This window comes from uncultured Tenacibaculum sp., from assembly GCF_947502995.1.
GTDB lineage: Bacteria > Bacteroidota > Bacteroidia > Flavobacteriales > Flavobacteriaceae > Polaribacter.
Window position 1 is genome coordinate 1 of the sequence record NZ_CANNBW010000029.1, and the last position, 55,486, is coordinate 55,486.

General features: G+C 30.9%; 39 protein-coding genes, 3 tRNA genes and 1 pseudogene. 30 read left to right on the plus strand and 13 right to left on the minus strand.

Annotation, left to right across the window (positions count from 1 at the left end; translation table 11 throughout):
* Positions 1-1,193: 1,193 nt before the first annotated feature.
* Positions 1,194-3,254, minus strand: a complete 2,061-nt coding sequence (locus tag Q1A46_RS19000) for a tetratricopeptide repeat protein (protein ID WP_299682870.1) — start codon at positions 3,252-3,254, stop codon at positions 1,194-1,196.
* A gap of 125 nt (positions 3,255-3,379) precedes the next feature.
* On the opposite strand from Q1A46_RS19000, the gene Q1A46_RS19005 reads away from it, so the two are divergent.
* Both Q1A46_RS19005 and Q1A46_RS19010 read left to right on the plus strand, forming a co-directional pair.
* On the plus strand, positions 3,380-4,636 hold the full coding sequence (locus Q1A46_RS19005; protein ID WP_299682872.1) for an oligosaccharide flippase family protein: 1,257 nt from the start codon (positions 3,380-3,382) through the stop codon (positions 4,634-4,636).
* Between the two features lie 100 nt (positions 4,637-4,736).
* A complete protein-coding gene (locus Q1A46_RS19010; RefSeq protein WP_299682874.1) occupies positions 4,737-5,948 on the plus strand; it encodes a glycosyltransferase in 1,212 nt (403 codons plus the stop codon).
* Here the strand turns inward: Q1A46_RS19010 and Q1A46_RS19015 are convergent.
* The 3 genes from Q1A46_RS19015 to Q1A46_RS19025 are packed head-to-tail and all read right to left on the minus strand — an operon-like array spanning position 5,935 to position 11,787.
* Positions 5,935-7,476, minus strand: coding sequence for a cellulase family glycosylhydrolase (locus Q1A46_RS19015; RefSeq protein WP_299682876.1), 1,542 nt, complete (start codon positions 7,474-7,476; stop codon positions 5,935-5,937). The two genes, Q1A46_RS19010 and Q1A46_RS19015, sit on opposite strands and share 14 nt — an antisense overlap.
* A gap of 1 nt (position 7,477) precedes the next feature.
* Positions 7,478-8,695, minus strand: a complete 1,218-nt coding sequence (locus tag Q1A46_RS19020) for a hypothetical protein (RefSeq protein ID WP_299682878.1) — start codon at positions 8,693-8,695, stop codon at positions 7,478-7,480.
* The gene (locus Q1A46_RS19025; RefSeq protein ID WP_299682880.1) at positions 8,695-11,787 is read right to left on the minus strand and encodes a hypothetical protein; all 3,093 of its coding nucleotides are present in this window, start codon (positions 11,785-11,787) and stop codon (positions 8,695-8,697) included. The genes Q1A46_RS19020 and Q1A46_RS19025 overlap by 1 nt, the downstream gene beginning before the upstream one ends.
* A 176-nt stretch (positions 11,788-11,963) precedes the next feature.
* Here Q1A46_RS19025 and Q1A46_RS19030 point away from each other — a divergent pair, with 176 nt between their 5' ends.
* A complete protein-coding gene (locus Q1A46_RS19030; RefSeq protein WP_299682882.1) occupies positions 11,964-13,103 on the plus strand; it encodes a response regulator in 1,140 nt (379 codons plus the stop codon).
* Positions 13,104-13,217: 114 nt separating this feature from the next.
* Positions 13,218-14,357 carry a response regulator gene (locus Q1A46_RS19035; RefSeq protein WP_299682884.1) on the plus strand — a complete coding sequence of 380 codons (1,140 nt, stop codon included), beginning with the start codon at positions 13,218-13,220 and terminating at the stop codon, positions 14,355-14,357.
* Positions 14,358-14,404: 47 nt separating this feature from the next.
* On the opposite strand, the gene Q1A46_RS19040 is transcribed toward Q1A46_RS19035, so the two are convergent.
* From Q1A46_RS19040 to Q1A46_RS19050, 3 genes are all read right to left on the minus strand, one after another.
* Positions 14,405-14,830 carry a DUF2147 domain-containing protein gene (locus Q1A46_RS19040; protein WP_299682886.1) on the minus strand — a complete coding sequence of 142 codons (426 nt, stop codon included), beginning with the start codon at positions 14,828-14,830 and terminating at the stop codon, positions 14,405-14,407.
* Positions 14,831-14,902: 72 nt separating this feature from the next.
* Positions 14,903-15,430, minus strand: a complete 528-nt coding sequence (locus tag Q1A46_RS19045) for an HAD family hydrolase (RefSeq protein WP_299682888.1) — start codon at positions 15,428-15,430, stop codon at positions 14,903-14,905.
* On the minus strand, positions 15,423-16,166 hold the full coding sequence (locus Q1A46_RS19050; RefSeq protein WP_299682948.1) for a Rossmann-like and DUF2520 domain-containing protein: 744 nt from the start codon (positions 16,164-16,166) through the stop codon (positions 15,423-15,425). Before Q1A46_RS19050 ends, Q1A46_RS19045 begins: the two co-directional genes overlap by 8 nt.
* A gap of 71 nt (positions 16,167-16,237) precedes the next feature.
* Between Q1A46_RS19050 and Q1A46_RS19055 the strand changes: the two genes are divergently transcribed.
* From Q1A46_RS19055 to Q1A46_RS19075, 5 genes are all read left to right on the plus strand, one after another.
* The gene (locus Q1A46_RS19055) at positions 16,238-17,389 is read left to right on the plus strand and encodes a PLP-dependent aspartate aminotransferase family protein (protein WP_299682890.1); all 1,152 of its coding nucleotides are present in this window, start codon (positions 16,238-16,240) and stop codon (positions 17,387-17,389) included.
* 1 nt (position 17,390) lies between these two features.
* Complete coding sequence (locus Q1A46_RS19060) at positions 17,391-17,810, plus strand: OmpA family protein (protein ID WP_299682892.1); 420 nt, start codon at positions 17,391-17,393, stop codon at positions 17,808-17,810.
* 8 nt (positions 17,811-17,818) lie between these two features.
* Positions 17,819-18,247 carry an OmpA family protein gene (locus Q1A46_RS19065; protein WP_299682894.1) on the plus strand — a complete coding sequence of 143 codons (429 nt, stop codon included), beginning with the start codon at positions 17,819-17,821 and terminating at the stop codon, positions 18,245-18,247.
* 20 nt (positions 18,248-18,267) lie between these two features.
* Positions 18,268-18,984, plus strand: a complete 717-nt coding sequence (gene bshB1 / locus Q1A46_RS19070; protein WP_299682896.1) for a bacillithiol biosynthesis deacetylase BshB1 — start codon at positions 18,268-18,270, stop codon at positions 18,982-18,984.
* 53 nt (positions 18,985-19,037) lie between these two features.
* A tRNA-His gene (locus Q1A46_RS19075) sits at positions 19,038-19,113 on the plus strand.
* Positions 19,114-19,696: 583 nt separating this feature from the next.
* Here Q1A46_RS19075 and Q1A46_RS19080 read toward each other — a convergent pair.
* On the minus strand, positions 19,697-21,130 hold the full coding sequence (locus Q1A46_RS19080) for a DNA/RNA non-specific endonuclease (RefSeq protein WP_299682898.1): 1,434 nt from the start codon (positions 21,128-21,130) through the stop codon (positions 19,697-19,699).
* A gap of 178 nt (positions 21,131-21,308) precedes the next feature.
* On the minus strand, positions 21,309-22,214 hold the full coding sequence (locus tag Q1A46_RS19085; protein ID WP_299682901.1) for a lysophospholipid acyltransferase family protein: 906 nt from the start codon (positions 22,212-22,214) through the stop codon (positions 21,309-21,311).
* Between the two features lie 88 nt (positions 22,215-22,302).
* Between Q1A46_RS19085 and Q1A46_RS19090 the strand changes: the two genes are divergently transcribed.
* Complete coding sequence (locus Q1A46_RS19090) at positions 22,303-22,953, plus strand: rhomboid family intramembrane serine protease (RefSeq protein WP_299682903.1); 651 nt, start codon at positions 22,303-22,305, stop codon at positions 22,951-22,953.
* A gap of 79 nt (positions 22,954-23,032) precedes the next feature.
* Here the strand turns inward: Q1A46_RS19090 and Q1A46_RS19095 are convergent.
* The 3 genes from Q1A46_RS19095 to Q1A46_RS19105 form a co-directional block, all read right to left on the minus strand.
* Positions 23,033-23,105, minus strand: a tRNA-Gly gene (locus Q1A46_RS19095).
* A gap of 153 nt (positions 23,106-23,258) precedes the next feature.
* A tRNA-Gly gene (locus Q1A46_RS19100) sits at positions 23,259-23,331 on the minus strand.
* 64 nt (positions 23,332-23,395) lie between these two features.
* Positions 23,396-23,842, minus strand: a complete 447-nt coding sequence (locus tag Q1A46_RS19105; RefSeq protein WP_299682905.1) for a GNAT family N-acetyltransferase — start codon at positions 23,840-23,842, stop codon at positions 23,396-23,398.
* A gap of 20 nt (positions 23,843-23,862) precedes the next feature.
* Between Q1A46_RS19105 and Q1A46_RS19110 the strand changes: the two genes are divergently transcribed.
* Positions 23,863-24,297: a GNAT family N-acetyltransferase gene (locus Q1A46_RS19110; protein WP_299682908.1), complete on the plus strand. Its 435-nt coding sequence runs from the start codon at positions 23,863-23,865 to the stop codon at positions 24,295-24,297.
* A complete protein-coding gene (locus Q1A46_RS19115; RefSeq protein ID WP_299682910.1) occupies positions 24,294-25,187 on the plus strand; it encodes an MBL fold metallo-hydrolase in 894 nt (297 codons plus the stop codon). Before Q1A46_RS19110 ends, Q1A46_RS19115 begins: the two co-directional genes overlap by 4 nt.
* Positions 25,188-25,237: 50 nt before the next feature.
* Here the strand turns inward: Q1A46_RS19115 and Q1A46_RS19120 are convergent, their stop codons facing one another.
* On the minus strand, positions 25,238-26,782 hold the full coding sequence (locus Q1A46_RS19120; protein WP_299682912.1) for a hypothetical protein: 1,545 nt from the start codon (positions 26,780-26,782) through the stop codon (positions 25,238-25,240).
* 134 nt (positions 26,783-26,916) lie between these two features.
* On the opposite strand from Q1A46_RS19120, the gene Q1A46_RS19125 reads away from it, so the two are divergent.
* From Q1A46_RS19125 to Q1A46_RS19210, 18 genes and pseudogenes are all read left to right on the plus strand, one after another.
* Positions 26,917-28,092 (plus strand): 2-isopropylmalate synthase, encoded by a 1,176-nt coding sequence (locus tag Q1A46_RS19125; RefSeq protein ID WP_299682914.1) that lies wholly within the window; start codon positions 26,917-26,919, stop codon positions 28,090-28,092.
* On the plus strand, positions 28,092-29,474 hold the full coding sequence (leuC, locus tag Q1A46_RS19130; RefSeq protein ID WP_299682916.1) for a 3-isopropylmalate dehydratase large subunit: 1,383 nt from the start codon (positions 28,092-28,094) through the stop codon (positions 29,472-29,474). Before Q1A46_RS19125 ends, leuC begins: the two co-directional genes overlap by 1 nt.
* Positions 29,474-30,052: a 3-isopropylmalate dehydratase small subunit gene (gene leuD / locus Q1A46_RS19135; RefSeq protein WP_299682918.1), complete on the plus strand. Its 579-nt coding sequence runs from the start codon at positions 29,474-29,476 to the stop codon at positions 30,050-30,052. Before leuC ends, leuD begins: the two co-directional genes overlap by 1 nt.
* 15 nt (positions 30,053-30,067) lie before the next feature.
* Positions 30,068-31,183 (plus strand): 3-isopropylmalate dehydrogenase, encoded by a 1,116-nt coding sequence (leuB, locus tag Q1A46_RS19140; RefSeq protein WP_299682920.1) that lies wholly within the window; start codon positions 30,068-30,070, stop codon positions 31,181-31,183.
* A gap of 670 nt (positions 31,184-31,853) precedes the next feature.
* Positions 31,854-32,864, plus strand: coding sequence for an outer membrane beta-barrel protein (locus Q1A46_RS19145; protein WP_299682922.1), 1,011 nt, complete (start codon positions 31,854-31,856; stop codon positions 32,862-32,864).
* 27 nt (positions 32,865-32,891) lie between these two features.
* Complete coding sequence (locus Q1A46_RS19150) at positions 32,892-34,226, plus strand: ammonium transporter (RefSeq protein WP_299682924.1); 1,335 nt, start codon at positions 32,892-32,894, stop codon at positions 34,224-34,226.
* Between the two features lie 155 nt (positions 34,227-34,381).
* Positions 34,382-38,890 carry a glutamate synthase large subunit gene (gene gltB / locus Q1A46_RS19155; protein ID WP_299682926.1) on the plus strand — a complete coding sequence of 1,503 codons (4,509 nt, stop codon included), beginning with the start codon at positions 34,382-34,384 and terminating at the stop codon, positions 38,888-38,890.
* A 3-nt stretch (positions 38,891-38,893) separates the two neighbouring features.
* On the plus strand, positions 38,894-40,357 hold the full coding sequence (locus Q1A46_RS19160; protein WP_299682928.1) for a glutamate synthase subunit beta: 1,464 nt from the start codon (positions 38,894-38,896) through the stop codon (positions 40,355-40,357).
* Between the two features lie 470 nt (positions 40,358-40,827).
* Positions 40,828-41,715: a branched-chain amino acid transaminase gene (locus Q1A46_RS19165; RefSeq protein ID WP_299682930.1), complete on the plus strand. Its 888-nt coding sequence runs from the start codon at positions 40,828-40,830 to the stop codon at positions 41,713-41,715.
* A 1-nt stretch (position 41,716) separates the two neighbouring features.
* A complete protein-coding gene (gene ilvD, locus Q1A46_RS19170) occupies positions 41,717-43,393 on the plus strand; it encodes a dihydroxy-acid dehydratase (protein ID WP_299682932.1) in 1,677 nt (558 codons plus the stop codon).
* 11 nt (positions 43,394-43,404) lie between these two features.
* A complete protein-coding gene (gene ilvB, locus Q1A46_RS19175; RefSeq protein ID WP_299682934.1) occupies positions 43,405-45,138 on the plus strand; it encodes a biosynthetic-type acetolactate synthase large subunit in 1,734 nt (577 codons plus the stop codon).
* A 2-nt stretch (positions 45,139-45,140) separates the two neighbouring features.
* Entirely contained in the window at positions 45,141-45,671 is a 531-nt protein-coding gene (gene ilvN, locus Q1A46_RS19180; RefSeq protein WP_373456520.1) for an acetolactate synthase small subunit, read from the plus strand.
* A gap of 11 nt (positions 45,672-45,682) precedes the next feature.
* Positions 45,683-47,185, plus strand: a complete 1,503-nt coding sequence (gene ilvC / locus Q1A46_RS19185; protein WP_299682938.1) for a ketol-acid reductoisomerase — start codon at positions 45,683-45,685, stop codon at positions 47,183-47,185.
* 3 nt (positions 47,186-47,188) lie between these two features.
* Positions 47,189-48,457 carry a threonine ammonia-lyase IlvA gene (gene ilvA / locus Q1A46_RS19190; RefSeq protein ID WP_299682940.1) on the plus strand — a complete coding sequence of 423 codons (1,269 nt, stop codon included), beginning with the start codon at positions 47,189-47,191 and terminating at the stop codon, positions 48,455-48,457.
* Positions 48,458-48,694: 237 nt separating this feature from the next.
* Positions 48,695-49,789 carry an energy transducer TonB gene (locus Q1A46_RS19195; RefSeq protein ID WP_299682942.1) on the plus strand — a complete coding sequence of 365 codons (1,095 nt, stop codon included), beginning with the start codon at positions 48,695-48,697 and terminating at the stop codon, positions 49,787-49,789.
* Between the two features lie 111 nt (positions 49,790-49,900).
* Positions 49,901-53,083 (plus strand): TonB-dependent receptor, encoded by a 3,183-nt coding sequence (locus Q1A46_RS19200; RefSeq protein ID WP_299682944.1) that lies wholly within the window; start codon positions 49,901-49,903, stop codon positions 53,081-53,083.
* 11 nt (positions 53,084-53,094) lie between these two features.
* The gene (locus tag Q1A46_RS19205; protein WP_299682946.1) at positions 53,095-54,570 is read left to right on the plus strand and encodes a RagB/SusD family nutrient uptake outer membrane protein; all 1,476 of its coding nucleotides are present in this window, start codon (positions 53,095-53,097) and stop codon (positions 54,568-54,570) included.
* A gap of 14 nt (positions 54,571-54,584) precedes the next feature.
* A pseudogene (locus Q1A46_RS19210) lies at positions 54,585-55,486 on the plus strand (hypothetical protein); the annotation flags it as partial.

Here is a 55,486-nt window from a genome sequence, read left to right on the forward strand (position 1 = left end):
TAAGTAAGTAAGTAAGTAAGTAAGTAAGTAAGTAAGTAAGTAAGTAAGTAAGTAAGTAAGTAAGTAAGTAAGTAAGTGTCGAAAGTAAATTAGTCCCTAAGTATAAAAGTTTATGTTTTTCATTTAGAATTCATTATCTACATGAAAATAAAGTTTAGGTTTATTTGATGATAAAAAACTTTTTGCAACCCCTAATTGCAAAAGGTTTTTATCATTTATAGTTTATTGTTAAACTCTTTTAATAGCTTTTAAATTAGTAATGTATTAATGAATTTAGAACTTATCAATACTCAATGTGTTTTAAGCATAATTTCCTTTTTATATAACGAATTTCTCGATGTTTAAATGTTTTCAAAGTAATTTTATACCGTTGAGAATAAGTAAATATATTAATCTCCAGATATACATATAAGTTTATATTTTTCATTATTTGAAAACATCCTTCAAATAACTGAAGGTTTTTAGATTTATTTGGTTGATTAATGAAGTCTTTTGCAAGTATATATTGCAAAAGGTTTTTTTATGTATAATGTTCTCATTCTGATAATCAATTTTCTTTTTTCTGTCCTTTTTCTATTAATCTTTTATTATTGACAGTTTGTAGTGTTTCATATTTGTTGATTTTACAACTTAACGATACTCAATGTATTTTAAACTTTATTAACTTCTGTATGTGTCGAAAATCAGAATATTAAACATCATTTCCATAGTATCTTTACAGTGTTGAAAGTAAGTAAGTAAGTAAGTAAGTAAGTAAGTAGTAGATATATTGTTCCCTAAATATATTAAAAGTTTAAAGTTTTTTTTCATTATTTGAATTCCCCTTTTTAAAAGGAAGGTTTAGATTTATTTGGTTGATTAAAAAGCCTTTTGCAAATCCCACATTGCAAAAGGCTTTTTTTTAATTAATATTCACAAACTTTAAAAACAAACTAATTAATTCATAAACAGTTCGTCGATTATAAATGTTGTTTGAACTATAGTTATATAGTAGGTGTCGATTTTAAAAATATATGACGATTAATGCGATTACTTTTGAAGTGTAAATAAGTTTTTAGAATAGTTTTTTAATAGATAGAAGTACCCCAAATCTTAAAAGTTTCATTTTTCATTATTTGAAAAACCCGCTTCGTTTTAGAAGCATTTAGATTTATTTGGTTGATAAACCCTTTTGCAGCTTTGTAAAAGGGTTTTTATTTTAATGCACTTTTACCAAAATACCATTTCAAAGAAATACCAAGATTTGTAAAAGTAAAACCTCCAACTGTTGCTGACGCAATGTTAGTGTGTTGACCAAAAACGTGAGCAAAAAATCGATCTGAAAATTTATATCCTAATCTTGTTTGTATTCTATAAGTTAATTGCTTGGGGTTGTCTTCTATAAATTGAAAACCAGTAGCTCCACTAATCCAATAATACCAGTTTTTAGGAAGAATATTATTCGCGTCTTTCAATAATTCCAAGAAGATCTCTACATTATTAAACTTTTCTGGACTAAAATATATTGAAGGAACTTGTTGACTAAAAGTAATGAATTGATAATTCAATCCACCTTTTAAAACTGGATCAGCAATAAAATTATAGTATAATGAAGTAAAGAATAAGTTTCTTTGATTACCATCGCTTAATTGAGTTAAAAAGTATTGATTAAACCAACCTAAATTGAAGTTTGTATTAATGTTATAGTTTGCATAGTAATTATCGTTTACAATCCTTCTATTTAATAAATCAGCATTAAAACTTTCTAATTGTTTACTGTAACCAATTTCAAGATTTTGCAGATTAAAAGGCTTAATGTGAAAAGCTAAATTGGCAGAGAATTGATTATAACCAATGTTCTCAGAATCTACTTTATTAATTCCGATGCTAGAAACTAATTTCAATCTAGGTAAAATAACATAGTTTAAACCTCCATTAAAATTAATAGCACTAGTAGAAACTCCAGTGTTTTTATTTTCTGTATCTCTAAAATCTAAACTAGAGGTTAGTGTTAAACGTGTATTTAAAGGATATTCAATAGAGGTGTTTGAAGCATACGAAACATTATCACCACTGTCAAAACTATAATTAAAACGCTGTTTTATATGAGGGGTAAATTGTAATAATAGTTTTTTCTCTAAAGACATAGCATCTTTTTGATTAGGGAATACTTCTAGAGTTTTTTTAACCGCAGCATATGCTTTTTTAGGTTGAGTGTTTGCAAAAAAGGCATTAGCAATTCCTAGATTACCATCAAAAGATTTTGTGTCAGTATCTAAAATCTTCTGATAATATTTTATACTTTCTGAAGCATTACCACGGTATGTTTGTAAAGTAGCGCTTAACGCATGAATCCAGTTTCGTTCACCATAATCATTATATAGTTTTTGTATTTCTGTTTTAGCTAAACCGTTTTTCTTATTCCAAATTAAAGCTTGTACATAGCGTTCTTTTGTTCTTTCTATGTAAGGAGCTTTTTCTTCAGATGGGAGTTTCTTGATAGCGCTTTTAGATAGTTTTAATGCTGTTTTATCATCTTTTTCCAAATGTGCGATTAAAGACAATCCGTTTAAAGAAATGATAGAATCTTTTTTAGTGCTTAAATTTTTAGAATAATTAATTTTTGCTTTTTCATAGTCTTTTTGAGATAAGTAAATATTTGTTTGTAATTGAAGTGATTGCTTATCATCTTTAAAGTCCTTAAAGTTGTCTTCTAAAATAGATAAAGCTTTATCGTGTTCTTCTTGTTTAAACAATTGATCTGCTAAACCTAATCGAATAAATTTTCTAGATACCATTGCATTTGGATTGTTTGGCGAAACTTCCAAGGCTTTATTTACATATTCTAAAGCCGGTACATAATCTTTTAAATTAGACAATGTATTTGCATATCCTAATAATGCATTAAAACTTTTAGGTTGCTCTTTTAAAAGAGTAGTGTAATAGGCTTTAGCTTTTGGGTATTCTTTTCCCCAAAGTAAAGATTCTGCATAATTCAATTTTACTTCAAAATCATTTGGATACTTTTCTAAAAGTTTAAAAAATAAAGAAGTTGCTTCTTGTGTACTTCCTGTTAAACCCAAGGCTCTTCCGTAACAAAGTTTAGCTGTTTTATTATCAGGAGTTTCTTTTAATACAGTTTCGAAGAATAATTTGGCATTTTTAAAATCACCAGTTTCAAGCATTTTAAAACCTTTATCCATATCCACTTGTGAGAATAAAGATGAAATGTTTAAACAAATGATAAGAATGGTGAGGGACAGTTTTTCTTTCATCTACAAAATTTTAGTGTAACAAAGTAATCTTAAATATACTTCATTTCTTTCTAAGAAAAACACCCATTTTTAAAAAAAATGAATCTAATAAATTAAAAATATGTAAATTAGAGAAGATAAAACTTATGAGATCGAAATTATTACCCCCGAAATCAATTCGACCAGAACAAGTATTTATGCTTAGTGCATTATTTGTTAACGCTGGTAATTATTTATACAATTTAATTGTAGGAAGAATATTAGGTCCTACAAACTTTGCAGATGCAGCAATATTAATTACTTTTTTGTTGGTCTTGTCTTTTATTGCAATGACTTTTCAATTGGTTACCGCTAAATATACTGTGATTTTCGATGATGAAGTAGAAGATAGTTTTATAAAATATATAACCAAAAGGACTTTAATAGCAGGAATTATTCTAGGAATAGTAATTGTAGTTTTTTCAAAAAACCTTCAAGAAATATTCAATACAAGTACGTCATTAATGTTTACTATTTTCGGAATAGGTGTTCCTATTTATTTCGTTATGAGTGTAAATAGAGGCTTTTTTCAAGGGAAGAAAAAATTTATTGAGTTATCGATAACCTACCAAGGAGAAATGTTAAGCAGGTTAATAATAACAATTTTATTATTGTACTTGTTATCTAATATGCAGTCATCTATAGTAATTTCTATAGGTATTCTTATTTCACTTTTCTTCAGTTTATTTCCTTATGCATTAAAAAAAGCTTTTAAACCCGTTTTAACATTAAATGAATCTCAAAAAAAGTTAGTAATAAAATTTTTCATTTTAACAGCTTTTTATGAGTGTACTCAAATAATCATAAATAACAGTGATATACTATTAGTTAAGCACTATTTCGATAATTATAATGCAGGTTTATATGCTTCACTCGCTTTAATAGGAAGAGTAGTGTATTTTGTAGCTTGGATGTTTGTAATGTTATTACTTCCTGCTGTTGTAAATAAAGAGAAAGAAGGATTACCACATGGTGCGATACTCTTAAAATACGTTGGGTACATTACTATGCTTTCTTTTACAATTGTTTTAGGAAGTTATTTATTCCCAGAACTTGTAGTGAATATTTTATTTGGAGAAGCATATATCGCAATTGCTCCTCTATTATGGAAGTATGCATTAGCAACTTCTATTTTTGCAATCTCTAATGTTTTTGCATATTATTTTTTATCAATAGATCAATATATACCAGTAATCATTACTGGAATTTTAGGTATAACTCAGGTACTTTTAATTATTTACTTTCACAGTAGTTTAGAGGAAGTTGTAATTGTACAAATACTAGCAATGTCTGTATTGCTAGTTGTACAACTTTTCTTTTTCTTTTTAAAAACTTTCAAAAAACAAAAGACTGAACTACAATAAAATGTATTTCATCTAAAGTTTAATGTTTATAAACGAAAGCGATTGTTTTTTAATAGATTAAGGTAGATATTTAATAGTACTCTAAATAAAACTCAAACACATGAAATTAGCTATAGTTACCGCATTTCCTCCAAGTAAAGTAACATTAAATGAGTACGGATATCATTTAGTGAAACAGTTCAGACTAAATCATAGAGTAGAAGAGTTAATTTTATTAACCGATGAAAGTGTAAAAGAAGAACATTTATTTTTTGAAGAAGAAGGTTGTAAAGTAAGTATTAAAAATTGTTGGAAGTTTAATAGTTATAAAAACTTAATTACAGTTAATAAAGCTTTAAATGAAACCAAGCCAGATGCTGTTTTGTATAATCTTCAATTTTTAAAGTTTGGAGATAAAAAAATACCTGCAGCTTTAGGTTTAATGATGCCTTATTTAAGTAAGCTTAAGAAAATTCCAACGATAGTTTTATTACATAATATCTTAGAACAAGTAGATCTGAACAGCGCAGGAATTACTAAAAATAAGTTGTTACAAAAAGCGTATGGGTTAATTGGATCAATTTTGACACGTTTTTTATTGAAGGCAGATTATGTTGCACTTACCATACAAAAATTCGTAGATACATTAAAAGATAAGTATAAGACAGATAAGGCAATATTAATTCCTCACGGAACTTTTGAAATGCCACCAGAACCAGATTATGCTTTGCCTGAAGGACCAAAAAAAGTAATGGCTTTTGGAAAATTTGGAACTTATAAGAGAGTAGAGGTGATGATTGAAGCTGTTGAAAGAGTTAGAGAGTTAACTAATGAGAGTTTAGAAATTGTAGTTGCAGGAACAGATAGCCCAAATACACCGGGGTATATAGAAGAGATGAAACAAAAATATGCTCACGTTCCAGGTTTACATTTTACCGGGTATGTTGCCGAAGAAGATGTTCCAGTGATTTTTGGAGAAAGTACAGTAGTAGTTTTTCCATATACATCAACTACTGGAAGTTCTGGAGTTTTGCATCAAGCAGGGAGTTATGGTAAAGCTGTAATTATGCCTAATTTAGGAGACTTAACAGATTTAATTCAAGATGAAGGTTATAGAGGTGAATTCTTTGAACCAGATAATGTTGAGTCATTAGCAACAGCTATAAAAAATGTAGTAACAAACGATGTGTATCGTTTAGAGTTAGCTCAGGCTAATTACAAAGCAGCAGCATCTTTGCCTATGTCTGAAGTAGCGGAGATGTATTTGAATTATTTCGATAAAATTTTAAATAAAAATGATGTAGTTAAAACTCCAGAATTTATTTCGGAGTAATAAATTCAAACGAAGGTTTTTTGTTTCCATCTTTATCGATAAAACCAAAATGCTTTTGTTTGTTTCTTTTCCATGGCATTTTTCCTGCTACAGAAGATGGTATTTTTGTAAAATCATAAAGCGTCCACGACATGTGTGATACATTGTACTTAGTAAAGTAACCTTGCATTTTTTTATGGTATTTTGCTTGAGATTTTTTAGAATCACCCATAAATAAATTCCAAATACTTTTATAGGAAGGAACACCAAACTCTTCGACCAGTATTGGTTTTTTAGTAGTTTCTTTTAAAGATGAAAAATCATTTTCAAAATTATCGTTAAAATGGTGAAATGAGACTAAGTCAACAGTATTTGTTAAGTTTTTAGCCGCTTTAAAATTCGACCAGCCAATCGTTATTAAATGATTTGGGTCGTGTTTTTTTATCTCTTTAGTCATATACTCTAACCATTTTAAAACATTCTGTTCTCCTCTGTTTTTAAAATCTAAATCGGGCTCATTTTTAATATCCCAAGCAATTATAGTTGTATTATCTTTAAAATAAGTAACAATATTTTCTGCATGTCTGTGAGTTAAAGTCCAATCTTGCACAGCATAATCACCATAAAAATCGAATAAAGTAACAATAACTTTTAAGTTATGTTTTTCAGCAAGATTTATAGTTTCTTCAAGTTTTTTTAATTTTTCAGGTTTAACATTTGCTTTTCCAAAATCTTCATATTGAACAAAAATTCTTATGGTATTTAATTTTAAATCACTAATAAATTTAAAATCTTTATCTATAATTTCTGTATTGAATTTTTTACCAAACATATCCCAAGGAGTTTCTTGCGGATAGTAATTTATTCCTTGTATTTTAAATGGAATGTTATTTAAGAAAATAGAGTCATTTTTTGTTGTAGCAAATTGACTTCCTTTTATTTCTTGTAGTTTCTTTTCGTTTTCGTCTTTAACTAAATGACGAATTCTCCAGAATCCATCTTCTAAAAGCATCATAACATGATATGTAGAAGATAATTCTGTGTCAAACACAAATTTTCCATCTTTAAAAACACGTTGATATTCAACAACATTTTCATCAGTGAAAGTTACTAATTGGCCATCTGCACTGTAGAAGTTTAGTTTAGGTTGATGTTGTAAAGTGGTAGTTTCTACATTTAATTTTAGACTCTCATTATATTTTATCGTGTTTATTAAGTTCTTTTGAACACTATCTGTATAATAATCTTTTATTCCATAAGGATTATTTTCACGATAGGCTATATTCTTTATATGCCAAGCGTTTAGGTAATCTTTTTGAATCTCTTTTAATGTTTGTTCTTCCATTGGTCTTCCAGGGTTTTCTAAAGAACTCCATTTTATTTTTGGTAGATAAACCTGAACACTTTGAATCGGGAGGTGTAATATAGATGCACGATCTGCACCTGTATTTAAAAAACTAAAAACGACACTAATTCCATAAACACAAATGGAACTTAAAAAAATGAATAAAAAAACAAGTAATACTTTATATCTTTTTTTTGTAGTCATATTATTCTTTTAATTCTTTGATGAAACTTTTCTTAACACCTCCAGTTTTTACTTCTAACTTATATGTATCGTTTATGTAAAAGTCAGGATGTAAATAGAATTTAGCGTATCCTTTACGCGTTGGTATTTCTTTAGTATCTATTAATGAATCGTTTTTACTAATTCTTAATTGAGTTATAAATCCATCTGGAATTAGTTGATCCATAAAACTTTTTATAGGACCAATTTTAATTTTTCTATTAGTTTCAGAAAAATTGATAGAAAAATCTTTAAAGAGTTGTTTAAAGCTAATATTTAAAGTATCACTTTCAGCAATTCCATCTATATAAGCATGAGTTTTCCAAGATTCTTCCTGATCTGGATGCAACATTTTTCCTGTAGCTATACCTGCAATTGTATTGCCATATGTAGTAAGTAATTTTCCTTTAGAATTTCTAGTTATAAATATTACATGAGTTCCATCACTTACAATGTTTCCATAGGCATCTTTTATGATAGAAGTTTTAAAACTAGCAATTTGGTTTCCATCAGCATAATCATGAAATCTTGAAGCAGAAATTTTAAAATCTACAGCATTATTAGGATACACCTCTGTGGTAATTTCTTTAGAAGGTACTCCTTTACATTCTGAATTTACTAGAAAACGACCTGATTTATCATATGAAAATATAGTTTTCCAAGCAACGAGTCTTTTTATTTTTTCAGTAGAAGAAACAATTCGAGATTGAAATTGATGATTAATAATAACATCAGTTTCTTCAGGTAATGGATTATCGAATTCATCAGCAGGACAAACTGTTAACATAAAATAATCGACACCGCCAGCTACAATACTAGGAGGTCCAGCATAAGATTCCATTATTATTTTTTTATCGGATGGTCTTACTGTAATTTTTCCTGATAATAGAGCTTTGTTATTATGAATAACTTTCCACTGAATAAGTCCTTTTTTATTAGTAATGTGTTCAGGTATTATAAAATGAAGTTCATTGTTCTCTTCAATTGGTTCTAAAACAGCAGTAGAGTAAGAATTAGTACAAAATAGCTTTATATTTTTTTTAGATGAGGAAAAAACTAAATCTATAGAACTACCAGCTTTACTTTCACTAATTGTTCTAATACCCGTAATTTTGTTTTCTTCTATATTGCTGATTTTAAAAGAAGAAAATCCAAATACGAATATGATCTGAATAATGATATGTATTTTTTTATAGCTCATTAATTTGGGTTTCCTACATAATTATCAGTTTCTATTTTAATAAAATTGAAACCTTTTCCTTCTACTTTTATTAGGTTGTTTTTTAAGTGATAAGTATAACGTTCTGGTACCATTTTTTCAGATATATCTTCATTTGGTAAACCATTAACAAAACAAAAATCTAACTTATCATAAATAACTATAAGACTATCTAAAACTGGAGGTTTAAAACTAAAATTTTGCCTTCTTTGTTGACGAACGCTTTCTTGTAAAAAATTATGGTCAATCCATAATAGTTCTCTGTCCTTATTGTAATATGATAATAATAATTGAGTTATAGTTGCTTCTTCTGTACCTGTATTAAATAGATTTCCTGAAATTTCCTCTGCACTAGTTTCTATATTATTTAAACTTACTTTTTTGTAAAGATCTGTTTTGGCAACATTACCTTCACAATGTAAGTTAAAGAGTACAGGTTGTTCTTCAAATTCTGTTGGTGTAAATTGATCGGGATCAAAAATTTTCGGAATAGAATCTTTAGTTTTAGCCCAAGCAATACCTTCAAAATCAATTCTAAAATTAGAAGCTTCTTTAGGCATTAATTTATGTTTAATATGATGTTTAGCATTAAACTGGGCTAATAATTTGTTATCACCATTGTATAATGTCGCTTTTATTACAACATCTGCCGGTACATTATCTACATTTTGAATTGTACCAATTAAAGCATAGCTTTTTCCTTTCTTAACAAGTTTAGCTTGTAATACTTCTAAAACAGGTTGTTTTAAAACATCTTCGTGTAAAGTTTGCTGAGTAGTAACTCTTCTTCGTCCATGATTAAAATATGAAGTTTTATTCGTAATCATTAATTGATCTGGAGGAAGATCAGTATTGGGTTTTGGTATTTTTAAGAACCATTTTCCATTACGTTTTATGATTTCAAAAGTATGTTTTTTATCAATTTTTTCTAGAGGAGTAACCCATTTTGTTTTGACATAAGCCTTGGCCTGATTTTTAGTTTTATCCTTTATAGTTACATCAATAGCATTTAGTTTAGCATACGAGCTTAATAAACCATCGTTTACAGCAATTTCTAGCATATACTGATCTAAACCTATCTTGCTTTCTGGGTCAACAAATGAATGTGCTTGTTCGAATCGTTTAAAATCCAAAGCATCAAAATAAGCTTTCACTACACTTTGAGGAGAGATTTGTGTTTTGTTTTCTATATAAAAATGATACATACCAAAGCAAATCACACCAATAACAAATATTCCCCAAACGATTGAAAATTTTAAAATGAATTTAGAAAATCCATTATATTTTATATTGAAGTTTAAATAATCAGATCTTTCTTGTTTTCCAATTTTTAAAACTCTAACAAAAATAGATTGAACATTAACTAGTAAAAAAGTAAGGATAACAGTTGAAAATGGTATAATTCCCCACATTATTTTTTGAAATTTAGGAACATCTTCTTTGGGTAAAATAGTAGATAAAGGCGGAACTCCTAAACGTTCCCAAACCATTATTCCATTTTCTAATTGTCGTAATCTTTGCCATCCACAGAAATAGAGTATAGGATCATAAAATTTATCATTAGAAAATATATATTTCAAATTATATTTTTCAGGAACAGTTAAGAATTGTTGTAAAGAACCTAAACCTTCTATACCTCTAAATTTAGAGTTTTCTAATCGTTCTACAGCTCTTGTTGTAAGTTCGGGTAATCTTCTTGCAGAATGATAATTTCCATCTACACTCATCGCCTTAGTTTGTGCTCCTAACCAAGCAATTTGATCACCAAAACCTAAAGTTAAATATCTCCAATGATCATGTTGATCTTGATTTAAAAAGTTAAGTATGGGTAACATTTTAATCTTTTGAGGTTGTAAAGGTCTAAAAGAGCCTAAACTTACTGTGAAGATAGACATGAATATAAAACCTGCAGCTAGCAATCCTCCTGTTAATCTATGATTTACCGCACTAAAACTTTTTTGATAAAGTTCTTTTAAGTCACCTTCAACAAATCTGTATGCAAATTCTCCAAAAATAGGAATAGACATGATAGAAGCCCATAAAGTAAATCGGTCTAAAGTGAGAATATTAAAAGCATTATCTCCAAGTAACATTTTGGGTATTGGAGTTGTACCGCCGGTACCTAAAATAGTAAGCATAGTAATAGATAAACCAAAAAAGATATAACGTTTATGATAGTATCTATAAAATATATATGGAAATAAGAATAGTAAAATTCCCCAAGGAATTAAGAAAAATACTAAACCAGATGAAGTTACTTCTATAAAATTATCACGAGATCCGTGAGGTATTGGTACTTGTGTTATTGGGTTTTTCTTTGTGTTTATCCAATACGGTAGAATGCAAAAAATTATCAAGAATAAAGAAGTAAATCCAAAAAGCAGCATTCTTTTAAACAATTTAAAAAATACTTGAATAAACAGTTTTACAGTAACTTTTTTTAAACTTCCAGCTTCTTCAGCAGCATAATCCATAATTACGGTTCCTATTAGTGGAAAAATAAAAAAAACCATTCCGAAAATAGGAGTAACATGATGAGAAGTAACGGTAACAGATATTAAAGCAATTGCTTTAAAAAAATATTTATACTGGCCTTTTTTCAGCCATAAATATATTTCGGGTAAAGAATGCATTAAAACAGAGATACCAACAATACTAGGTAACTGTCCGAAAACATGCAAAGTTTCAGCAAATGTCGAAGAGAAAACAGCTAAAATGGCGGCGTATCCTGCTGTTTTTCTGTTTCCTGTAATTAATAAAGAAAAACGATATGCACCAGTTATAAATAATGTTATGGCTATAATTCCTACAGTATAAAGCCCAAATTTTAAACCTCCAATATAAGAGAAGAATCCAATGGATTGATGTACAAGAGGTGGATATCCCATTACAGTAAATCCTGTATACCAACTATAGTTCCAAGGTTCAAACCAACTATTAGCATAGTGATTAGCGAAAAATAAATGGATTAATGCATCATAAGTATATTCTATTGTGAAGAAAATACAAGTCGTATGATAAACTATTCCAATTAGAATGGCGGAGATTAAATATTTATTGGTCTTTTTACTCAATAATAGTTTTTTGTTTAAATATACAATAAAGGAATATAGTTTGAAATAACATTCGTCGATTTAAAATAGCTATTGATCTAAAAAGGGGTTTACCCTCAGGTATTTAAATCTATTATTGTTATATTGTTTGTATTATACCCAATAGTAATTGTTAATCATAAAAATCAAAAACGAGGATGAAAATTGTAACCATTGATGATCAAAAACTAGTTTTACTTTCTGTGGAAAAGAAGCTTTCAGATTTAGGCTATGAAGTGCATACTGCTAAGACTGGTCAAGGGGGAGTGGCGTTAATTGATAAAATAAATCCAGATTTAGTAATTGTCGATATAAACTTAAGACATATGTCTGGTTTAGATATCACAAAATATGTAAAAGAGTCACCGGATCTTAATGCCAAAGTCATGATTTTATCTGGAGAAACCCAGGAGGAAACTATTATTAAGGGTTTTAATTTAGGAGCAGACGATTTTATGAAAAAACCTGTTTCTCTAAATGAAATAGTTGCAAGAGTAAAAAAATTAATAGGAGCCCCTAAGGAAAAAAAAGAAGATTCAGTTACTTCAAATGCTAACGGATTAATTAGAGAAAAATGTATTGGTGTTGTAATTCCTTGTTACAATGAAGAAGATAGATTGCTAAGTGATGAATTTACAGAATTTGTTTATGCAAATTTAGGGTATCACCTTTGTTTTGTAAATGATGGAAGTACAGATAAAACACTTGAAGTTTTAAATAAATTAAGTAAAGGTAGAGAAGATTATATTAGTGTATACGATTGTGAGAAGAATGGAGGAAAAGCAGAAGCTGTACGTTTAGGAATGTTGCACTTAGCAAAAAATGTTGAATTAGATTATATTGGTTTTTTAGATGCTGATCTTTCAACAGATTTTAAAGATTTCGATGATCTTGTAAAAACTATTGAAACTACAGATTACAAAATAGTAAGCGGTTCTAGAATTACAAGAATGGGAGCCAATATTAATAAGCAATCAGCTCGTCAGCTAATAAGCTTAACAATTAACTTCATTATTCAGAAAATTTTAGGAATGAAATTTAAAGACACACAATGTGGAGCTAAAATTATAGACAAAGACGTAATTCCACTTTTATTTGAAAAAAAGTTTATAACGAGATGGCTTTTTGATGTTGAAATGTTTTTGAGATTAAAAAAGAAATATGGTGAAGAAACAAAGCAATTAATTTGCGAACAACCTTTAAAAAGATGGGTACACGCAGATGGATCAAAATTATCAATGAGAGACTCGTTAAAGATTGCTTTTCAACTAACTAAAATAGCAACGCATTATAGATAAATTGTGATTTTTGTGTTATGTATGGTAAAAAAAGTGTATATTGTACACGGAAAGAATTTTTATACACACCGGGGATAGAGAGTGTTATTTACTAACTCATCAACACTATCGCGTATGAAAATAGTTACTTTTGATCATAATAAATTGATCTTATTGTCGCTTAAAAAAAAGTTGTCTGAAATTGGTTACAGTACCAAAATTGCAAGAACTAGTAAACAAGCTATAGAGCTAATCGAAGAAACCCAACCAGATTTGGTAACTCTAGATATTAGTAGTTCAGATTATTCAGGTATAGACGTTTTAAAATATCTTAAAGAGTCTTCTTCTAAAGCTAAAGTTGTAATAATTTCTGAAGATACAGAAGAAACAGATATTATGGATCTGTTTGATTATGGAATCGATGATTTTATCAAAAAACCAGCCACTCTAAGTGAAATAGTACTTCGAATAAATAGGATTATTGGTTTATGTCCTATTCCCGAAGATTTACTGTTAAAAGGAGAAACTCAATTAGTCCGAGAAAAATGTATTGGAGTAGTTATTCCATGTTACAATGAAGAAAGTCGACTTTCAGAGGTAGAGTTTCGACGATTTGTAAGAACTAACATTGGTTATCATTTATGTTTTGTTAATGATGGAAGCTCAGATGGTACTTTAGAAGAATTACAAGCTTTAAGTAAAGGAAGGGAAGATTATATCAGTGTTTTAAATTGTGAGAAGAATGGAGGTAAAGCAGAAGCGGTTCGTTTAGGTATGCTCCATTTAGCTAAAAATACTGATTTGAAATTTGACTACATTGGTTTCTTAGATGCTGATTTATCTACAGACTTACATGATTTTGATGATTTATTTAGAACAATTACAGCTTCTAATTACAAAGTTGTTAGTGGTTCTAGAATTGAAAGAATGGGAGCAAACATAACAAAGCAATCGGCAAGAAAAGTTATTAGCTTGACAATCAATTTTGTTATTCAAAGAATTTTAGGAATGAATTTTAAGGACACACAATGTGGTGCTAAAATTTTGGAAAAAGATTTGATTCCATTATTATTCGGAAAGAAGTTTATTACAAGATGGCTTTTTGATGTCGAAATGTTTTTAAGACTCAAAAAGAAATACGGAGAAGAAACAAAGCATTTAATATGTGAGCAACCTTTAAAAAGATGGGTTCACATGGATGGATCAAAGCTTTCAATGAGAGATTCGTTGAATATAGCTTTCCAATTAACAAGAATAGCAACACACTACAGATAATAAAAAAAGCTCCAAATTTGGAGCTTTTTTTATGTTGAAAAATTAATTTATTTTTTTCTAAACCAATATGCTGTTCTACCTAATAAAGAAAAACCAATATAACCTCTAATTTTAAGTTTATCTGTTTCTTCCAATTTAATAAAGCACTTGTATTTTTTTCCATTTTTAGGATCTAAGATTTTTCCTCCAGACCACTCATCACCGTCTTTTTCTAATCCAGTTAAGATGTTCATTCCTAAAATTGGTTGATTCTTATTCTTACCACTACATTTATCACAAACAGCAGTTTGTCTTTCAGGATCTGTGATTTCAACAATTTTAGCAAAAGCTTTACCGTCTTTTTCGTATACTTCTATTACACTATCAACTTTACCAGTTTCTTCATCTCTATTCTCCCATTTACCAAAAATGCTTTGAGCACTAATAGAAGTTGAAATTGCAACTAATAAAAATGTAAATATTACTTTTCTCATATGTGTTTGTATTTAATTTGTTCTAAAGCAAAAATTATGATTTTACATCATGTTTAAAATAACAAATGTTATTTAATCGTATTTAGCATCGAAATTATCGTGCCATTTTTCTTGTACACGCATTATTTGTTCTATAACATCTCTAGCGCAACCTTCACCACCTTTTTTATCAGAAATATAAACAGATATTGCTTGTAGTTCCCTAACAGCATCACTAGGACAACAAGGAATACCAACTTTTTCCATTACAGGTAAGTCTGGTATGTCATCTCCCATGTATAAAACATTTTCTGGTTGTAAATTATATTTTTCAACCAATTCATTATACTGATCAATTTTCTTGTGAGCACCTAAATAAATATCAGTAATTCCTAAACCTTCTAAACGAGTACGTACTCCTTCATTTTTTCCACCTGAAATAATACAAACTCTATATCCTGCTTTAACCGCAGCTTTTAGAGCATAACCGTCTTTAATATTCATTTGACGAACTAGTTCTCCGTTCGGAAAAACAGTAACTATACCGTTAGTTAGTACACCATCAACATCAAAAATAAAGGTGTTTACATCGTTAAAAAGTTCTTTATAGCTTTTATCCATTTTGGATTGATTTTGTTATTAATTGATAAATTTCTTTCTGATTAGAATCCAATAATTCTAAATGTCGTTCTATAGTTTTTTTATCTTTTCTTTTAGCAGGTCCAGTTTGTGCTAAATCTGGTTTAACTTCTTCTATTTTTAAAGCTGTTTCTTTAATTAAAGGTAACAATACTTCAAAAGGAACATTGTACGATTCACAAATATCATTCCCAATTTTATACATGTGATTGGTGAAATTATTTACAAATACAGCTGCAACATGTAATTTACTTCTCTGATCAGAAGTAATAGCATATACTTTTTCAGAAATAGAAAAAGCAAGTTTCTCTAATAATTTAAAATCAGTTTCATTTTCTGCCTCTATACATAAAGGGATAGAAGAGAAGTCTACTTTTTTATTTTTTGAAAAACTTTGTAAAGGATAAAAAATGCCTTTTTTACCATTATTGGCAAGAGTGTTCATAGGAACACTACCTGAAGTGTGTACAATTAGTTTATGATGAGGTAGTTGAGAAGAAACTTCTGCTATAGCATCGTCTGATACCGCAATAATATAAACATCTGCATCAGTTAGCAACGTAATATTATCAGTGATAGAAACTCGATCTTGAAATTCAATGATCGAATTTATATTTCTGGCGTATAATTGTTTCAAATCAACATCATTACAACTTAAAAAAGCTTGTGAAAGATGATGAGAAACGTTTCCTCCCCCTATAATAACTACAGAAATCATAGTAGCGAAGATATTGAAATTATTTGAAGCTATGGAAAGCATTTAGTAATTTAGGAGCTAAATTTTTCAACATGGATTCAAATAAAAAACTAGGGATAAATTCAATTTGCACACACGTAGGTGAAGTTAAAGATGAACAATTTAAAGGAGCTGTTTCACCAATTTATTTATCATCGTCATATCAATTTTATGATGTAGATATAAAAAGATATCCGAGATATTTCAATACACCAAATCAAGAAGCTTTATGTAGAAAGATAGCAGCATTAGAAAAAACGGAAAATGCTTTAATATTTGGTTCTGGAATGGCTGCAATTAGTACAGCTATGTTTGCTTTTTTACACAAAGGAGATCATGTTGTTTTACAGCAGACTTTGTATGGAGGAACTTATAATTTGGTTGTTGAAGAATTTGATAAATTCGGTATAGAATATTCTTTTACAAATAGTTTAAAAATTGAAGATTTTGAGAAGGAAATTAAATCAAATACAAAAGTGATTTTTATTGAAACTCCTTCGAATCCGTTATTAAAAGTTGTAGATATAAAAGCGGTTGTTGAATTAGCAAAGAAAAATGAAATCGTAACGATGATTGATAATACGTTTGCTTCTCCAATAAATCAAACTCCTGTAGATTTTGGAATTGATATTATGATTCATTCAGCAACAAAATATATGGGTGGGCATTCAGATATCTTAGCCGGAGCAATTGCAGCTTCTAACGAACATGTTGATAGAATTTGGAATATCGCTAAGAACTTTGGAGGAAGTTTAAGTGATTTCACAGTTTGGATGTTAGAAAGAAGCATGAAAACAATGAGTTTACGTGTAAATCATCAGAATACTAATGCGATGAAAATGGCAGAGTATTTAGAGCAAAATCCGAATATAGAAAAAGTATATTATCCAGGATTAACATCTCACGAAGATCACGAATTAGCTAAAAGTCAAATGAAAGGATTTGGAGGAATGTTGTCTTTCGAGTTGCAATCGAATTTAGATGCTATGCAGTTTCAACGTAATTTAGAGTTAATAAAACCATCGATGAGTTTAGCTGGAGTAGAAAGTACTTTGTTAAGTCCGACACAAACTTCACATGCATTATTAACTCCAGAAGAAAGAGCAAATCAGGGAATTAAAGATGGATTAATTCGTTTTTCTGTTGGAATAGAAGAGGTAGAAGATTTAATTGCAGATATAGAACAAGCTATAGATAAATTATAAGATGATTAATAAAGTTTTATTTTTTTTATACCTAATATTTGCTAGTCACAGAATAGAAGCACAAATAAGAGATAATAAAGTTTTAAATAATTTAGGTGCAAATATTCAATTTACTTATAAAGATACTATTTTAGAAAAGGGTTCTATCAATAAGATTAAAGAAGTAGCTAAACTTTTAAATAAAAGCAATAAACTATTTTTCTTAGATAGTCATACTTGTGTAGAGGGAAGTGAAAAAGATAATTTTGAATTAACTCAAAAAAGGGCTTTAATTGTAGCAAGGAAACTCTTAGAATTAGGAGTTGATTCGTTTAAAATTATACCAAGAGGTAGAGGTGAAATGTACCCAGTATATTTGGTGGTTTCTAGTCGACTAAATTTTAAAAACCGAATTATACAATTTACGACTCGAAGAAAATAGACAGAATAATGAAAAAAGTAGTAATAAGTTTATATTTAATTCTTTTTAGCCTAGTTAGTTTTGCTCAAAAGAAAAAAAGGGATAAGTATTTAGATAGCTTAGCGAAACAGATACAATTTCAATACAAAGAATTGATTTTTAGAGAAGGTTCGTTGGAAGCTATGAAAGAGATTGTAAAGTATATTAATAGAAATAATAATTATTATCTAATAACAAGTCATACTTCCTCTGAAGGAAAAGCTGAAGTAAATCAAAAGTTGACAGATAAAAGAGCACTGATGATTAAAAAACTACTTCATAGACTAAATATTGATTCTACAAGAATTTCAGTTTTGGGATTCGGAGAGAATTATCCTTGTTGTTCAACACCTACAAGGGCAGGGAGGTATTTGAATAGAAGGGTAGATATCGATTTAGTTACCAAGAAAGAATTGTAAAAAACAAAGAATAAAAGTAAATGAAACTAGATATATTAGCTTTTGGAGCGCATCCAGATGATGTAGAATTAGGTTGTTCGGCAACTATAGCAAAAGAAATTTCTTTAGGAAAAAAAGTAGGAATAGTAGATTTAACAAGAGGAGAACTAGGAACAAGAGGTTCTGCTGAATTACGTGATAAAGAAGCAGCTAAAGCTGCAGAGATTTTAGAGGTTTCTGTTCGAGAAAATTTAGCGTTTGCAGATGGTTTCTTTAAAAATGATAAAGAACATCAGTTAGAAATTATCAAAATGATTCGAAAGTATCAGCCAGAAATTGTTTTATGTAATGCTATAGATGATCGTCATATTGATCATCCAAAAGGAAGTCAATTGGTTTCTGATGCATGTTTTTTAAGTGGATTATTAAAAATAGAAACAACATTAGATGGAAAACAGCAAGAAAAATGGAGACCAAAACAAGTTTATCATTATATCCAATGGAAAAATATTGAACCAGATTTTGTTGTAGATGTAACTGGATTTATGGATAAAAAAGTAGCTTCTGTATTAGCTTATAGCTCTCAATTTTTTGATCCAACTAGTAAAGAGCCTGAAACTCCGATTACTAGTAAGAACTTTACTGAGAGTGTTGAGTATCGTGCAAAAGACTTGGGAAGATTAATAGGAGTAGACTATGCAGAGGGGTTTACAACTGAAAGATATGTAGCAGTAGAAAATTTAAGTAAATTAATTTAAAAATATTTTGCCATACTTTAAAAAAGTTATATATTTGCACCCGCTAGTTAAATGGTGATTGTAGCTCAGTTGGTTAGAGCGCCGGATTGTGGTTCCGGAGGTCGCCGGTTCGAACCCGGTCTTTCACCCATAATTTAAGAGTTCAGTATTTACTGAACTCTTTTTTTTTTCTATAAGTTTTTCGTTTTTTCTGTGTCAGTAAACATTTCAAGAAAATTTCATATACTTCTTTTTTAGAGTTATAAAGTCCAAAAAAGATAGAGGTTTGATTTGTGAATAAATAGGTCAATAAATTGATTTGTAATTCAAATGTCTAAAACTAGTTTAAAAAAATATAGAAAAAGTGTTAAATTACTTTCAATTTATAGTAGTAAAAAAAATCTTCTAAGGGTAAACCCTGAGGTGAAATTCAGGGTATTTCTATTCTTCAAAAATAAATTATTGTCTTTAATATTGTACTTGTAAGTAAGTTCATTAAGAAACATTAATTATTGTAGTTTTTATAATTAATTGATGGTATTTCTGAATAACTTATTATACGTTTTAAAGATGTTAGAAGTGAATATAAAGTTAGTGCTGATATCTTTATTTTAAAATATGTAACCTCAAGTCAAGTTCAGTACATGAAGAATCTTGGTAAAACAAGAGTGCTGCACTTATATAAAAAAAGAGACTTATTAAAGTCTCTTTTTTGTTTTTAGTGTTTTTATTTTTAACTAGATGGTCCATTATCTACTCTAGATTCTAATACCGATTCGATGCTGTTGGGAATATTTTCAAGTAAATCTAAACCAGTTAAATTTTCAATAGTGTTTACAGAAGTTCTAAAATTTGTCCAGTTGGTACTAATTCCTTGGTCATTAGGAACGTTAATTGCAATTACTCTTGTAGATGTTGTAACTCGACTAATGTCATTATTTCCATTAGGTAGTATTAAAGCAACTTTCCAAAAAGAATCAGGTACTGTTATATTGCCATTATCAATAGTTGAAGCGAATCCATTTCTTCCTGTTCCGCCTGATCCAGCCACACCGGCTATAATGTAAACTTCATTACCTTGTAGTGTTAATGATCTTAAATAGTTTTCGAAACTCGCCCAACTCCTTTGGTTGTTATCTGGAGCTTGTGGGGCGATATTAGTCATGAAATATGTGTTGGAGTTAGAAGTAGATGAAGAGTTACGATCTGCAGACGGACACATGTGGCCTCTATCGAATCCTGAATTTGTATAATCACTAGAAGTGGCTTTAAAGAAATTGTTAGGTAGATTTTGATCACTTCTAAAACAATTGCATCTACTTGTATTTCCTAACCATGCGCTACTTAAGTGCCAGCTGACCCAATTTGCAGTTCCTCTGTTGTTATTGTATGATAAAATATAATCTGATTTTGCTAGATAATAGTTAGTGCTACTGCTTGTGTTAGCATTAGAAGGATTGCCAAAAGTTATATTACTATCTCTGGTTGCAGAGTTTGAGTTTCCGCCTCCACCAGAAGAACTAGAAGTCACAATTTCGATGTTATCGATATTGATTCGACTAGAACCTCCAGATGTTTTGTAAATGCCGTAACGTACGCTTCTATTTTCATTAACATTAAATGTAGCAGTGTTTAAAGATGTAGAAGAGGTGTTTACAGTGTTTCCAACATAAGACCAAGAAGAACCATTGTCGTAAGAGGCGATTAGTCTCCACTGTGAGCTGTTATCGCTTCCGTATCTTGCGTGTCTGATTCGAATAGTTTGTGCGCCATTATTCATATTAAAAGACATGATAGCGTATCCATTATTTCTTATTCTGACAGATTTTGAACCAAATTTTCTGTCGTTAGATAAATTTCCAATTAAAGCGTCATTTAATAACCAATTGCCAGAGTTAGGTAAAGTGATAGTTGCGCTTGCGTATGAAGTTTTTGTTCCTGATTCAAAGGTTTCTGTAAAACCTAAAGTACGGTTTGAAGTGAAGTTATGATTATGTTCTCCATGATTGTCATAAAAAAAAGTATCTACATCTATACTTCCGTTAATGTTTAAATCAGTGTTCGCTTCTTGTTCAATGATGTCATTTTTGTTATCAGAACAGTTTAAGAAAGTGAAAAAAACAGCTAAAAGTATAGTTGTTTTATAATAATTAAAATAAGATTTCATTAGTGATTAATAGTTTAAATGGTTTAAGAAGTGAAACTATATAATCGAGTTAAAAACTTATTTTATAAGAAGTTTAATAAATTAATATGTATTTCTTTTAGGTTAACTTTTTGGTAAACTTTTTTAAATGTTTACATGATTAGATTTAAATATTTTTTAATACTGAAGAATAAATAGATTATTCTCTCTTAAATTTTTCAACCCACATATCGTATTTTTCTTTATGTTTAAAACGTTTATGGGTCCATAAGTAATTTTCAGGTTGTTCTCTTATGGATTTTTCTGTGATTTTTAGGTATTTATCAATAATTTGATAGTCTTCAAAATCTTTTGGAGTGTTGGTTATTAATTCAAACGTGGTTTCATAGTAACCTCTTTTGATTTTTTTAGTAGTGTAATTGATTACTGCCATATCAAATTTTTTGGCTAATAATTCAGCGCCAGTATGAACAGGAACTTTTACACCAAAAAACTTTTGCCAGTGGTATGTTTTATGAACTACAGGTGATTGATCGCTTAATAAAATATAGGCTCCAATTTTACCGCTTTTAATATTTTTCACCATGTTAGGAACGATGTCTTTTGTTTTGTATGCGATTAAACCGAACTTTGTTCTAGAGCTTTTAACGAATTTTTCGAAGTAAGGGTTTTTGATTGTTGTGTAGGCTCCATAAATTTGAACATCACTAACTAATGGCATAGATACAGACCATTCCCAGTTATTGAAGTGTGCTCCAGTTAAAATTATATTTTTTCCTTGTTTTCCAACTTCATTTAAAACTTCAGGATTAACAAATTTATATCTTTTTCGAGCTTGCTTTTCTGTTAAAGAAAAAGCTTTAATGCTTTCAACTATAAAATCTCCAAAATGTCTTAAACTTTTTTTACGTAATATTTTTAGTTCTTTATCTGTTTTTTCAGGGAAAGCTAGTTTTAGGTTGTTGTAAACAACGTCTTTTCTGTATCCTACAATATAGTAAACTAAGAAAAAAAGAAAATCAGAAAGCATGTATAGTAAACGCATTGGTAGTCTTGATAAGCACCAAACGATAGGATAGATAATAAGGAATAAAATATATTTCATTCAGTAAAATTTTGTGCAAATATCGTATTTAAAATGTAAAATTAGTGAAACCAAACTTTTCATTAAGTTTGTGAATATATATCTACTTATGAATAAAGTAATTTTAGGACTAATTTTGGTTAATGTATTGACTTCAATTAAAGGATTTGATGATCAAGCTTTCTTTAATAAATTTAAATTTCAGGTTGGTAAAATTCTCGAAGGAGAAAAAATCAGAATGCTAACTTCAGGTTTTTTACATGCAGATTGGATGCATTTAGGGTTTAATATGTATGCTTTGTATTTATTTGGTGGTGGAGTTGCTATGCGGTTTGGAAATACAAAGTTTATTTTAATTTATTTAGTTAGCCTTTTATTTGGAAGTTTGTATGCTTTGTATAGAAATAATAAGAACTATTATTATTCTGCTATAGGAGCGTCTGGTGCGGTCTCTGGAATTATGTTTGCCTCAATTCTTTTGTTTCCTGGAAAGTTATATAGTTTTATATTTTTTCCTTTTTTTAGTTTTCCAGCTTATGCTTTAGGTATTGGGTATATATTGTATTCTATATACGGAATGAAAAAACAATTGGGTAATATTGGTCATTCAGCGCATTTAGGGGGTGCTATTGGTGGTTTTGTGATAACATTGTTATTAAAGCCTAATGTAATTCATAATAATCCTAAGATGTTATTATTGCTAGGAGGGATTATATTGGTTTTTCTTATGTTCGGAAGTAAAATAGATGATAAGATGTAGAAATTATTTGCTAAAATTATCAAAATCAAAGTATGAATAAAATAAAAAAAACCGAAACACTAGTTTCGGTTTTTTTTTGAGCGGGAGACCGGGTTCGAACCGGCGACATTCAGCTTGGAAGGCTGACGCTCTACCAACTGAGCTACTCCCGCATTGGTATTGCGGGTGCAAATATAGAAACCTTTTTCGTTTGTGCAAATAATTATTTGTAGAATATTTGTAAAAAAAATGTGTTTTTATATACGAGGTTAGAAATGAGAAATATAGAAATAAAAAAAACCGAAACTAGTGTTTCGGTTTTTTTGAGCGGGAGACCGGGTTCGAACCGGCGACATTCAGCTTGGAAGGCTGACGCTCTACCAACTGAGCTACTCCCGCATTGGTATTGCGGGTGCAAATATAGAAGCTTTTTAGTTTCTGGCAAAATTTTTAAAGAAAAAATCTAATAAAATTTTTGATCTTCTCTTAAGATTTTAGCAAAATGAAAAGCATAAATATTAAATCCTTCATTATAATAAAATTTATGAGACTTAGTATTAGTACTATAAGTATTTAATTCCATAGCTTCACATCCCTTTTGCTTGGTGTATTCATAAATCCATTCGAAAAAAAGTTTTCCTAAACCTTTACCTCTGTAAGTTTTAGAAATAATTACATGGTCAGGTTCAACACTTCTACCTAAATAATGTCTTGTAGAATACCATAAACCACAAATTCCGATGAGTTCATTATCATCAAAAACAGCTACACACTCATAATTTGGACAATTTCCCATTTCTATGATTCTATTTTTTAATAAATCAGGTGGTGTTTTAGTATTAATTTTAGAAAGTAAAGGAAAAATACTTAGTATATTGTCTTTATCTATAGTGTTAAAAGATATATTCATTTATTTTTCTGTTAAAAGTAATGGTTTTAGTAAAAAAAATTAAAGCAGAGGAAACTTATTTCCTACGAAAAGAAATTTTAAGAAAAAATATAGATCTTCCTTATGTATTCGAAGGAGATTTAGATAAAACTACATTTCATTTAGGTGTTTTTGAGGGAGATACATTGGTTTGTATAGGTACTTTTATGAAGAACAATTTAGAAAATTTAAAAGGGAATCATTACCAATTACGTGGTATGGCGACTTCTGTAGCGGGTAGAGGTAAAGGTTTTGGAAAGTTATTGTTAGGTTTTGCGACTAATGAGTTAGAAAAACAAAAAATTGATTTTCTATGGTGTAATGCTAGAGAGGTTGCTCTTAAGTTTTATGAGAAAAACAATTTTGAAATCATTGGAGAAAAGTTTATAAATATAGCAGGACCGCATTTTAAAATGTATAAATCAATAACTAAATGAAATTAATTAAAAAAGTAAGTTTTTTCTTTTTATTAACTGGTGTTTTTTCAAGTTTTGCTCAGAAAAGAGAGGTTAAAATTGAGCCAACAAAAATAACAGAAAATATATATATGCTTAAAGGACAGGGAGGTAATATTGGTCTTTTTGTCGGTGAAGATGGAGCTTTCATGATCGACGATCAATTTGCTCATTTAACGCCTAAAATCTTAAAAGCGATTAAAAAAATTACAGATAAACCTGTTAAATATTTAATTAATACACATTGGCATGGAGATCATACAGGTGGTAACCAAAATATGAGTAAAGAAGGAGCTGTAATTATATCTCACAAAAATGTAAGAAAGAGAATGGGAATGGAAAGTGTAGTTAGAGGTAAAACTAAACCAGCTTCACCCAAAGAAGCTTTACCTGTAATAACATTTACTGAAGATATGATGGTTCATTTTAACGGAGAAGACGTTTTAATATCTCATGTTCATGATGCGCATACAGATGGAGATGCACATATTTATTTCACAAAAAATAATGTACTGCATATGGGAGATACTTATTTTCAAGGTAAATATCCTTATATAGATTTAACTAGCGGTGGTAGCATAGAAGGTTATATAGCTTCAGCAGAAAAGGCATTGTTAATGATAGATGATACAACAGTCATCATCCCTGGGCATAGAGAAATATCTAATAAAAATGAATTACTAGCTTACAAGAATATGTTAGTTACGTTAAGAGATAGAGTACAGAATAAAATAAATGAAGGAAAAACAGTAGAAGAGGTTAAAAAAGATACTTCAATTACTAAAGAATACGATGATAAGAAATACGGGGATTGGTTTATAACCAGTGAAGGTATTAGAGAAACAATATATAAAAGTTTAACATCAAAATAATAATTTAAAAGTTCGTTTATTTGATGGGAAGTAGAGTGTTTTTTAGCACTCTACTTTTTCTTTTGAATAATTTCTGCTATGGTTTTATTTTCAATTTTACTTTCTAACCAAGAAAGAATATCTAAATATAAGAAAGCTCTTTTCTCATACGGATGATGTTCAAAAGCTTTAAGTTTTGTATGGATTTTTTGAAATTCTTTTTTGAATTGATGTGGATATAAATCTCCTAAAGAACGAATAGATTCAATAAAAACTTTCTGAACTTCTTGTAGATTTTCCATCTTTAATAAGAACTTGTAGGTTTCTTTAAATTGTTTTTCTAAATGATAATCTAAACCGCATTCATAGTGGGCAATTAAGTTTAAAACTCGAGCAAAACACTGTAAGTCTTCTCCAACATAAAGCTTTTTGGCTTCAATAATTTTGGTGAGATATTCAATACACATTTTATTATTTCCCATTCCAAAGTATAAACAGGCAATCTTGTAATAAAATTGAATAATGTGATGTTTATCTAATCTACCATTATACGCTTTTATTTTTTCATTTATTTCATTAATAAGATATTCACCATCTTTAAAGTTTCCTTCGAAAAAATGTTTATGTAATTTATTAGCATAGAAATACTGAAAAATTAAAATTTCTGTATTACTATTCACAGGAATTTGATTGTTTTCTATTTCGCTTTCAAATAAATTTAATTCTTTGTTAAACTCATTTTTATGTCTTGTAAAAAAAAGAGATTCTAATAAATAATTTCTTCCTTTTAGATAAAAAACAGGGTTTGTGGCAATCATTTTCGGATATTCTCTAAAGAGAGAAACCCATTTGCTAGCGTATTTATATCCATTCAAAAAATCTTGAGTTAAAAAGCAACGCCAAAGATGTGCTTTATAAAGCCATAACCGTTCTCTAAAGCCAAGAGAGTTATAATCGATTTTTGGTAATCTTGCATTAAAGTAATCGTTTATTTTTTGTAATTCTTCATCATTTCTAACATAACCAGTTTTTAATAAAATTCCATACAATTGTAATGAAAGATTAGAAAGTTTACTTGTAATTACATTTTGTTGACTTAACTCTTTTGCTTGTACAGTAAGTTCATCAGCTCTGGTACTAATACTTCGAGTTATATATTGACTTTCAATTACTTTTTCTAATTCAACAATTTCATAAGCAACATTTTTCTCTTCATTTTCAATGGCTAATGTTTTAGCTTTATCTAAAAGTTTTAAACTTTGTTTGTATAATCCCTTTTGATACAAAACAGTAGCAAAATCAAGTTGTTCACGAATTTGTACACGTAAGTTTTTATGTGAAGGGTTCATTCGTAAACTCGTAAGAATTTGCTTATATAAATGAGCTTTTAAATTCGATAATTGTTGTTTGCTAACAATACCACTATTTATGATAGCTTTTTCATCATATTTTTTCTGCTTTTCTAAAAATTTAAATAAAGTGAAAAATTTTGCTTGATTATTTCCTTCTAATCTTCCAATATACAAATTGAATTGCCTTTTCTCAGATTTTGTTAAAGACTGAATTAAGGCAAATAAAGCGTCTTGATTTTGATTAGCTTTTGTAAAATTATTCATTTTAATATATTGAAAATCAGTTTTTTAGTTTTTAAAACAAGCTTCTTTGATATCGTAAAGGTATAGTAGAAATCAAAAGACTTTTTAAAGCCAATATATAAATTTGAGTTAGATAATAACAACTATTAGTTACAATGAAAGATAATAAAATCCAAATTTTTGATACCACTCTTAGAGATGGAGAACAGGTACCAGGCTGTAAGTTAGATACTAATCAGAAACTAGTGATAGCTGAGCGATTGGATAGCATGGGAGTTGATATTATAGAAGCAGGATTTCCAATCTCAAGTCCTGGTGATTTCAATTCTGTAAGCGAAATTGCCAAAATAGTTAAAAATGCCACAGTTTGTGGTTTGTCTAGAGCAGTTCAAAAAGATATTGAAGTTGCTGCAGAAGCATTAAAACATGCTGTAAAACCAAGAATTCATACTGGAATCGGAACAAGTGATTCTCATATTAAATATAAATTCAATAGTACTAGAGAACAGGTAATTGAAAGAGCAATTTCAGCTGTTTCTCATGCCAAAAAGTATGTGAATGATGTTGAGTTTTATGCAGAAGATGCTGGTAGAACAGAAAATGAATTCTTAGCAAAAGTTTGTGAAGTTGCAATTAAAGCTGGAGCAACAGTTTTAAATATTCCTGATACAACAGGATATTGCTTACCAGAAGAATATGGAGCGAAAATAAAATACTTAAAAGACAATGTGAAAGGAATCGATGATGTTATCATTTCTTGTCATTGTCATAATGATCTTGGTTTAGCAACTGCAAATTCAATTTCAGGAGTTGTAAACGGAGCTAGACAAATAGAGTGTACAATTAATGGAATTGGTGAGCGTGCTGGAAATACAGCTTTAGAAGAGGTGGTTATGATTTTAAAACAACATCCTTATTTAAATCTTCACACAGATATTAATACAAAATTATTGTATGATACAAGTTTAATGGTGAGAGAAAAAATGGGAATGCCTGTTCAACCTAATAAAGCTATTGTTGGAGCAAATGCATTTGCACATAGTTCTGGAATTCATCAAGATGGAGTGATTAAAAATCGTGAAACTTACGAAATTATAGATCCAGAAGAAGTTGGAGTAACAGAAAGTGCAATTGTGTTAACAGCAAGAAGCGGTCGAGCAGCTTTAGCATATAGAGCTAAGAAAATAGGGTATGAATTAACTAAAATTCAGTTAGATAAAGCATATCAAACATTCTTGCAATTTGCAGATAAACAGAAAGAAGTAATAGATGAAGACATACATCTAATCATGAAAAAAGTTAGTAATATTTCAAAAATAGCAATCGCATAATGGGAAAAACATTATTCGACAAAGTGTGGGATAAACATGTTGTGGATACTATAGAAAATGGCCCACAAATATTATATATCGATAAACATTTAATTCACGAAGTTACAAGTCCTCAGGCTTTTAATGAGCTTAAAGAAAGAGGAGTTTCAATAGCAAGACCAGATAAAATTGTAGCAACTGCCGATCATAATACACCGACTGTAAATCAGCATTTGCCTATTAAAGATGCTTTATCCAGAAATCAATTAGAACAATTAGAGAAAAATTGTAAAGAAAATGATATTACATTGTATGGTTTAGGTCATAAGTACAATGGGATTGTTCATGTTATGGCTCCAGAATTAGGAATTACACAACCAGGAATGACAATGGTTTGTGGAGATAGTCATACATCAACTCACGGTGCTTTTGGAACCATTGCATTTGGAATAGGTACAAGTCAAGTGGCGCAAGTTTTTGCAAGTCAATGTTTATTAATTCAAAAGCCGAAAAGTTTAAGAGTTAACGTAACCGGAAAACTTAAAAAAGGAGTATTACCTAAAGATGTGATTTTATATATCATATCTAAGTTGGGAACAAATTCAGGAACTGGATATTTCTGTGAATATGCAGGAAATGTATTCGAAGAAATGTCTATGGAAGGTAGAATGACAGTTTGTAATATGAGTATTGAAATGGGAGCTCGTGGAGGTATGATTGCTCCTGATCAAACTACTTTCGATTATGTAGAAGGAAGAGAATTTGCTCCTAAAGGTGAAGAATTTCAAGCTAAAGTAAATTATTGGAAAACGTTAAAGACTGATGACGACGCAGTTTTTGATCAAGAATATTCTTTTGATGCTGAAGATATAGAACCTATGGTTACTTACGGAACTAATCCAGGAATGGGAATTAAAATTTCAGAAAGTATACCACAAAATAACGATGAGTCTTTTGAGAAGTCTTTGTCTTATATGAATTTCAAAAAAGGAGAAAGTTTAGTAGGGAAACCAATAAACTATGTTTTTATAGGAAGTTGTACCAATTCAAGAATAGAAGATTTCAAAGTTGCAGCTAGTTTTATCAAAGGAAAACAAAAAGCAGAAAATGTAAATGCTTGGTTGGTTCCAGGTTCACAACAGGTAGCTAAACAAATAAAAGAAGAAGGTTTACAAGAAATATTTGAAGCTGCAGGTTTTGAATTACGTCAACCTGGGTGTTCTGCTTGTTTAGCAATGAATGATGATAAAATCCCAGAAGGAGAATACTGCGTATCTACATCTAATAGAAATTTTGAAGGTAGACAAGGGCAAGGTGCAAGAACGATTTTGGCAAGTCCTTTAGTTGCAGCAGCAACAGCAGTAGAAGGAAAAATAATTAATATAACGGAACATTTAAACTAATGGAAAAGTTTCAAATATTAAAAGATACAGCGGTACCGTTACCCGTAGAAAATGTTGATACAGATCAAATTATTCCTGCTCGTTTTTTAAAAGCAACAGATAAAAAAGGTTTTGGTGATAACGTATTTAGAGACTGGAGATTCCATAAAGATGGAAGTGTAAATGAAGATTTTGTTTTAAATAATCAGAATTATAAAGGAAGCATTTTAATTGCTGGAGACAATTTTGGTTGTGGTTCTAGTAGAGAACATGCAGCTTGGGCTTTAGCAGGTTATGGTTTTAAAGTAGTTGTTAGTAGTTTCTTTGCAGATATTTTTAAAGGAAATGCTTTAAATAATGGAATTTTACCAATTCAAGTTACTCCTCAATTTTTAAGTGATTTATTAAAAGAAATAGCTAATAATCCAAATACAGAATTAACCGTAGATCTTGAAAATCAAAGTTTAAAAACTACAGTAGGAACGGTAAATTTTGATATCAATCCCTATAAAAAGTTGTGTTTATTAAATGGTTATGATGATATAGACTTTTTAATTAGTAAAAAAGAAGAAATACAAGCATACGAAACATCGTTGTAAAAAGAATACAAGTATATGAGATTTAATATAACAGTAATTCCCGGAGATGGTATTGGTCCAGAAGTGATAGATCAAGCTAAAAAAGTATTACAAGCTATTGGTGAAGTTTACGATCATACTTTTGTGTATGATGAGGTGTTAATGGGAGCTTGTGCTATAGATGAAACAGGAAATCCATTACCAGAGAAAACTTTGGATTCTTGTAAGAAAAGTGATGCAATTTTATTTGGAGCTATCGGAGATCCAAAATATGATAATGATCCTTCAGCTAAAGTAAGACCAGAACAAGGGTTATTAAAGTTAAGAAAAGAACTTGGTTTATATTGTAATATTAGACCAGTAAAAGCATATGATGCATTAATTAAAAATTCACCTTTAAAAGAGAATATCATTAAAGGAACGGATATTGAAATTTATCGAGAATTAACAGGCGGTATTTATTTCGGTATAAAAGAATTAAGTGACGATGGTAAAATAGCTTTTGACGGATGTTCTTATTCTGTAGAAGAAATTGAGAGAATGGGACATTTAGCTTTTAAATCTGCAAGAAACAGAAGAAAAAAATTAACATTAGTTGATAAAGCCAACGTATTAGAAACTTCTCGATTATGGAGGAAAACAATTACTGCTTTAGCAAAAGAATATCCAGATGTTGAAGTCGATACAATGTTTGTAGATAATGCCGCAATGCAGTTGATCTTAAACCCAAAACAGTTTGATGTTATTCTTACGGAAAACTTATTTGGAGACATTTTATCTGATGAAGCAAGTGTAATTGGAGGTTCTATTGGTTTATTAGCTTCAGCTTCAGTAGGAGATAAAGCTGCTTTATTTGAGCCTATACATGGTTCTTTTCCACAAGCAAAAGGTAAAGATATAGCTAATCCTTTAGCTTCTATTTTATCGGCGGCAATGCTATTAAGACATTTAGATTTAGAGACAGAGGCTACAGTAATTGAAAACGCTGTGCAAAAGTCTTTAGAATTAGGAATAACTACACAGGATATCGATTCTGAGAACGATTTTACTACCTCTAAAGTTGGAGATTTCATCACTGATTACATCCATAATCAAGAGGATAGTAATATTAATTTTACGAATGTTCATATGGGACAGAGTACTATAATTTAGTTAAGTTTTGTTTTGAATTAAAGCACTCCTAATTTAGGGGTGCTTTTTTGTTTGATATATTTAATCAGTATTAGATATATTGAAACTTTTCGGATTTAGAATAGAGTAATTCTTAAAATGACGTGTATTATTTTTTATAATAAGAGAAAAAAGATACTGTTTTGAGAACGATTTTACTATCTCTAAAGTTAGAGATTTTATCACTGATTATATCCATAATCAAGAGGATAGTAATATTAATTTTACGAATGTTCACATGTGATAAAGTACTATAATTTAGTTAAGTTTTGTTTTGAATTAAAGCACTCCTAATTTTGGGGTGTTTTTTATTTATGATATATTTGTTTTTTATGTTAAAATAATAAATATAATTTATTGTTTTTAGTGTTTTTGATTTGTATTTTTCTTTAAAACACTTATTTTTTTACTTTTTTTTCAAAAACAATCATTTTTGTGAAATTCATAATTTCATTAACTTCATTTGAGTATTCCATAAATACAATATCTTTTTAATATTTGGAATTATCGTATTATTATTTTTAGCTATGTTTTTTTGATTTAAAATTCTTTTAAGTTAACGTTTTCGTTTGTTCTACAGGGGTTTAGGTTTTGTTTTTTGCTTGTTAGCATATAGTTTTGGTAGGCAATTAACTGATTCAAATTTTAAATTATGTCAAGCGTAAAAAAACTAGGACTTTTTATTTTAACGTGTTTATTGCATGTAACTATTACTGCTCAAGAAAAAGAGAGTAAGAACAATTTTTCAATAACCGGAAGTGTAGATGTTTATGGAACAACAAACTTAGCCGATAATGCACGAGGTAGTATTGGGATTTTATCTTCAAATAGCGCAGGAGAAGGCGCACATGGTTTTGGTTTAGGTATGGCTAACACTATTTTTTCTTATGACTTAGGAAAAGCTGGTGTTGTTGCTGATTTAGCTTTTGGACCAAGAGCAAATGCAGCAAATGCATACGAAGGAAGTATCAATCAATTGTATGTGTACTACAAGGCTTCAGATAAAATTACTGTTTCTCTAGGACAGTTTAATACATTTTTTGGTTATGAAGTAATCTCGCCAGTAGATAACTTTAACTATTCTGTTTCTTATTTATTTAATGCAGGACCATTTTCACACACAGGTATTAAAGCTGATTATCAGGTTTCTGAAGATTTATCTTTTATGTTAGCGGTTACAAATCCTCATGCATTAACAGCAGGAACTAATATTACAAATGATTTTCAGTTTGGTTTTCAAGCAGGGTATAAAGATCAATACTTAAATATAGTTTATGGAGCTGTAGATACTTCTGGAATAGATGATGTTTTCTTTATCGATTATACAGGAGGTTTTAATGCTTCAGAATCTTTTTATGTAGGAATAAATGCAGCATATTCTAATTCAAGTGAAGCAGATGCTGGATATTACGGAGCAGCACTGTATTTACAAAATTCATTTTCAGATACTTTTGCTTTAGGTTTAAGACCAGAATATTTTACAACTACAGCAGGTAGTGTAGATTCTAGTGTTTTAGCATTAACTCTTTCTGCAAATCAATCATTAACAGACAAACTTAAGATAATAGGAGAAGTAAGATTCGATACTTCAGATGATGTTCCAGTAATTGGAACAAAAGAAAATGTTACAGGTTTAACATTAGCAGCAGTATACAAATTTTAACTAACAAAGATTTAATTATATATTATTATGACTGACTTTTTATTAACTATCGCAGAGCCAGAAGTAGTTCAAGATTTAGCAAAGCAAGTAGAGGCAATCAAAGGAGATTTATCTATGCTATGGATACTATTGTCTGGTATACTTGTATTTTTAATGCAAGCTGGATTTACTTTAGTAGAATCTGGAATGACAAGATCTAAAAACGTGGTAAATATTGCAATGAAAAATGCTTTAGATATTGCAGTAGGATCACTTGTGTTTTGGGCTGTCGGATATTCATTAATGTACGGTAGTACAAATGGATGGATTGGATGGGGTGGATTTGCTTTTTACAATAAGCAAGATCCTTCAGATTTATTTTTCCAAACAGTATTCTGTGCTACTGCAGCAACAATTGTTTCTGGAGCAATTGCAGGTAGAACAAAATATACCACGTACATCATTTTCTCTGTAGTTATGACAGCATTAATTTATCCAATTGCTGGAGGATGGCAATGGAATGGAGATGGTTGGTTAGCTAAGCAAGGTTTTATAGATTTTGCGGGATCTTCAATTGTACATTCAGTAGGAGGATGGGCTGCATTAGTTGCTGCTATTTTGGTTGGACCTAGATTAGGGAAATATACTAAAGATGGTAAAGCTATTACTATTCAGGGACACAATAAATTATTAGCAACTTTAGGTGTATTTATATTGTGGTTCGGATGGTTCGGGTTTAATGGAGGTTCTCAATTAGCTTGGGGAGGTGACGATTCTGTAGGAGCTGCTAAAGTAGTTTTATTGACAAATTTAGCTGCAGCTGCAGGTACTTTAGGAGCGTTAATTATTTCTTGGGTTAAGTATAAGAAGCCAAATTTAGATATGACTTTAAACGGAGCTTTAGCTGGTTTAGTAAGTATTACTGCAGGTTGTGGAAATATGACGGAAGGTGGAGCAGTATTAGCTGGTTTAATTGGAGGTGTTATCGTAGTGTTCTCTATGGAGTTTATTGAGCAAAAATTAAAAATTGATGATGCTGTTGGAGCCGTTTCAGTTCACGGTATTGTTGGTGCTTGGGGAACATTAGTAATTGGATTATGGGGTGTAGATGGAGCTACAGGTATTGGATTATTTAATGGTGGTGGAGCGACTCAGTTTTTAACACAATTAACAGGTACAGTTGCTTATGCAGTTTGGGCTTTAGCAACGTCTTTTGTGTTTTTATTTGCTTTAAAGAAAACCATTGGTTTACGTGTAACAGAGAAAGAAGAAATTGAAGGATTAGATTTATCTGAACATGGAGCTTTAGCATATCCAGGTAAGAGAAACAGAGGGGAAGAATATGTTGTAGAAAAGAAAGAAGAAGAACTGGAACTAGTATAAATTTTCATTCCTATTAAATGAAATTTAAAGAAGAGTAAAAGCTTATGTATTAAATAATACAACACAGCTAAGCCTTACTTATATGAGAAATGTGTAATTCATTTTATGCATTTCTCATATTACACATAAATAAACTAACAAATTAAATTTTTTATATGAAAGATCAAGGCTTGTATTTAAGTGAGTTTGAGAGAGACAATTGTGGTGCCGGATTCATATGTAATTTAAAAGGTAAAAAGTCAAATCAAATTATTCACGATGCACTAGAAATTTTAATAAAACTAGAGCATAGAGGAGCAGTTAGTTCAGATGGAAGAACCGGAGATGGTGCTGGAATTTTAATAGATATTCCTCACGACTTTTTTAAAAGAGTATGTAATTTCGAATTACCAGAAATAAAAGAATATGCAGTCGGGCAAGTTTTTTTGCCAAGAAAATTCAATCAAAGCAGTTATTGCGAAACTGTTTTAGAAGATGAATTCAAAAAGCAAGGATTAAAAGTTTTAGGTTGGAGAGATGTTCCTGTAGATACATCTAATTTAGGAGCAATAGCAGCAAAAACACAACCAAAGATTAAACAAGTTTTTGTAACCAAAGGAGATAAAGATTTAACAGATTTACAATTTAACGCGAAGTTATTTGCAGCTAGAAAAATTAGCGAACATACTATCGGTAAATCAAAAATCTCTGAATCTAATTATTTCTATTTATCAAGTTTATCAACAACTACATTAATTTACAAAGGATTATTAATGCCTGAAGATATTGGGCGTTTTTATGTCGATTTAAGACAACCAGATTTAGTTACTAGATTAGCATTAGTACATCAAAGATTTTCAACAAATACTTTCCCTTCTTGGGATTTAGCTCAGCCGTTTAGATTCATGTGTCATAATGGGGAAATCAATACGCTAAAAGGTAATGTGAAAAGAATGTTAGCTCGTCAAGAGTTAATGGAGTCAGATTTATTCGGTGATGATATGAAAAAGTTATTTCCTATTATCACGGAAGGAAAATCAGATTCTGCTTCTATGGATATGGCTGTTGAGTTGTTATTAATGACTGGTAGATCACTTCCTGAAGTAATGATGATGTTAGTTCCAGAAGCTTGGGAAAAGGATACTACTATGAGTGCAGAAAAAAGAGCATTTTATGAGTATAATTCTTGTATTATGGAACCTTGGGATGGACCCGCTTCTGTTCCTTTTACCGATGGGAATTATATTGGAGCTTTATTAGATAGAAATGGATTAAGACCATCAAGATATACAGTTACCAAAAGAGGTAATGTGGTTATGTCTTCTGAAATTGGAGTATTAAATATTAAACCAGATAACGTAGTTAAACATGGTAGATTAGAGCCAGGAAAAATGTTCTTGGTTGATATGAATGCAGGAAGAATCATTGAAGATGAAGAAATAAAGGAAAAAATTGTTTCTAAACATCCATATAAAGAATGGTTAAAAGAGCATTCACTTCCTTTAGCAGATATACCTTATACAAACAATTCTATACCTAAAGAAAAAACAGATTACAAAACAAGATTACGTTTATTTGGTTATACTACAGAAGAGATCGATCATTTAATAGCACCTATGGCTATTAATGGTAAAGAAGCTATTGGCTCTATGGGAACAGATACTCCTTTGGCTGTACTTTCAGATAAATCTCAATTATTATATAATTATTTTAAGCAATTATTCGCGCAAGTTACAAATCCGCCTTTAGACGGAATTAGAGAAGAAATCATCACAGATATTAGTTTAGCATTAGGTTCAGATAGAAATATTTTTCATGTAATACCAGAGCAAGCTAAGAAACTCAGAATCCAAAACCCTGTAATTTCAAATGAAGATCTAGATAAGATTAAAAATTTAGAGCATGATGATTTTAAAGCAGTAACTATTCCTATGCTTTTTCCTTTAGAAAAAGGTGTTAATGGTATAGAGAATGCATTAGAAGGAATTCTATATAAGGCAACTGTTGCTGTTGAAGATGAAGGAGCGAATATTATTATTCTTTCAGATAGAGGTGTGAATAAAGAATGGGCGCCAATTCCAGCATTATTAGCATGTTCTTATCTGCATAATTCAATGTATAGAAAAGGAACACGTTCTAAAATTGGAATTATCATAGAGAGTGCTGAGCCAAGAGAACCGCATCATTTTGCAACGTTGTTTGGTTATGGAGCAAGTGCTATTAATCCGTATATGGTTAATGAAATTATAGCACGTCAAGTAGAGAAAGGTGAAATCTCAGATATTCAAGTAGGAAAAGCAGTTAAAAATTTCAATAAAGCAATTGGTAAAGGTTTGTTGAAAATTATGAATAAAATAGGTATTTCAACTTTACATTCATACAGAGCTTCTCAAATATTTGAAATTTTAGGATTAAAGAAAACATTTACAGATAAGTATTTTCCAGGAACACCTTCTAGAATTGGAGGAATTGGATTATATGTGCTTCAAAAAGAGATTTATAAAAGATGTACAGAGTCATTTAGAGAAAAAGATATCGATTCAGTTTTAGATTTAGAAATTGGAGGTGATTATCGTTGGAGAAGAAATGGCGAACGTCATATGTTTAATCCAACTACAGTTTCTAAATTACAGCAAGCAGTTCGTTCTAAAAGCAAGGAAAGTTATAAAGTTTATGCAGATAAAATCAATAAGCAGTCTAAGGAGTTAATGACACTTAGAGGTTTATTTGAGTTTGTAAACTTAGATCCTATTCCGATTGAAGAGGTAGAACCTTGGACCGAAATAGTTAAGCGATTTAAAACAGGAGCAATGTCTTATGGTTCTATAAGTCAAGAAGCTCATGAGAATTTAGCAATTGCAATGAATAGAATTGGAGGAAAATCTAATTCTGGTGAAGGTGGAGAAAATAAAGAGCGTTTTAAGAAATTATCTAATGGCGATTCTAAGAATAGTGCCATTAAACAAGTAGCTTCTGGTAGATTTGGAGTTACAAGTAATTATTTGACAAATGCTAAGGAAATCCAAATTAAAATGGCTCAAGGAGCTAAACCTGGTGAAGGCGGACAATTACCAGGAAAAAAAGTACTGCCTTGGATTGCAGAGGTTAGAAATTCCACGCCTTATGTTGGTTTAATTTCACCGCCACCACATCATGATATTTATTCAATTGAAGATTTAGCACAGTTAATTTTCGATTTGAAAAATGCCAATAGAGAAGCAAGAATTAACGTAAAGTTGGTTTCTAAAGTAGGTGTTGGAACTATTGCTGCTGGAGTTGCAAAAGCTAAAGCAGATGTAATTTTAGTTTCTGGTTTCGATGGAGGTACAGGAGCTTCTCCTTTAACATCTTTAAAACATGCAGGTTTACCTTGGGAATTAGGAATTGCTGAAGCACAACAGACTTTAGTGATGAATAATCTACGTAATCGTGTGGTTTTAGAATGTGATGGACAATTAAAAACTGGTAGAGATGTCGCAATAGCTTGTTTATTAGGAGCGGAAGAATTTGGTTTTGCAACAGCACCATTAGTAGCTTCTGGTTGTATTATGATGCGTCAATGTCATTTAAATACTTGTCCAGTAGGAATTGCTACGCAAGATCCTGAGTTACGTAAAAACTTTAAAGGAACACCAGAGCATGTGATTAATTTCATGTATTTCGTAGCTGAAGAAGTACGACAAATTATGGCGACTTTAGGATTTAGATCTATTAAAGAAATGGTAGGTCAGGTTGAAAAGTTAAATGTAAATAAAGCTGTAGATCATTACAAAGCAAAAGGGATAGATGCTTCTGCAATTCTTCATAAAGTGAATTCAAATGAGAATCCAATTTTATACAATACAGAAAAGCAAGATCATGGACTAGAGAAAGTTTTAGATCTTAAGATTGTAGATGATGCTAAAGGAGCAATTAAAAATAAGATTAAATCAGAGTTTACCTATGAAATTCAAAATACAAACCGTTCAGTAGGAGCTTTAACTAGTAATGAAATTTCAAAACTTCATGGTGATGAAGGGTTGCCAGAAGACACTTTAACGTTACAATTTAAAGGTTCTGCTGGACAAAGTTTTGGTGCTTTCGCAACAAAAGGTTTAAAAATGGTTGTTCATGGTGAAACTAACGATTATTTAGGTAAAGGTTTATCTGGAGCCAAAATTATTGTGAAAAAACCAGATGAGGCTGATTTTATTGCCGAAGATAATATTATTGTTGGAAATGTATGTTTCTACGGTGCAGTAAAAGGTGAAGCTTATGTAAATGGTGTTGCAGGTGAACGTTTTTGTGTAAGAAATTCTGGAATTACAGCTGTTGTAGAAGGGATTGGAGATCACGGTTGTGAGTATATGACAGGTGGTAAAGTTGTTGTGCTTGGTAAAACAGGGCGAAATTTTGCTGCTGGAATGAGTGGAGGAATTGCATATGTGTACGATCCATCTCATCAATTCAGAAACGAGTTGTGTAATCTAGAAATGGTAGAATTAGTTCATTTAGAAACTGAAGATCAGAAAGACTTAAAAGGGTTAATTGAGCAGCATGTAGGATATACAAAAAGTACTTTAGGAGTTAAAATATTAGAAGAATGGGAAGTAAATAAAATGGATTTTATTAAAGTATTCCCAACAGATTATAGGTTAGCTTTAGAAAGAATAGCGCAAGAAGAAACAACTAAAATAACAGCATAAATCATGGGAGAATTAGGCGGATTTAAAAAATACGATAGAAAACAAGAGACAAATACTGCTGTTAAAGATAGAGTAAGGAATTTTAAAGAATTTACAAGTCCATTATCAATTACAGAGCAACAAAAACAAGGTTCCCGTTGTATGGATTGTGGAATTCCTTTTTGTCACAGTGGTTGTCCTCTAGGGAATTTAATTCCTGATTTTAATGATATGGTTCATAAAGGAGAATGGAAAAAAGCATTAGATATTTTACATTCTACTAATAACTTTCCAGAGTTTACTGGAAGATTATGTCCAGCTCCTTGTGAAAAAGCTTGTGTTTTAGGAATTATAGATCAACCCGTTTCTATAGAAAATACAGAAAAGTATATCGTAGAAAAAGGATTTGAAAAAGGTTGGATAAAACCAAAACTTCCAAATTACAGAACAGGGAAAAGTGTTGCTGTGGTAGGTTCTGGCCCCGCTGGTTTAGCAGCTGCTCAACAATTAAATAGAGCTGGGCATTTGGTAACTGTTTTTGAAAGAGAAGATGAAGTAGGAGGTTTGTTACGTTATGGAATTCCTAACTTTAAATTAGAGAAAGAAGTTATCGATAGAAGAATACATATTTTAGAAGCAGAAGGTATTACATTTAAAACAAATGCAAATATTGGAGTAAATGTTTCTGTTGATAAACTAAAAGAGTTTGATGCCGTAGTATTATGCGGCGGAGCTACAAAAGCTAGAGCGTTAAATATTCCTGGAAGTGATGCAAATGGTGTACATCAAGCGATGGATTTTTTAACAAAGCAAACCAAAGCGTTATTTAATTCAGATTTAGAAAGTGAAGTGATTAGTGCTAAAGGTAAAAATGTAATTGTAATTGGAGGAGGAGATACAGGTTCAGATTGTATCGGAACTTCTAATCGTCATGGGGCAAATTCGGTAACCAATTTTGAAATTATGCCAAAACCTCCTAAAGCAAGAAGTGTTCAAACACCTTGGCCATTTTGGCCTTTACAATTAAAGACTAGTTCTTCTCACGAAGAAGGTTGCGATCGTAATTGGCTTATCAATACAAAAGAATTTGTAAAGAATGATAAAGGTGAGCTTATTGCGTTAAAAACAGTAGAAGTAGAATGGAAAATAATTCCAGGTGAGCGTCCACAGCTTATAGAAATAGAAGGTACAGAAAAAACTTGGCCTTGTGATTTGGTATTTTTGGCTTTAGGATTTACCGGCCCAGAGAAAACATTACCAGAATTATTAGATTTAGATTTAGACTTTAGATCTAATATTAAGGCAAGTACAAGCAATTATCAAACGAATGTTCCAAATATATTCACTGCGGGTGATATGAGAAGAGGTCAATCACTTATTGTTTGGGCTATTTCAGAAGGAAGACAAGCAGCTCATCATGTAGATGCTTATTTGATGGGAAGCTCAAGTTTACCATTAAAAGATAGTAATGATTTGTTAAGTGCATAATGTTTTTTTTAAATTGATTAGGATAATTCAAAAAAAAATAACAATATTTGCACTATCAGATGAATACAAGAATTTTAAATATCATTTCTATCATTGTCGTTGTGATTATTATTTCACAAGGATAGAGGAAGTGATTTTTAAATTTTAAGATATAATTAAAGGCTTCCTAAATTTTAGGAGGCCTTTTTTAGTTTAAAAACATGAACATTTTAGTAAACATTATTATTAGCGTAGTCATTATTAGCTCATCACCGAGTTGATATAGCTTGCTATTGTATAAAAAGGCCTGTATCAACTAGTTGATACAGGCCTTTTTTTTGAGTATTGATTATCGTATGTGTTTTGTGTTAAAGTTCTGGTTATTAGTTTTTTATATGTTTTTAAGAGTAGTTAAAAATCATAAGAGATTAAGTTTCTAAAACTGAATTAAAAAAGGATAAAATAAATTAGAATTATAAATAAAAGAAATCATGTATTTCAACGATAAAAGTGTTGTTTTTCTTAATGGAGAATTTGTTAAAGCTACTGATGCTAAGATGAATATGTATAGTCAAAGCTTACATTATGGAAATGGGGTTTTTGAAGGTATACGTTCCTATAAAACAGAAAATGGAACTAGAATTTTTAAGTCGTATGAACATTACAAAAGATTAAAGTATGGAGTCGATGTAATGGGAATACAATTCAAGTATTCTGAAGAAGAATTAACAGAAATTACCTACAAACTTTTAGAGTTAAATAATCTCCAAGATGCTTACATAAGACCTTTGGTTTTTACTGGAGAAAATATGGGGTTAGCAACTTCAACTGAGACGAATTTAGTTATACAATGTTGGGAATGGGGAAAGTTGATGGGAGATAAATTATTACGAGTAAAAACATCAAGATTCCAAAGACCTAACCCGAACTCTTGTTTCGTTGAGGCTAAGATTACTGGTCATTACGTTAATTCAATTTTATCTACGAATGAAGTGAAAAGTCAAGGTTACGATGAAGCTCTGCTGTTAGATATGAATGGAAATGTAGCAGAATGTTCAGGAGCTAATGTTTTTATGCAGAAAGATGGAAAATTATATACTCCACCAAGAGGTCATATTATGGCTGGAATTACTAGAGCTACAGTAATAGATTTATGTAGAGAAGAAGGAATTCCAGTAGAAGAAAAACATTTCACTTTAGATGAATTAAAAACTGCAGATGCTTGTTTTTTCACAGGAACAGCAGCTGAAGTTGTAGGCTTAGAGTCTGTAGACGAATACAAATTTCCAATGGATTGGAAAACATCACATGGATATAATTTAATGAAACTATATAAAGCAGAAGTACTAGAAGAAAGAGTACATGAAAAAGCACTTTAAAATGGAATTGAACAAATTTAGTAAACGAGTAACTCAAGATGATACACAACCTGCAGCGCAAGCAATGTTACATGCTTTAGGGTTAACTCATGAAGATTTAAAGAAACCTTTTGTTGGAATTGCTAGTACAGGATACGAAGGAAATCCTTGTAATATGCATTTAAACGACTTGGCCAAATTGGTAAAGCAAGGAACAAAAAATGTAGACTTGGTAGGTTTGATTTTTAATACCATCGGAGTTTCTGATGGAATATCAATGGGAACACCGGGTATGCGTTATTCTTTACCATCAAGAGATGTAATTGCAGATTCTATGGAAACTGTAGTGCAAGCAATGTCATACGATGGTTTGGTAACAGTTGTTGGATGTGATAAAAACATGCCAGGAGCTTTAATGGCGATGTTACGTTTAAATAGACCATCAGTTTTGGTGTATGGAGGAACGATTGCTTCTGGTTGTCATGAAGGTAAGAAACTAGATATTGTTTCTGCTTTTGAGGCTTGGGGAAGTAAAGTTGCAGGAACTATTACACAAAATGAATATCAAAGTGTTATAGAAAAAGCAATTCCTGGAGCTGGGGCTTGTGGCGGCATGTATACTGCAAATACAATGGCTTCAGCTATTGAGGCTTTGGGTATGAGTTTACCTTATAATTCTTCAAATCCTGCGATTAGTAATAATAAAGAAGAAGAGTCAATAAAAGCAGGAGAAGCACTTCGAGTGCTTCTAGAAAAAGACATTAAACCTTCAGATATAGTTACAAAGAAATCACTTGAAAATGCAGTTCGTTTGGTAACTGTAATGGGAGGTTCTACAAATGCTGTTTTACACTTTTTGGCTATTGCTAAAGCAGCTGATGTGAAATTTACATTGGAAGATTTTCAACGTATTTCAGATGAAACTCCTTTTCTAGCTGATTTAAAACCAAGTGGACAATACTTAATGGAAGATGTACATAGAGTTGGAGGAACGCCAGCTGTGTTAAAATATCTTTTAGAAAAAGGATTGTTGCATGGAGACTGTTTAACAGTTACAGGAAAAACCTTAGCTGAGAATTTAATAGAAGTTCCAAGTCTTACCAACGGACAAGAAGTAATTAAGTCTGTTGATAATCCAATTAAAGAAACTGGGCATTTAAGAATGTTATACGGAAATCTTGCTAAAGATGGATCTGTAGCTAAAATCACAGGGAAAGAAGGATTGTTTTTCTCTGGAAAAGCTAAAGTTTATGAAGGTGAATTTGCAGCTAACGATGGAATTAAAAATGGAGAAGTACAAAAAGGTGATATAGTTGTAATTCGTTATGAAGGTCCGAAAGGCGGACCAGGTATGCCAGAAATGTTAAAGCCAACGGCTGCTATTATGGGAGCAGGGTTAGGAAAAGAGGTTGCTTTAATTACAGATGGTAGGTTTTCTGGTGGAACTCACGGATTTGTAGTTGGTCATATTACTCCTGAAGCTCAAGAAGGAGGAGTAATTGCTTTGGTAAAAGATGGAGATGTAATTTCTATTAATGCACAAACGAACACAATTAATCTTGAAGTTTCTGATGAAGAATTAGAAGCAAGAAGAAAAGAATGGAAAGCTCCTCCATTAAAAGTAAACAGAGGAGTACTTTATAAATATGCAAGAACAGTAGCATCCGCATCTAATGGATGTGTAACAGATGAATTTTAAATCGTAACAACATGGAAACTAGAACAAAAAAAGTTAAAGAGCAGAGTGTAAAAACTAGTGTGACAATTTCTGGTGCAGAGGCAGTCATAAAATGTTTGTTAGCAGAAGGTGTCGATTTGTTATACGGATATCCAGGTGGAGCAATAATGCCTGTTTACGATGAATTGTATAAATATCAGAAAGAATTAAATCATGTTTTAACTCGTCATGAACAAGGAGCAACACATGCAGCTCAAGGTTATGCTAGAGCTACAGGAAAAGTTGGTGTTGCAATTGCAACTTCTGGACCCGGAGCAACAAATTTAATTACAGGAATTGCAGATGCTCAGATTGATTCTACACCAATGGTTTGTATTACAGGTCAGGTTGCAGAACATTTATTAGGAACAGACGCATTTCAAGAAACAGATATTGTAGGTATTTCTACTCCTGTAACAAAATGGAATTATCAAATTACAAAAGCTTCAGAAATTCCAGAGGTTTTCGCTAAAGCTTTCTATATCGCTCGTTCGGGTAGACCGGGACCAGTTTTAATTGATATTACTAAAAATGCTCAGTTCGAAAAGTTTGAGTTTTCTTACGAGCCTTGTACAGCTGTTCGTAGTTATCAACCTGTGCCAAAGTTAGATGTAAATGCTGTAAAAGAAGCGGCAAACCTAATAAATGGAGCTAAAAAACCAATGGTGATTTTTGGTCAAGGAGTAATATTAGGTGAAGCAGAAGAAGAGTTTAAAGCATTTATAGAAAAAGCTGGAATTCCTTCGGCATGGACACTTTTAGGTTTATCAGCATTACCAACTTCTCATGAGTTAAATGTAGGAATGGTTGGAATGCATGGAAATTACGGACCTAACCGATTAACTAATGAATGTGACGTTTTAATTGCTGTAGGAATGCGATTTGATGATCGTGTAACAGGTGATTTAAGTCGTTATGCAAAGCAAGCCAAAGTAGTTCATTTTGAAATTGATCCCGCAGAGATTGATAAAAATGTTAAAGCCGATGTAGCAGTTTTAGGCAATGCGAAAGAAAGTTTACAAGAAATACTTCCGTACTTAAAAGATAATGAACACAAATCTTGGTTACAAGAATTTAGAGATCACGATGCAATTGAGTTCGATAAAGTCATCAAGAAAGATTTATATCCAACAAAAGATGGTTTAACCATGGGAGAAGTAATTAAAGAAATTAATAATGCTTCTGAAGGAAATGCAATTGTAGTTACAGATGTTGGTCAGCATCAAATGATTGCTTGTCGATATGCGAATTTCAATAAGAGTAAAAGTAATATTACTTCAGGTGGTTTAGGAACTATGGGATTTGCTTTACCAGCTGCAATTGGCGCAAAAATGGGTACTCCAGAACGAGAAGTTGTTGCAGTAATTGGAGATGGTGGTTACCAAATGACGATTCAAGAATTAGGTACAATTTTACAAACAAAAGCAGCGGTTAAAATTGTAGTGTTAAATAACGAATTCTTAGGAATGGTTCGTCAATGGCAACAATTATTTTTCGATAAAAGATATGCATCAACTACGATGACAAATCCAGATTTTGTAGCCATTGCTAAAGGATATCATATCGATGCTAAGAGAGTAACACAAAGAGAGGAATTAGCTAGTGCAGTTTCAGAAATGATGGCATCAGAAGATGCATTTTTCCTAGAAGTGTGTGTAGAAAAAGAAGATAACGTATTTCCAATGATACCTACAGGGTCATCAGTTTCAGATGTAAGATTAAGTTAAGAATTATGAGTGAAAAGCAAACGTATACAGTATCAATATATACCGAAAATAACATTGGAGTTCTAAATAGAATTTCAGCAATATTTCAAAGACGACATATCAATTTAGAGAGTGTCAATGTATCAAAGTCTGAGATTCGTAGTGTTTCCAGAATCACTTTATTAGTAAGAGTCACAGAAGAACAGATTAAAAAAATCATTGGGCAATTAGAAAAACAAATTGAAGTGATAAAAGCATATTATCATGTCGATGAAGAAACTGTATATCAAGAATCATGTTTATTTAAGTTGCGTACAGATTTGCTTACTGAAAACGATGAAATTCAGAAAGTAATCAATAGTAGTAAATCAAGAGTGATTAACATTAACAAAGACTTTTTTGTTTTAGAAAAATCAGGAACAAAAGAAGAGGTAGAAGAGTTATATCACTTACTTAATAAACATGGAATTAAGCAATTTGTACGATCAGGTCGAATTGCAATTACGAAAGAAGAAATGCCTGTATCAGAACTATTAGAATCAATAAAAAAATAAACTTACGAGTCATGAAAAATTATTTTAATCAATTATCATTAAGAGAGCAATTAGAGCAATTAGGAAAATGTAGATTTATGGAGTCTGCAGAATTTTCTGAAGGTATTAAAGCACTTGAAGGTAAAAAAGTAGTGATTGTAGGTTGTGGAGCACAAGGTTTAAATCAAGGTTTAAATATGCGAGATTCTGGTTTAGATGTTTCGTATGCTTTACGTGAAAATTCAATTAAAGAGAAACGTCAATCGTATAAAAATGCAACGGAGAATAATTTTGTGGTAGGAACTTACGATGAATTAATTCCGTCTGCAGATTTAGTGTGTAATTTAACACCAGACAAACAACACAGTAATGTAGTAAAAGCTGTAATGCCTTTAATGAAAGAAGGTGCAACATTATCGTATTCTCATGGATTTAATATTGTTGAAGAAGGAACGCAAGTTCGTAAAGATTTAACGGTAATTATGGTAGCTCCGAAATGTCCTGGTAGTGAGGTTCGTGAAGAATATAAAAGAGGATTTGGAGTGCCAACTTTAATTGCTGTGCATCCAGCAAATGATCCTCAAGGAAAAGGATTAGCTGAAGCTAAGGCTTATGCTTATGCAACAGGTGGACATAGAGCTGGAGTTTTAGAATCTTCTTTTGTTGCTGAGGTAAAGTCTGATTTAATGGGAGAGCAAACGATTCTATGCGGTGTATTACAAACAGCATCAATTTTATGTTTTGATAAAATTGTAGCAGATGGCGTAGAACCACATTTTGCTAGTAAATTAATTCAATATGGATGGGAAACGATTACTGAAGCCTTAAAACATGGTGGAATTACCAATATGATGGATCGTTTATCAAACCCAGCGAAAATTAAAGCATATCATTTATCAGAAGAATTAAAAGACATTTTAAGACCATTGTTTGATAAACATATGGATGATATTATGTCTGGTCATTTTTCATCTACAATGATGGAAGATTGGGCGAATGATGATAAAAATTTATTGAAATGGAGAGCTGATACTGCTGAAACTGGTTTCGAAAAAACAGAAGCTACTGAAGTTGCAGTTTCTGAACAAGAATATTTTGATAAAGGAACATTGTTAGTGGCTTTCGTAAAATCTGGAGTAGAATTAGCTTTTGAAACTATGGTTGCTTCAGGAATTATTGAAGAATCTGCATATTATGAATCGTTACATGAGCTTCCTTTAATCGCAAATACTGTTGCAAGAAAGAAATTATATGAAATGAATCGAATTATTTCTGATACTGCTGAATATGGTTGTTATTTATTCGATCATGCAGCTAAGCCATTATTACAAGATTTTATGACTACAGTTACTACTGATTTAGTAGGAGAAAATTTTAGTTCATCTAATAGTGTTGATAATGCCGAATTAATTAAAGTAAATAAAGCAATTAGAAATCATCCTATTGAAGAAGTTGGAGAGCGATTAAGAGCTGCAATGACAGCTATGAAAGCTATAAAAGAAGAAAAGCCAGAATCGGAGTTAGTCTTGTCATAAATTATGAAAACTACAGTAAAGAAGATATATTTTCCAGAATTATCGGCAATCAAAGCTGCTGCTACGACTCTAAAAGGAGTAGCAACAGTTACGCCGTTACAAGAAAATTTTAATCTTTCTAATACATATAGTGCCAATATATTTTTAAAAAGAGAAGATCTTCAACAAGTAAGGTCTTACAAAATAAGAGGTGCGTATAATAAGATTAATTCTTTATCAGCAAATGAAGTTGCAAAAGGAATTATATGCGCCAGTGCAGGAAATCATGCGCAAGGAGTAGCATTAGCATGTCGTAAAAAAGAGATTCATGGAACTATTTTTATGCCGGCACCAACACCAAAGCAGAAAGTCGAGCAAGTTCGAATGTTTGGTGGAGCTTTTGTAACGATAGAATTGGTAGGAGATACTTTTGATGATTCGTATACTAATGCTAGAAGTTTTGCTGATAAAAATAACATGACTTTTGTACATCCTTTCGATGATGAAAAAGTAATTGAAGGGCAAGGAACAGTTGGTTTAGAAATTATAAATCAATCAGATGTTCCAATAGATTATGTTTTTGTGCCAGTAGGAGGAGGAGGTTTAGCTTCTGGATTATCTTCAGTGTTTAAATATCTTTCTCCTAACACAAAAATTATTGGTGTAGAACCTGCTGGAGCACCTTCTATGCAAAATGCATTAGATAGAGGAAATCCAGTAAAACTAAATAAGATTGATAAGTTTGTTGATGGAGCTGCTGTTCAGCAAGTAGGGAATTTAACGCATCAAATTTGTGCAGAAAATTTAGATGCGATGGTTACAGTTCCCGAAGGACAAGTTTGTCAAACTATATTAGAGATGTATAACAAAGAAGCTATTGTTGTAGAACCAGCGGGAGCTTTAACAGTTAGTGTATTACATCAATTTAAAGAAGAGCTAAAAGGAAAAAATATAGTTTGTGTGGTAAGTGGTAGTAATAATGATATTACTAGAACTGCCGAAATTAAAGAACGTGCACTTTTGCATAATGGCTTAAAGCACTATTTTATAATTCGATTTCCACAACGAGCTGGTGCATTAAAAGAATTTGTTATGAATGTTTTAGGAGAAAATGATGATATCACCTTTTTTGAATATTCTAAAAAAACAACTCGAGAAAATGGACCTGCAGTTGTAGGTATTGAATTAGTAGATAGTAACGATTTACATCCTTTGATTCAGCGAATGAAATCCCTGAATTTTTATGGAGAATATCTTAACGACAAGCCCAACCTTTTTGAGTTTTTAGTGTAATTATTTAGATAGTGAAAGCCGAGTTTTTAACTCGGCTTTTTTGTGTTTAGAATTCTAATAAAAAACAATTTTTTTTAACATTTATTCATTTTTTGTTTTTTTAATAGATTGTTAATTAGTATATTAGTAACTGTTATTGTTTGTTTTTAAGGAAATAATAATAGATAATCGTTCTTTTATATTTATTGTAAATAATAGAGAAAATTAGTTTCATTTAAACATTTAAACCCCCGTATTATGAATAAAAAGCTAAGGTTTTCGACGCTCCTATTGCTATTCTATATAGCGAATGTCAGTCCCCAGTCTTCACAGACATGTTCAAACTCTGTAGATGATCCAGTTTTAGATCTAAACAGTATTACAAAGTGCTCTATCGACAGAAAATCTGATGATAATAAAGTACAAAAAGTTACAGTTCAAGTTACTTCGAGAAGAAGAAGAGTAATTAGAAAGAGAGATAAAGCTACAGGCTTATCTTCTAATGGTTATTCTCATAAATTAGCTTCTATAAAAAAGAAGGTAAATATTGTAAATTCATTAGTAGATATTAAAAAAGATGAAGTTCCAGATGTTTTACCTTATGATTATGTAGATCAAATTCCACTATTTAAGAGTTGTGAATCTGCTCCTATTTATGAACAAGACCGCTGTTTTAAAGTTAAATTACGAAGTCATATCAAGAAAAACTTAAAGTATCCGACAAGTGCTTACGATAGAGGTGTTCAAGGAAGAGTGTATGCTCACTTTTCTATAGGTAAAGATGGAGTAATTAAAGATTTAAAAATTGTATCACCATACAAAGGAGATTTGCTAGGTAAAGAAGCAAAAAGAATTATCAAAAAATTACCCAAGTTTAAGCCAGGAGAACATAATGGAAATGCGGTAGCTGTAAAGTATGGTTTACCTATTACGTTTAAAATTCCTGGTAAAAAGCCGACGAATATTAGAAAAGCAAATAACGCTAAAGTAAAGGAAACGATCTATAGTTTTTCTTCTTTAGATCAAATTCCACAATTTGATGAATGTAAAAAATCTAAAGATGATTCTTTAACGTGTTTCAATACAAATTTAATTCAACATATTCAAAGTTACTTTGCGTATCCTGAAGAGGCAAAAATGAAAAATATCCAAGGTAATGTAGTGGTAAATTTTGTGATCAACTCCAAAGGAAATGTTGTTAATATTACTGCTAAGGGACCAGAAAATACTCAAATTCTTGAACTAGCAGCTGTTAGATTTATTGAAAAATTACCAAAGCTTAAAGCTGGTAAAATAGATGGAAAAAATGTAAATACTTCATATTCTTTCCCTATCAATTTTACGCTGAATTAAAATATAAAAAAGTATATGCAAAAATGACATCTTAAAACCTAGATGTCATTTGTGTATATGAATATCTCCTGAATAAAAAGGTCAAATTTTTAATCAATTATACCATCTTATATGAGAAAACTATTTACGCTATTTAGTATGTTTTGTCTTTCATTTATTTCACTTGCTCAAGATGTAGAAGTTAAAGGTAAAGTGTTAGACGAAGTTACAAAAGAACCACTTCCTGGTGTGTTTGTTTTATTAAAAGAATCTTCTGTCATTGCAGAAACCGAGTTTGATGGAAGTTACACAATCAAAGCAGCAATTGGTAAAGTTTTAGAGTTTAGTTACCCCGGATACAAAAAGAAAACAGTAGTAGTAACTAGTTCTTTAATTGATGTAGAATTAGAAATAGATGCAGAAGAAAGTTTTTTAAATGAAGTAATTATTATAGGATATGGAGCTAAGCGAAAAGAATTAGTTTCTGGTGCATATAGCACTGTGAAAACTGAAGAAATAGAACGTAATACTCCTCAAAGAATAGAACAAGCATTACAAGGAAGAACGGCTGGTGTTCAAGTGAGTTCTAATTCTGGTTCTCCAGGATCTTCATATAATATTAGAATTAGAGGTGTAACAACGAATGGAGATAACTCTCCTTTGGTATTAGTTGATGGTGTTCAAATAGGTCCGGATTTAAGTATTATAGATCCTAATGATATAGAGAAAATAGATGTTATTAAAGATGCAAGTACTGCTATTTATGGAGTTAGAGGAGCTAATGGAGTAATTTTAATTACAACAAAATCTGGTAAAAATAGTACAGAAACAAAGTTTACTTACAGTAGTACAGTAGCGCTTCAAGAAACTACTAAAAAACTAGATCTATTAAAAGGAGTAGAGTATGCAGCTTTGGTAAATGAAACTATAGCGGCAGATGGTGGAACTCCTCCTTTTCAATTACAAAATATAAATACTGAGACAGATTGGCAAGACGCATTGTTTGAAACTACTCCAATGATTACACATCATATCGGTGCAACAGGAGGAGGTGAAAAGTATAATTTTAATGTTAGTGGAAGTTTGTTAGATCAAAAAGGAATTATAGCTCCAGGAAGATCTAACTATGCAAGATGGACATTAAGAAGTAATCTAGGTTTAAACTTAACAGATAAATTAAAATTGAACACTTTAGTTTTATACACAAATAGTATAAGACGTGCTATTCCTGAAGGAAGTAGAGGTTCTGTTTTGTATTATGCTAATAATGCTTCACCATTAACTCCAATTTTTGATGGAACTGATGGTACAGGTCCTTCTAGAGGGTTTTCTTATATTGGAACTGAACAAGGGAATGAAATTGTAAATCCTTTTGCTGTTATTGATAATACTTTTAATGAAACTAGAGTAAATCGATTCACAGGTAAAATTGAATTGGTTTATGATTTGTTTAAAAACTTTGAATTTACTTCACGAAATAGTTTTAATTATTCAAATGTATATTCTAGAGCATATTTTCCACTTCAATATTATGGAGAAAATAAAGTGGTGAATACTGTACGTTTAGATCCTGTTTCTGGTCAATTTAATTTAGATAGAAATGGAGATGGCGATCGTGATGTGTACAGTAGAGTAAATGAAAATGATCAGAATTTTTTCTCATTCATCTCAGAAAATTTTGTGAATTATAACTTTACAATTGGTGAATATCATAATTTCCAAACAACCTTAGGTCTTTCATTAACAACTGAACAGAGTAAAGGTATTTTTGGGTCAGGTTTTTTAACAGCTAATGATTCTTGGAAAAATGCATTCTTATTTAATACACAATCTTTTATTATAGATGATGATGATCTTGGTACAAATGATATAAGAGAAACAATAAATTCAGATTCTTTTACAATTGAAGATCGTTATACTTCGATCTTCGGAAGGTTACAATACGATTTTAATGAAAAGTATTTATTCTCAGCAATTTTACGTCGAGATGCTTCTACAAGATTCGGGCCTAATAATAGGGTTGCATATTTACCTTCTTTCTCTGCAGGATGGGTAGTTCATAACGAAGATTTTTTAAGTGATACGGGTATTTCTAATCTTAAGTTGAGAGGAAGTTGGGGTATTGTTGGAAATGATAAAATTGGAGCTTACAGATGGTTAGGTTTTTTACAAGGTGTAAATGGAGATGCAACGTATCCTTTTGGAGATGTTTTGTCTTTCGGGAATGCAGTAGGAGTTTTATCTAATCAAGATTTACAATGGGAAACGACAATTCAAACGAATATTGGTTTTGACTTAGGTTTTTATGATAACAATTTAAATATCACGTTCGATTATTATAAAAAACGAACAGAAGATTTACTTGTAATTCCAGAAATTTCAGCGCTTTTAGGAGTTTCTGCGCCGGGTAGTGGAGCTCCTGTGGTAAATGCTGGTATTGTAGAAAATCAAGGTGTCGAATTTGGTATTAATTATACGCATTATTTTTCTGATGATGTTTCTTTAGCCTTAAACTATAATCTAACTACAATTAATAACGAGGTTATTGATGTAAACAATGCAGCGGGTTTTATTCCAGGAGGTTTATTTGGTTTGAATCAGCAGCCTTCTAGAATGCAAAATGGACTACCAATTGGTGTTTTTTATGGACTGAAAACTGATGGTGTTTTTCAAACGCAGGCAGAGATTGATGCTTTAGCAGTTGATAGAGATGGAGACGGAAGTTTAGATGAGTATCAACCTGGTGCAGCTCCTGGAGATTTAAAATATGTAGATGTCGATGGAAATGGATATATAGAGTTCGGTAGCGAAAATGATTTAACCGTTTTAGGTGATCCTATTCCAGATTTTACCATGGGGGGCGGATTTAATTTCAAGTTTTATAACTTCGATTTCGGAGCTTCTTTTTATGCTTCATTAGGAAACGAAATTGTAAGAAGTTACGAACGTTTTTTAACGTATAGCAACAAATTATCATTGTACAATGGAAGATGGACAGGCCCTGGTACTTCTAACGAAATACCAAGAGCATCAACAAATGCTGCAAATAATCAGTTGTTTTCTTCTTTTTATGTTGAAGATGGTTCATTCTTAAGAATTCAAAATGTTCAATTAGGGTACACATTAAATTCAGAACAAATCAAAGGGATAGATTTTATAAGACTTTATTTTTCAGTAAATAATCTATACACTTTTACAAAATATAGAGGTTACGATCCAGATATTTCTAATGCAAGCGCAATTGGAGCTGGAGTAGATTTAGGTCAATATCCACAACCAAGAATGTTTATTACAGGAATTAAAGTATCATTTTAAATCAGTAGAAGATGAAAAACAATATAAAAATAATAGCGATAATAATCTTTCTTACTACTTTAAGTTGTGATGATTATTTAGAAGTTTTACCTGAAGGACAAGAAAATACAGAGAACTTTTTTAATACTGCAGAAGATTATGAAAATGCATTAATTGGAGTTTATGATTTATTATCAACTACATATTTAAATCAAATCTTGGGAGAAATTGCTTCTGATAATAGTTTATGTGGCGGTGAAAATCCTACTGATGTTTTAGATTGGCAACAGATAGATGATATGACGCATAATCCAGATAATGGAGCATTAAGAAATATATTTCAATGGATGTATGCCGGAATTAGTAGAGCCAACTATATTATGGAGTTTAAAGATAAAACACCTTTCGATAGAAAAGATCAAGTAATAGCAGAAACTAAATTTCTAAGAGCATATTACTATTTTGAATTGGTGAAATTCTTCGGAAGTGTTCCAATGTATTTAGATAAAAGAATAAGTATAGAAGAATCACAAAGCATAGGTAAATCTAGTGTAACTGAAATTTACGCGCAGTTAGAAAAGGATTTACAAGAAGTTGCCAATGTTTTACCATGGCAACAAACACAACCTGGTAGAGCTACAAGAGGGGCAGCTTTAGCTCTGTTGGGTAAAGTGTTTTTGTATCAACAAAAATATACACAAGCAACACAGGCTTTAGATCAGGTAATTAATTCTGGTCAGTATAGTTTAGTGTCTAACTTTACAATGATTTTTTCGAATCAGAATGAAAATAATTCAGAATCTGTTTTTGAAGTACAGTATTTTGGGCAAGAAGGTGCAAGCTTCGATTGTTTTCAATGTGTTGAAGGAAATATAGCCGTTGGTTTTATGGGACCTAGATTTAGAACAGGAAATTATGCTCCTTATGCAGATGGTTTTAGTTTTAATATCCCGAGTTTAGATATAGTGAATGCTTATCAAACTGGAGATACTAGAAGAAGTGCAACGTTTTTTGATATTAACGATTTTGTTGCAACAAGACCAGATGTAACTTTTACTCAAGGACATGATCATAATGGATATTTTAATTTTAAATACATTCCTTTTGCTGAAGGAAATGCTTTAGATACTCGATTAACGCATAGTAATAATTACAGAGCTATTCGTTATGCAGATGTATTGTTAATGGCTGCTGAAGCTCATGTTCAATCAGGAAATTCTGGAGTAGCACAAGGATACTTAGATCAAGTGAGAGATAGAGCTTTCGGAACTACAACAGATAGAATTACTGCAACTCTAGATAATATTTTATTAGAACGACGATTAGAATTAGCAGGAGAAGGTCATCGATTCTTCGATCAAGTTCGTACAGGTAAAACTTCATCAATACCTGGTTTTACAGCTGGAAAAAATGAATTGTTTCCGATTCCTAGAATTGAGATAGAATTAGCAGGAAATAATTGGTGTCAAAATAAAGGATATGCAACTTCTACATGTTCAGAACAATAAACACAATTAAGATTATGAAGAAAATACATTATATCATATTAGGATTATTAGTTTTAGTAGGTTGTATAGAAGAAGAACGTGATCTTTCTTTTGTAGATAGTTTGGTTGCTCCTACTAATGTTGCGGCGACTTATTCTTTGTCACAAGACAATTCAGGTTTGGTTACTATTACACCAATAGCAGACGGAGCAAACAGTTTTAAAGTTTATTTTGGAGATGGTACTACCGATTTTGCAGATGTATCCATTGGTCAGAGTGTAGATCGTACTTATGGAGAGGGAACTTACATGGTAAAAATAGAAGCATTTAATATCAGTGGGAAAAAATCAGAAGCAACACAAGAATTAGTCGTTTCTTTTAAAGCACCAGAAAATTTAATGGTTACTATAGAAAATAGTACAAGTATTTCAAAACAAGTTGATGTTACAGCTACAGCAGATTATGCGACTATGTATGAGTTTTACTCAGGAGAATCAGGAGTAAGTCAGCCAGTAGCAACAGCAAACATTGGAGAGTCATTAAATTATGTTTATCAAACTCCAGGAGATTACGATATTCGAGTTGTTGCTAAAGGAGCAGCAATTGCAACTACAGAGTATACAGCAACTTTTACAGTTACAGAAATTTTAGCACCAACTACAGCAGCTGCTACCCCAATAAATAGAGCAGAATCAGATGTGATCTCATTATTCAGCGATGCTTATACCGATGTTAGTGTCGATACATGGAATACAGTTTGGAGTGCTGCAAGTTTTGAAGATGTTATGATTGCAGGTAATGCGACAAAGAAATACACAGGGTTAAATTTCAACGGAATAGAAACAGTAAGTTCACCAGTAGATGCTTCAGGTATGGAGTTTATCCACTTAGATGTTTGGACTCCAAACGTTACAGCTTTCCGTTTAAAATTAGTTGA

Coding starts and splice junctions, on each gene's coding strand:
- Q1A46_RS19000 (WP_299682870.1), bottom strand. CDS start 3,254: ATGAAAGAAAAACTGTCCCTCACCATTCTTATCATTTGTTTAAACATT.
- Q1A46_RS19005 (WP_299682872.1), top strand. CDS start 3,380: ATGAGATCGAAATTATTACCCCCGAAATCAATTCGACCAGAACAAGTA.
- Q1A46_RS19010 (WP_299682874.1), top strand. CDS start 4,737: ATGAAATTAGCTATAGTTACCGCATTTCCTCCAAGTAAAGTAACATTA.
- Q1A46_RS19015 (WP_299682876.1), bottom strand. CDS start 7,476: ATGACTACAAAAAAAAGATATAAAGTATTACTTGTTTTTTTATTCATT.
- Q1A46_RS19020 (WP_299682878.1), bottom strand. CDS start 8,695: ATGAGCTATAAAAAAATACATATCATTATTCAGATCATATTCGTATTT.
- Q1A46_RS19030 (WP_299682882.1), top strand. CDS start 11,964: ATGAAAATTGTAACCATTGATGATCAAAAACTAGTTTTACTTTCTGTG.
- Q1A46_RS19035 (WP_299682884.1), top strand. CDS start 13,218: ATGAAAATAGTTACTTTTGATCATAATAAATTGATCTTATTGTCGCTT.
- Q1A46_RS19040 (WP_299682886.1), bottom strand. CDS start 14,830: ATGAGAAAAGTAATATTTACATTTTTATTAGTTGCAATTTCAACTTCT.
- Q1A46_RS19045 (WP_299682888.1), bottom strand. CDS start 15,430: ATGGATAAAAGCTATAAAGAACTTTTTAACGATGTAAACACCTTTATT.
- Q1A46_RS19050 (WP_299682948.1), bottom strand. CDS start 16,166: ATGATTTCTGTAGTTATTATAGGGGGAGGAAACGTTTCTCATCATCTT.
- Q1A46_RS19055 (WP_299682890.1), top strand. CDS start 16,238: ATGGATTCAAATAAAAAACTAGGGATAAATTCAATTTGCACACACGTA.
- Q1A46_RS19060 (WP_299682892.1), top strand. CDS start 17,391: ATGATTAATAAAGTTTTATTTTTTTTATACCTAATATTTGCTAGTCAC.
- Q1A46_RS19065 (WP_299682894.1), top strand. CDS start 17,819: ATGAAAAAAGTAGTAATAAGTTTATATTTAATTCTTTTTAGCCTAGTT.
- bshB1 (WP_299682896.1), top strand. CDS start 18,268: ATGAAACTAGATATATTAGCTTTTGGAGCGCATCCAGATGATGTAGAA.
- Q1A46_RS19080 (WP_299682898.1), bottom strand. CDS start 21,130: ATGAAATCTTATTTTAATTATTATAAAACAACTATACTTTTAGCTGTT.
- Q1A46_RS19085 (WP_299682901.1), bottom strand. CDS start 22,214: ATGAAATATATTTTATTCCTTATTATCTATCCTATCGTTTGGTGCTTA.
- Q1A46_RS19090 (WP_299682903.1), top strand. CDS start 22,303: ATGAATAAAGTAATTTTAGGACTAATTTTGGTTAATGTATTGACTTCA.
- Q1A46_RS19105 (WP_299682905.1), bottom strand. CDS start 23,842: ATGAATATATCTTTTAACACTATAGATAAAGACAATATACTAAGTATT.
- Q1A46_RS19110 (WP_299682908.1), top strand. CDS start 23,863: ATGGTTTTAGTAAAAAAAATTAAAGCAGAGGAAACTTATTTCCTACGA.
- Q1A46_RS19115 (WP_299682910.1), top strand. CDS start 24,294: ATGAAATTAATTAAAAAAGTAAGTTTTTTCTTTTTATTAACTGGTGTT.
- Q1A46_RS19120 (WP_299682912.1), bottom strand. CDS start 26,782: ATGAATAATTTTACAAAAGCTAATCAAAATCAAGACGCTTTATTTGCC.
- Q1A46_RS19125 (WP_299682914.1), top strand. CDS start 26,917: ATGAAAGATAATAAAATCCAAATTTTTGATACCACTCTTAGAGATGGA.
- leuC (WP_299682916.1), top strand. CDS start 28,092: ATGGGAAAAACATTATTCGACAAAGTGTGGGATAAACATGTTGTGGAT.
- leuD (WP_299682918.1), top strand. CDS start 29,474: ATGGAAAAGTTTCAAATATTAAAAGATACAGCGGTACCGTTACCCGTA.
- leuB (WP_299682920.1), top strand. CDS start 30,068: ATGAGATTTAATATAACAGTAATTCCCGGAGATGGTATTGGTCCAGAA.
- Q1A46_RS19145 (WP_299682922.1), top strand. CDS start 31,854: ATGTCAAGCGTAAAAAAACTAGGACTTTTTATTTTAACGTGTTTATTG.
- Q1A46_RS19150 (WP_299682924.1), top strand. CDS start 32,892: ATGACTGACTTTTTATTAACTATCGCAGAGCCAGAAGTAGTTCAAGAT.
- gltB (WP_299682926.1), top strand. CDS start 34,382: ATGAAAGATCAAGGCTTGTATTTAAGTGAGTTTGAGAGAGACAATTGT.
- Q1A46_RS19160 (WP_299682928.1), top strand. CDS start 38,894: ATGGGAGAATTAGGCGGATTTAAAAAATACGATAGAAAACAAGAGACA.
- Q1A46_RS19165 (WP_299682930.1), top strand. CDS start 40,828: ATGTATTTCAACGATAAAAGTGTTGTTTTTCTTAATGGAGAATTTGTT.
- ilvD (WP_299682932.1), top strand. CDS start 41,717: ATGGAATTGAACAAATTTAGTAAACGAGTAACTCAAGATGATACACAA.
- ilvB (WP_299682934.1), top strand. CDS start 43,405: ATGGAAACTAGAACAAAAAAAGTTAAAGAGCAGAGTGTAAAAACTAGT.
- ilvC (WP_299682938.1), top strand. CDS start 45,683: ATGAAAAATTATTTTAATCAATTATCATTAAGAGAGCAATTAGAGCAA.
- ilvA (WP_299682940.1), top strand. CDS start 47,189: ATGAAAACTACAGTAAAGAAGATATATTTTCCAGAATTATCGGCAATC.
- Q1A46_RS19195 (WP_299682942.1), top strand. CDS start 48,695: ATGAATAAAAAGCTAAGGTTTTCGACGCTCCTATTGCTATTCTATATA.
- Q1A46_RS19200 (WP_299682944.1), top strand. CDS start 49,901: ATGAGAAAACTATTTACGCTATTTAGTATGTTTTGTCTTTCATTTATT.
- Q1A46_RS19205 (WP_299682946.1), top strand. CDS start 53,095: ATGAAAAACAATATAAAAATAATAGCGATAATAATCTTTCTTACTACT.